Origin of the sequence: Allobosea sp. 2KB_26 (assembly GCF_052115715.1) — a bacterium.
GTDB lineage: Bacteria > Pseudomonadota > Alphaproteobacteria > Rhizobiales > Beijerinckiaceae > Allobosea.
In genome coordinates this window covers 282406-338102 of the sequence record NZ_JBFRHE010000005.1, presented here as the reverse complement: position 1 = coordinate 338102, position 55697 = coordinate 282406, and the positions used below count along the sequence as shown (strand labels likewise).

Sequence of the window (55697 nt, the reverse complement as noted above, 5' to 3'; positions counted from 1 at the left end):
AGGCCGAACGGCCGCAGGCCCAGGATCGGCTTGATCTCGAATTGGTGGATCGGATCGATTCCGCCGCCAGCCGCCATAAGTCACCCCTAAATTGCCCCGGTTCGGGGCACTGCAAACACATTCAACGTTCCGGTTCGCCGCCCTTCGGTGAGGAAGGGCGCGTTCCGAGCCGATAGGCGGAGCGCAGGCCGGCAATGGTTCCGATCACCAGGAAGGCGATCAGCAGGAACGGCGACGTTCCCAACCACCGGTCGCCGAAATACCCGATCAGGGCACCAGCGATAACGCCGCCAGCCATATCCGTGGCCGCGCGAAAACCTGATGACATTGCGCCCGCAAGCGCTTTGTCGGGACCCGCTTTCTCCGAATCCGCCTTTTCGGCGGCTTCGGCACGCCCGAGGGCAGCCTTGAGCGAGTCCAGCCTTTCCCGCAACTTCGGATCGGAGCCGTTCGGGTCGGATTCAGACATCAGCAACTCCCTCCCGACCGTGTCATGGCCACGACCGCGTCCGAAATTGCCGCGAACCTGTCCGGACCCGCAGGCCGAGCCGTTGTCAGCGCGTTTCCTTTATTGTCCGCTCCGACGACTGTCAAGGCATGGTGATTGGTGTTAACTTATTGAAATTATTTGATATTAGCGCTTTGTGCGGCATTCTTGCCGCATTGCGAACCCGAATGTGGCTTTTTTTCAGACGGCTTCTCGGATTTGTTCCGCGGTTGCGAGGTCGACCGAGACCAGCTGGCTGACCCCTCGCTCGGCCATGGTCACGCCGAACAGCCGCTCCATGCGCGCCATGGTGATGGGGTTGTGGGTGATCAAAATGAAGCGTGTCTCGGTGTTTCGGGCCATATCGTCGAGCAGATCGCAGTAGCGCTCGACATTGGCGTCATCCAGCGGCGCGTCGACCTCGTCGAGCACACAGATCGGCGAGGGGTTGGTCAGGAACACGGCGAAGATCAGGGCGGTCGCGGTCAGGGCCTGTTCGCCTCCGGAGAGCAAGGTCATCACCTGCGGCTTTTTGCCCGGGGGGCGCGCGAAGATTTCCAGCCCCGCCTCGAGAGGATCCTCCGAGTCGACCAGCCGGAGTTCGGCGGTGCCGCCGCCGAACAGGATGCCGAACAGGCGCTGGAAATGTTCGTGCACCACCTCGAACGCGGCCAGCAGCCGTTCGCGGCCTTCGCGGTTCAGCGCGCCGATGGCCTGGCGCAGGCGCCGGATCGCCTCGCTCAGGTCGTCGCGCTCCCCTGTCAGGCCAGCGCGCTTGGTCTGGATGTCGACGAGTTCATCCTCGGCGCGCAGGTTCACGGCGCCGAGGCGCTCGCGTTCAGCTTTCAGGCCCGCGAGACGGCCTTCGATTTCCGCGGGATTCGGCAGCGCATCGCCCGGCTTGATCAGAGTCAGTTCCTGGAGGCCGGCGAGCCCGGTCTCGAGCCCGTCCTCGATCTGCCGCTCCACGTCGGCCAGGCGCTGTCGGGCAGCCTCAAGCCGTGCCTCAGCGGAGGCGCGGACCTCGCGTACACCGGAGAGGGTCTCCAATGCCGCTCTCGCCTGCCGGTCGGCCTCAGCCTGAGCGGTCTCCGCAGCGGCCAAGCTGTCTGCCGCTTCGCGGCGCGCCGTTTCGGCAGCCTCGATCTCGCCGACCAGACGCCGGCGCTCGACGAGAAAGGTATCCGGCGCTTCGAGCAGCGCCTTGCGCTCGATCTCCGCAGTCGCGATGCGCCGTTTCGTCTCGTCTGCGGTCTGGGCACTTGTTCTGGCTCGCTCCTGCCAGGCCCTGATATCGCCGGAGATTGTGGCGCGGCGACGCTCGCGAAGTTCCGCCTCTCGCGCCAGGGTCTGGACGCGGGCACGCGCATCCGAAGCGGCTGCGCGCTGTTCCCCGAGGATGGCGCGCGCCTTCAGGAGGGCGCTCTCGAGCTCGGTCGCCGGGGCCAGCGCGGCCAGAGCCTCTTCGGCTGCCGAAGCCTGGGTCGCTGCCTCCGTGATGGCGTGCCCCAGGCGGGCGACGGCTTCATTGAGAGCAGAGCGGCGAGCGGCTGTTTCGCTGGCCTTGCGCTCCGCACTTGCGAGCCGCTCCCGAGTCTGATCCAGCTCGCGCCGCACCAGCCGCACGGCCTCGATGGCGGCCGCTTCAGCCTGTGCAGAGGCGCGAACCGCCTGGCTGGCCGCGTCGAAGTCCTGTCGCGCAAGCTCCGCAGCCCTGCGCGCCGTCTCCGCCTCGCGTTCGAGGTCGCCAAGGCGGTTCTTTTCGGCAAGGCGGCGGGCTGCGGCCGAGGGGGCTTCCGCGGCGCTGGTGAAGCCGTCCCAGCGCCAGATGTCTCCTTCGCGCGAGACCAGGCGCTGGCCGGGCCGCAACGAGGCGCGAAGCCGGGGGCCCTCTTCGCGCGGGACGATGCCGACCTGAGCCAGGCGCCGCGCCAGCGCCTGCGGCCCGCGCACATGCCGGGCCAGTGCCTCGGCGCCATCGGGAAGGGCAGGGTCGCCCGCGGTCTTGCCCATATCGCGCCAATGAGCTGGTGCAGATGTGTCGGAGGCGGCATCGAGATCATCGCCAAGCGCTGCACCAAGCGCGGTTTCGAACCCCTTCGTGACACTTATCGCTTCGAGGATCGCCGGCCAGCGATCGCCGGCTGCCGGTGCCAGCAGTTTCTGCAGCGTACGGATTTCCGTGTCGAGCCGCTGAGCCACGCGATCGGCCTCGGCCAGCGGCGTGCGCAGTCGGGTTTCCTCCTCACGGGCAGCGCCAAGAGCCGCTCTTGCGCTGGCTGCAGCGGCATCCGCCTCCCGCATGGCTTCCTCGGCCCGCGCGCGCGTGTCCTTCAATCTGTCGAGTTGGGCAGCGGCATCTCCTGCGTCGAGCGCGGCGAGGTCGCGATGCAACCTGTCCCGCTCCGCGACATTCCTGGCCTCGCGGCTCCGGGCGTCACGGAGCGTCCGCTCCAAGGCATCGCGGCGGGCTGCGAATTCGGACAATCTTGCCTGTGCCGTGGAATGCTCGCCCTCTGCCTGAAGCAGGATCGCTTCAGCCTCGGCCAGGGAAGCTGAAGCAGTCTCTCCGACGGTCGTGGCCACGCTGGCTTCGCTGGCAAGCGTCTCATCTTCCCCAGTCAGCCGCGCGAGGCTTTCAGCGGCATCGTCGGCGACGCGGTCCTGGCGCGTGAGATCGCTCTGCAGTTCGGTCAGGCGCTTGCCAAGTTCCTCTGCGCGTTGCTTGGCGCGTCTGTTCGCGGCCTCGAGTTCATCGAGGCCGCGCTTCAGCCTGACCAATGCCGCGGCCGCGGCGGCCTCGGCTTCGCGTAGCGCAGGCAGCGCATGCGCCGCCACAGCCTGATGACGCGCCGCTTCTGCCTGGATGCCTGTCTGTTCGGCAACGCCACGGACAGCGGCTTCCAGGGACTGCTCCGCAGCGGCCGCGTGTTCGCGCGCGTCGCGATGGGCAATCAGGGCCAGCGTGGCCTCGGCGCGGCGGATGTCGGCGGCAAGGCTGCGATAGCGCCCGGCCTGCCGCGCCTGGCGCTGCAAGGCATCGACCTGCGTGCCGATCTCGCCAAGCACGTCCTCCAGCCGCGTCAGATTCTCCTCCGCGCCCCTGAGCCGGAGCTCGGCCTCGTGCCGGCGGCTGTACAGGCCCGCGATGCCGGCCGCGTCTTCAAGGATGCGGCGACGGGATTGCGGCTTGGCGGCGATCAGCTCGCTGATCTGCCCCTGCCGCACCAGGGCCGGCGAGCGGGCACCGGTCGCCGCATCGGCAAAGAGCAGTTGCACGTCGCGAGCGCGCACCTCCTTGCCATTGACACGATAGGTCGAGCCTTCCTCGCGCTCGATCCGGCGGGTCACTTCGAGGACATCGGTATCGTTGAAGGCCGCGGGAGCCTTGCGGTCGCTATTGTCGAGGGTGAGCGCGACTTCGGCCATGTTGCGGCCGGGGCGTTCGGAGGAGCCCGCGAAGATGACGTCGTCCATGCCGGACGCGCGCATGTTCTTGAACGAACTCTCGCCCATCACCCAGCGCAGGGCTTCGACGAGATTGGACTTGCCGCAGCCATTGGGGCCAACGATTCCCGTCAGGCCTGGCTCGATCAGGAACTCGGACGGCTCGACGAAGGTCTTGAAACCGGTCAGCTTGAGGCGCGTCAGATGCATCGACGCGCCTCATCGTCCAGGGTGGCAGGATGGCGCGTGGGCTTAGCCGGCCAGCAGCGGCTCGAGGATCTTGTCGAATTCCGCGATCGAAAGCGCACCTGCACGCTTTTGCCCGTTGATGAAGAAGGTCGGCGTCGAGTCGACGCCAGCCTTGGCCCCGCGATCCTTCACTTGCGTGACGGCGTCATAGATATCCTGCCGTTTCAAGCAGGCCTCGAAAGATTCCTGTGTGAAACCGGCCTGCTTCACCATCGCGGCCAGCGCATCGACCGGCTTCTCGGTGAAAGCCCAGTTGCGCTGCTGATCGAACAGCAGATCCGACATCGGGTAGTACTTGTCGTTGCCGTTGCAGCGCGCCAGCATGAAGCCCGCTGTCGCCAGCGGGTCGAGCGGGAATTCGCGCAGCGTGAAGCGCGCCTTGCCGGTGTCGATGTATTTCGCCTTCAGCGCCGGCCAGGTATCGCGGTGGAAGCTCGCGCAATGGCTGCAGGTCAGCGAGGCGTATTCGATGATGGTCACCTTGGCGTCGGGCTTGCCGAGCCAGACATCGCCCAGCGGGCCGGCGACAGCGAGGTCGGCAGTCGAGGATTGCGCCCGGGCCGGAGCGGAACCCAGCATCGCGGCGGCTGCGATCCCGGCCGCGCCGGTCAGAAGCTGTCGCCTGTTCGTCATCGTGCAATATCCTAAGGGGCCAAATCGGTGTCGGGACCATAGTGGCCAACACGAATGTGGCAAGATCGGTTCGCGGGGAATGACGGCTTCCTCACGAAGCCGTGTCATCTCGTGGTGGCGGATTTCTGAGCGATGCCCAGGCCGAGCCGTTCCAGCGCCGCCCGGAGACCCGGGTCTTCGATATGGGCGACCTGCTGGGCGATCCGCCCGACGAGGGCGGGGTCGGGCGGCGGAGGCACCGGCTTCTGCTGGGGGGCTTCGACCGGACCCTGTTTCAGCACGAGCTTGCCGACGGCACGCCAGCCGAGATGGGTGTTGACCCGCTCCAGGACCACGGGCCCGAGTTGTTGCATGTCGAGCGCGAAGGCACCCTCGACGCGCACGACGAGTGTTGCTGGTTCCGATGTCTCGCCCGGCGCCGGGCGCCGGCGCGGCCAGTCGATCTTGAGCGGCCGCGATCGTGCCGCCAGCCGCTCGCCGACGATCTCCGGCCAGAGCGAGACGATGGCGCGCCCGGCAAAACCCTGGGCGGCGAGCGCAGGGGCAAGGCAATCATCGATCAGGTCGGCGAGGGGTTTGGCAGCCATGCTCTATTCTGGGGCCGGCGCAACCGCGCGACAAGGGCCGAAGCTCTATCAGCTGTTTCGGTGACGTCGCCACCTTTCGGCACTGATCTCCCAGATTTCCGAAAGATGCCGGCCGCTGACATAGTCGCGCATCTCGGACCGGATGACGTGCATGCCCGCGCTCTCGGAGATGCGGCGGGACGCAATATTGTCGGCGGCCTTCGGCACACGGAGCACCGAACGCCCGAGGACATCGAACCAGAAATCGGTGACGGCGGCGGCCGCTTCGCTCATCAGCCCTTGTCCCTGCCAGGGCAGGCCGAGCCAGAAGCCGCGGTTCTCGTCCTCGCCCTCCCTCAGCGAGATCAGGCCGACGAGTTGGCCGGGCTCGGTCTTCAGCCGCAGGCTCCAGTGCCATTCAGTGCCCTCAGCCATTCCTGGCAGGGCAAGTTCGTGCAGATAGGTGAGCGCGCCGTCGGGCGGGTAGGGCCAGGGCACCCGCTTGGTCAGATAGCGCACGATCTCCCAATGCGGAAACAGCGCCTGGATCGCTGCTGCGTCATCGAGCGCCAGTGGCTTGAGGAAGAGGCAGCGCGTTTCGAGGGCGGGGACGGCGTTTGCTTGGGCCACGTTTCCTAACTTTCGCGCGTTGCGGAGCTTGCGGTTGGGAGGCGCCACGCTAAACCGGGCTCATGAACCTCGCAACGCGACCGCCTGTGCCAAGGGCCACTGATCTCCTGGTCTGGTACGATCGCCACCGCCGTGTCCTGCCTTGGCGCGCCTTGGCCGGCGAGCCTGCAGACCCCTATCGCGTCTGGGTCTCGGAGATCATGCTGCAGCAGACGACGATTGCGGCAGTGAAGCCCTATTTCGAACGGTTCATGGCCCGGTTCCCGACAGTTGGGTCCCTTGCCGACGCGCCGAGCGAGGAGGTCATGCAGGCCTGGGCTGGCCTCGGCTACTACTCGCGGGCGCGCAATCTGCACGCTTGCGCCAAGGCGGTCTCGACGCTTCACGGCGGTCGCTTTCCCGATACGGAAGCGGACCTGCGCGAACTGCCGGGCATCGGCACTTATACGGCAGGCGCCGTCGCAGCGATTGCCTTCAACCGGCCTGCGGTTGCGGTCGACGGCAATGTCGAGCGCGTCATGACCCGTCTCTTTGCAATCGAGGAGGCTTTGCTGGGCGCCAAGCCCTTGATCAGGGAGCGCACCCTGGCCCTGCTGCCTCCGGAGCGTCCCGGCGACTATGCGCAGGCACTGATGGATCTCGGCGCCACGATCTGTACGCCGCGCTCGCCAGCCTGCGGGATTTGTCCGTGGCAAGCGCCGTGCGTCTCACGGGCGGCGGGGACACAGGAGACCTTTCCGCGGAAGGTGGCGAAGAAGACTGGGGCAACCCGCTATGGGGCTGCTTTCGTGCTGCTACGCGAGGACGGCGCGGTTCTGCTGCGGACTCGTCCGGCCAAGGGACTGCTTGGAGGCATGGCCGAGGTGCCGACCAGCCAGTGGAGCGCGGATTACCGCCTCGCTGAGGCCTTGCAGGATGCTCCGCTTCCGGCGCAGTGGCGCAGGCTGGCGATGCCCGTTCGCCATGTCTTCACGCATTTTCCGCTGGAGCTCACGGTCCTTGTCGCGCATGCCCCGAGGGCGACGCCAGCGCCGCAAGGCTCCCGCTTCACTCCGCTGGTGCGGCTCCGTGACGAGCCGTTCCCGGCGGTCTTCCTGAAGGCGCTCGAGACCGGGCTCGAGGCGCTCAGGCCGCTGCCATCTGCGCCCTGATCTCGCCGCGCAGTGAATCGAGCAGTGTCAGCCCCTCGGGGCGCTCGACATGCCAGAAGGTCCAGCCATTGCACGCTGGTAACCCCTGCGCGAGCGCTCCGACCTTGTGGATCGAGCCGACAGCGGGGCCAAGCAACAGCGTGCCGTCGGCTCGGATCGTCGCCTTGTGGCGGCGTTTCTCGTCGACAACACTCTCACCGGCCTTGACCAGTCCGGCCTCGACCAGGCTGAGGAAGGGCACGCGCGGCTCGCTGCGCTTTGAAGGCGCGGTCGAGAACGATTCGGGCGGCAAGGGCTGGACAGCGGCGATGCGCTTGCGCGCCGCCTCTGCATAGACCGGATCGCGCTCGAGACCGATGAAGCGCCGACCGAGAGCCTTTGCGACCGCTCCCGTGGTGCCGGTGCCGAAGAACGGGTCGAGGATCACGTCGCCGGGGTTGCTGGCGGAGAGCATGACGCGGGCCAGCAGGGCCTCAGGCTTTTGAGTCGGATGCACCTTGGCACCCGACGCGTCCTTCAGGCGTTCCTCGCCGGTGCAGAGCGGCAGATACCAGTCCGAGCGCATCTGCAGGTCGTCATTGCCGCCCTTCAATGCCTCGTAATGGAACGTGTATTTCGAGCTCTCGCCGCGCGCCGCCCAGATTAGTGTTTCATGCGCGTTGGTGAAGCGCCGGCCACGGAAGTTCGGCATCGGGTTGGCCTTGCGCCAGACGATGTCGTTCAGCATCCAGAAGCCGAGATCCTGCAGGATCGCGCCAACGCGGAAAATGTTGTGATAGGAGCCGATCACCCACATTGCGCCGTCTGGCTTCAGCACCCGCCGGCAGGCCGTCAGCCAGGCTCGCGTGAAGGCATCATACTCGGCAAAGGAGGCGAACTTGTCCCAGTCGTCGTCGACGGCGTCGACGAGGCTGTCGTCAGGCCGGCGGAGATCACCGCCCAGCTGAAGATTGTAGGGTGGATCCGCGAAGACGAGGTCGACGCTTGCCGGAGGCAGGCGGTCGAGCGCGGCGATGCAGTCGCCGACGACGACCTGATCGAGCGGAAGATCAAATGAAAGGCTCGAAGCCTTCATCCGAGACTGCAGCGCAGGCCGTCCGGTACGCGAAACCTGAATCCGGACGGCGGCGCTGGCAGTCCCGGTACGCGAGGTACCCATGACGCCGAAACCATTACGCAACTTCAACAGTCGCGATCTTGGGGGAGTCAGGGTAAAAGCCGGGTTTCCGGGTTGAAAAAAATGCGTCTCGTTTTGGGGCTGCAGTTTTTGCCTAGTGCATTGGCAAACCAACTGAATCCGGATCGGGAGTTAAGAAACGGCTAACGTCTCGCGAGCGGCATGCAACCGCTCAGCGCCGCCAGACGCCCTTGATCGGCGCGAAGGAAAAACGGTGCTCCGGGCAGGGGCCGTGGGTCTGTATCGCGGCGCGATGTGCGGCCGTGCCATAGCCGGCATGCCCGGCAAAACCATAGGCCGGATAATGCGTCGCCAGGCGCGCCATCATCCGGTCGCGCGTCACCTTTGCGATGATCGACGCGGCCGCAATTGAGGCCACGCTGCCGTCGCCCTTGATGATCGCATCACAGGAGCAGCCGAGAGTCGGAGGGTCGTTGCCATCGACCAGCACATGCCGCGGCTGGACTGGCAGGCCGGCAACCGCGCGCTTCATGGCGAGCAGCGTCGCCTGCCTGATGTTGAGCGCGTCGATCTCCTGCGCTGTGACGCTGCCGATGCCGATCCCGAGCGCGGCTTTGGCGATCTCCCCGAACAGCGCTTCGCGCCTTGCGGCGCTGAGTTCCTTCGAATCAGCGAGGCCAGCCGGAATCAGGCGGGGGTCGAGAATGACGGCAGCCGCCACCACCGGCCCGGCCAGCGGCCCGCGCCCGACCTCGTCGACGCCGGCCAGCGGCCAGTATCCTTGCTCAATTGCGTGCGCCTCGCGGCTGAAATCGGCGGCCATGCCCGGTCCAGGAAAGAAATCGTTGCCGGGGCTTATGCCGGAAGGCCGTCGTCTAGAACAGGCTGAGCTGCGCCTTTTCCTTCTCGGGCTTCAGGAAGAGGTCGGTGCGCAGCCGCAGCCGCGTCGCGTTGAAGCCGAGGCGTTCGGCCGCCATTTCGAAGCGCCGCCCGATCATCCAGGCATAGGGACCGGAACCGACCTGACGCTGGCCCCAGGCCGAGTCATAATCCTTGCCGCCGCGTGTCGAGCGGATCAGCGAAACGACATGGCGCAGCTTGTCAGGATGGTGGGTCAGGAGCCAGTCCTGGACGAGATCCTTCACCTCCAGCGGCAGGCGCAGCAGTACGTAACCGGCCTCGCGCGCCCCGGCAGCCTTGGCGGCGTCGAGGATGCGCTCGATTTCCTGCTCGTTGATCGCGGGGATGATCGGCGCGACCAGCACGGTCACCGGAATGCCGGCATCCGACAACCGCTTGATCGTCTCCAGCCGCTTCGCCGGCGCGGCGGCGCGCGGCTCCATGCCGCGCGCAATCTTGGGATCGAGCGTCGTCACGGAGATCGCGACTTTGACGAGACCCTGCGCTGCCATCGGCGCCAGGATGTCGATGTCGCGCTGGACCAGTGCCGATTTCGTGACGATTCCGACCGGGTGGCGGAAGCGCGCCAGCACCTCCAGGATCGAGCGCATGATCCGAAGCTTCTTCTCTATCGGCTGATAGGCGTCGGTATTGGTGCCGATCGCGATGGTGCGCGGCTGGTAGGATGGTGCCGACAATTCCTTCTCGAGCAGCAGCGCGGCGTCGGGCTTCGCGGTCAGCTTGCTTTCGAAATCGAGCCCGGGTGAAAGCCCGAGATAGGCATGGCTCGGCCGCGCGAAACAGTAGACGCAGCCATGCTCGCAGCCGCGATAGGGGTTGATCGAGCGATCGAACGAGATATCCGGCGAATCGTTCCTCGTGATGATCGTGCGCGCCTTCTCGATCGCGACTTCGGTCTTGAAGGCGGGCAGTTCGCCGAGAGAGCCCCAGCCATCATCTTCGGCGACACGCTGTTCGGTCTCGAAGCGTCCGCCTGGATTGATCGTTGCACCGCGTCCGCGCCGCCGTTCCGGATCGATGCGGTGGCCGGCATAGGCGAGCGGTTCCACGGGGGCGACGCGCGCGGATGCCGACAGCGTTTCGCCGTCATGCCGCCTGAGCGGTTGGGCTGCGAGCGGTCGCGAGCTGGGTCTGGCTTGCTGCATGGCGCTGAGCCGTTCCTGAGAGGGCCGTAAGAATCGGCGGTTCCGTGACTATCAATGTGAACATATAGAGAACAAAACGCAAGTGGCGGGATTGCGGCATGTTGCGCTGCGTCATAATCAATTGGCCATGCTTACAGCCGTCATCAGGGCCGACGGACCGGCCAGTGCTCTCGCCGCGACCTTTTCCGTGCTGATCCCGGCCGTTGCCGAAGGCTTCCTCGGCCATGCGGTGGTGGTCGATGCGGAGGGTGAGGGGGACGTGGAGCGCCTCGCCGACGTGACGGGCGCGACCTATGTCAGGGCGGCGGCACCTGAAAGCTGGCATGCCGGCGCCGCACAGGCGCGAGGCGATTGGCTGCTTCTGTTGAGCGCCGGGGACATTCTGCAGTCGAACTGGATTCAGGTGACGGAGCGCCATCTGCTGCTTGCGCCCGACAGGCCGGCATTGCTGCCGTTGAGCGGGATTGCTGCGTCGCTCAAGGAGCGCGCCGCGCTGTCATTCGGCCCGCGTCGGCTGCGGGCCGGCCTTGTGGTGCCGAAGCGACTGGTTCTGGCTGGGCGGCTGAATGCCGCGCCGCGACGTCTCTCGGTGCGCCGGGAGCGCGCCGTATCCTGAGGCTTTAGGGATCGGCCCTAAAAGGCGGATTGCGGTTTTCGGGCCGATGCAACCCTGGAAGGTCAGATCGGACCGGATTCGATATCGGGCCCGATGATCTAAAGCTGGTTCGTCCGGAAGGTATCGCAGCTTTGCAGCGAGCCGGACTTGAAGCCCGTCGTGAACCAGCGGGTGCGCTGCGCCGACGAACCGTGGGTGAAGGAATCGGGGACGGCCACGCCTTGCGAGGCTTGCTGCAGCCGGTCGTCACCGATTGCGGCTGCCGTCCGCATCGCCTCGTCGACATCGCCCTGGTCGATTCGGCCCATCGCCTGGACATTATGTGCCCAGACGCCGGCGAAGCAGTCGGCCTGCAGTTCGACCCGCACAGACAGCGCATTCGATTCGCGCTCCGAGATGCGCTGTCGCAGCTGATTCACCTTGGGCAGGATGCCGAGCAGGTTCTGGATGTGATGGCCGACCTCATGCCCGATCACATAGGCATAGGCGAAGTCACCACCACCGCCGAGCTTGCGCTGCATCTCCTGGAAGAAGGAGAGGTCGAGATAGACCTTCTTGTCTTCGGGGCAATAGAACGGCCCCATCGCTGCCTGCGCCGTGCCGCAACCTGAGCGATCGATGCGCGAGAACAGCACGAGCTTCGGCGGTTCGTAGCGGCGGTTCGCCTGCTGCGGCAGGATCTTGGTCCAGATATCCTCGTTCTGCGCCAGCACGGCCGAAACGAAGCGGCCCATCTCGTCCTGTGGCGGGCCCGAGGCTGGGCGGCTCTCCTGGGTCGGGGCGCTGCGTCCGACCCCGAGCATTTCGGCTCCGCCGATCAGAATGCGCGGATCGATCCCGAGCGCCCAGCCGACAAGACCGAGTACGACCATGGTTCCGATGCCGACACCGCCGCGCCCGCCAGGGAGCCCCGCGAAGCCGCCGCCGCCATTGCGCCTGTCCTCGAGATTCTCGGACTGGCGATAATCTTCCCAACGCATGGCGGAGTCCCCGTCTAGTCCCGAGCAATCTCGTGGAGAGAGGCCCGGAACTCAAGCTGTTCGTCAACCGGCTCGTGCGCAGGTGGTTCCCATTACCTCAATGATAGCCGCTGTCGGCCCTCACCTTGCCGCGGAAGGTCCAGTAGACGAACGCCGTGTAGAACAGGATCATCGGCAGCAGGAAGCAGACGCCGATCAGGACGAAGATGTGGGACGATGGCGCTGCGGCCACATCCCAGATCGTCAGGCTCGGGGGCACCAGGTAGGGATAGTTCGAGATCGCGAGCCCCAGGAAGCAGAGCAGGAAGATCGCGATGGTGAAGGCAAAGGGCGTGAATTCGTGCTGCCCGTGCAGCCGCTTCCAGACCATGTAGCCGCTGAACGCCGTCAGGACCGGGAATGGCCAGAGCAGCAGCAGGTTGGAGGGCGTGAACCAGCGTTCGGCGATGCGCGGGTGTGCGTAGGGCGTCCATAGCGAGACGATCACCGCGAAGGCCATCAGCCCGAGCAGCAGCCATTTCGCCTGATGCCGAGCCCTGTCCGCGACGGCACCTTCCGTCTTGAAGACGAGCCAGGTCGCGCCGAGCAGCGCATAGCCGACGACGACCCCGACCCCGCACATCACCGAGAACGGCGTCAGCCAGTCGAACGGGCCGCCGGCAAACTCGCGGTTGTTCACGGTGATGCCCTGGATCAGCCCGCCGAGCACGAGGCCCTGGGCGAAGGCCGCCAGGGTCGAGCCGAGCCAGAAGGCGATGTCCCATTTTTTGTGATGCGGCTTGGCGACCCAGCGAAATTCGAAGGCGACCCCGCGGAAGATCAGCGCCAGCAGCATCAGGATGATCGGTGTGTAGAAGGCCGGCATGATGATGGCGTAGGCGGTCGGAAAGGCGACCCAGAGGCCGCCGCCGCCGAGCACGAGCCAGGTTTCGTTACCATCCCAGAAGGGTGCGACCGAGTTCATCATCTGGTCGCGTTCGCCCTCGTCCCTGGTGGTCGGGAAGAGGATCGCGATGCCGAGGTCGAAACCGTCAAGCACGACATAGAGCATCACGGCCGTGCCGATCAGGACGGCCCAGATGACGGGGAGATACCATTCCATCTCAGCTCTCCCCTCAATTCGCCGGCTGGATCTTGTCGTCGCCGGGATGCCCGTCGCCGAACAGCACGGAGGCGTCGTCCTGCGTCGCCTTGAGTGTCCGCTTCGAAGGTTGCTCCGGCGGGTCCGTGGCGAGGAGAGCGTCGGGCCCCTTGTCGATCAACCGGTTCATCAGCAGGATTCCGGCGGCAAAGACCACGGAATAGACGCAAACGAAGAGCGCGAGCGAGATTGCGACCTGCATCGCCGTCACAGGCGAGACGGAGTCTGCCGAACGCAGCACGCCCGTTGCGAGCCAGGGCTGGCGCCCGACCTCCGTCACGAACCAGCCGGCCAGAATGGCGACGAATCCGAGGGGCCAGGTGTATTGCGCCAGCCAGAGCCAGCGTCGTGCCTCGAACACCTTGCCGCGTGACCAGAAATAGGCGCCGAGCCAGCCGAAACCGATCATCAGGAAGCCGATGCCGACCATCAGGCGGAAGGCGAAGAAGGGAATCTTGACGGGCGGCCGGTCCTGCGGTGCGAAATCGTTGAGGCCGGGAAAGAGGGCGCTCATGCTGCCATGGGTCACGAGACTGGCGAGGCCGGGAATCGCGATTTCGTAACGGTTGATGCCGGCTTGCTCGTCGGGCCAGGCGAAGAGAACCAGGGCGCCGGGCTTGGACGAATCCCAATGCGCTTCGATCGCGGCGAGCTTCGCCGGCTGGTATTTCGCCGTGTTCTCGCCGTGCTGATGGCCGATGACGGCCTGGATCGGCGCCGTCAGGGCGATCATCAGGATCGCCATCCGCACCATCGTCCTGGCAGGCTCGATGCTCGTCCCGGCCAGGAGATGGCGCGCTCCCGTCGCCAGCACCACGAAGGCGGTGGTCAGATAGGCCGCCGTCATCATGTGCATGAAGCGCAACGGGAAGGTCGGATTGAAGATGATCTGCAGCCAGTCGACCGGGTAGGCGATGCCGTCGCGCATCTCGTGGCCGGTCGGATATTGCATCCAGCTATTGGCCGAAAGGATCCAGAACCCCGACAACGCCGTTCCGCCGGCGACGATCACCGCGGACAGGAAATGCAGCCAGGGCGGAACACGCTTCCAGCCGAACAGCATGACCCCGAGGAAGGAGGCTTCGAGGAAGAAGGCGCTCAGCACCTCATAGCCGATCAGCGGACCGATGACGTTGCCGACCACCGTCGAGAACCGGCTCCAGTTCGTGCCGAACTGGTAGGACAGCACGATGCCCGAGACCACGCCCATCGCAAAGGAGACCGCGAAGATCTTGGTCCAGAACCGGGCAAGCAGATGGAATTTGTCGTCGCCGGTCTTCAGCCAGAGGCCGAGCAATGTCGCGATATAGGCTGAGAGCCCGATCGTGAAGGCGGGGAAGACGATGTGAAAGGAAACCGTGAAAGCAAACTGAATGCGCGAAAGCAGAAATGCGTCGATTTCCATCGCGAGGCTCCGGCCGGCACGCCGCATGAGCGGCTTGAAACGACTCTGCCCGCACAACATCGTCGCTGCGGGGCAACTTAGTCAAATCCGAAACTGTGCGAGGGGCCGGAATGTCGCAGAGGCAGGGGCGCGTTGTCGCAGGCGAATACTCTAGATGGCTGCGTCGAGCGCTGTCCTGAGCGCCCGCATGTCACGCCAGGCGAGGCGCTTCTGCAAGGGCTGGCGCAGCAGATAGGCGGGGTGAAGCGTGGCAAGGGCGCGGATGCGCCGGGTGCCCATATCATACTCGGTCCATTTGCCGCGCGAGGCGAGGATACCGGTGAAACCGAGCAGGCCCTGGGCAGAGGGGCCGCCGATGCAGACGAGGATGTCGGGATTGGCGAGTTCGATCTGCCGCTGAATGAAAGGCAGGCAGATCGCGACCTCCTGCGGGGTCGGCGTGCGGTTGCCGGGCGGACGCCAGGGCAGAAGATTGGCGATGTAGACATGGTCCTGCCGGTTGAGGCCGATGGCCGCCAGCATCCGGTCGAGCAACTGGCCGGAGCGGCCGACGAAGGGCAGGCCGAGCCTGTCCTCATCCGCGCCGGGTGCCTCGCCGACGAACATCACGCGCCCCTCGGGATTGCCGTCGGCAAAGACCAGATTCTTCGCCGTGGCCTTGAGTGCGCAACCCTCGAAGCTGGCCAGCGCCGCCTTCAATTCGTCGAGCGTCTTGGCCTGCCCGGCCAGCAGGCGCGCACTCTGCATGGCTTCGTCAGGCGCCGTTGCGTCGGCCGCGATGACACGCGCAGCAGGAACCGCACGCAGAGGATTGCGGCGGGCTGCAGCCTGTGTGGCGGCGGCTTCGGCGAGCTTTGCGGATTCGGCGAAGTGGTCATGCGGCGTCTCGTCGAGCATCTCGGTGACGCCCATCTCGGCGTACCAGGCAATGAGTTCGACGGGATCGTGGCCAGCAGGGATCATCCCGGCGTCCTAGCACGGACCGGCGCGGCTTCGCGACACCTGTCGGGCGGCTGTTCGGCTCAACGTGCTCGTTGGAGCCGTCGATCGCGGTTGCAAATTGGAACGTGGGCTCGGATAGAGGGGTTCCAATCTGGTTTCGGTTTGGCTTGAGCCAGAGGGCATGATCGTTCATATATAAACTATCGCTGTCGAGGCGAAAGTTGCTGGCGGAGGGCAGAATGGAACTCGAGGAAGCGCAAAGCACCCCGCGCGAAAGCATGGACTATGACGTCGTCATCGTCGGCGCAGGTCCTGCTGGTCTTGCAGCCGCCATCCGCCTCAAGCAGCTCGACGAGGCCATCTCGGTGGTCGTGGTCGAGAAGGGGGCCGAGGTCGGCGCCCATATCCTCTCGGGCGCGGTGATCGATCCGATCGGTCTCGACGCGCTTTTGCCTGACTGGCGCCAGGACGAGGCACGCCCGCTGACGACGGAAGTCAGCGAGGACATCTTCTATTTCCTGACCGAGCCGAACGGAATCCGGCTGCCGAATTTCGGCATGCCGAAGCTGATGAACAATCATGGCAATTTCGTCGGCTCGCTCGGGCTGGTGACGCGCTATCTGGCGACCCGCGCCGAGGCGCTGGGCGTCGAGATCTATCCGGGCTTCGCCGCCGCCGAGCTTCTCTTCGACGATAAGGGCGCCGTCACCGGCGTCGCCACGGGCGACATGGGGATCGCCAAGGATGGCACGGTCTCCGAACGCTTCACCCGAGGTATGGAATTGCGCGGTCGCTACACGCTGCTCGGCGAGGGGGCGCGCGGCTCGCTGTCCAAGATCGCGATCCAGCGCTTTGGCCTCGACAAGGACCGTGAGCCCCAGAAATACGGTATCGGCCTCAAGGAGATCTGGCAGGTCAAGCCGGAGAAGTTCCACAAGGGCCGGGTGCAGCATTCCTTCGGCTGGCCGCTCGACGGCAAGACCGGTGGTGGCTCGTTCCTCTATCATTTCGACGACAATCTCGTCACCGTCGGCTTCGTCGTGCATCTCAACTACGAGAACCCGACGCTCTCGCCCTTCGACGAGTTCCAGCGCTTCAAGACGCACCCGATGATTCGGGATGTCTTCGAGGGCGGCAAGCGACTGTCCTATGGCGCGCGCGCCATTACCGAAGGCGGCTGGCAGTCGGTTCCGAAGCTGAGCTTCCCGGGCGGGGCGTTGGTCGGTTGCGCGGCTGGCTTCGTCAATGTGCCCCGCATCAAGGGCAGCCACAACGCGATCCTGTCCGGCATGCTGGCCGCCGAGCATCTCGTGCCGGCTCTGGCGGCGGGACGCGCGCATGATGAAGTCAGTGAGATCGAAACCAGTTGGCGCTCATCTCCGATCGGTCGCGACCTCAAGCCGGTCCGCAACGTCAAGCCGCTCTGGTCGAAATTCGGGACGATCGGCGGTGTTCTGCTCGGCGGCATCGACATGTGGCTGAACCAGCTCTTCGGCTGGTCGCCTTTCGGCACGCTCAAGCATGGCAAGGCGGATTACGCGACTCTGAAGCCGCTGAGCGAAGTGACGCCGATCACTTATCCCAAGCCGGACGGCAAGCTCTCCTTCGACAAGCTGTCGTCGGTGTTCCTGTCCTCGACCAATCACGAGGAAGACCAGCCGGCGCATCTGAAGCTGACCGACCCGTCTATCCCGGTCGCGAAGAACCTGCCGCTCTATGGCGAACCCGCCCGGCTTTACTGCCCGGCTGGCGTCTACGAGATCGTCTACACGGATAACGAGACGAAGAGCGATCCGCGTTTCGTCATCAACGCGCAGAACTGCGTGCACTGCAAGACATGCGACATCAAGGATCCCTCCCAGAACATCACCTGGGTGGTGCCTGAGGGCGGCGGCGGCCCGGGTTACTCGAACATGTGATGAGGAGGCGACAGCGACCGGTGCGATAAGGAGGCCGCGCCCCTGCCAAGGCGGCGGCCATTCCTGCCGAGATGGTCGCTTGGCCCCTGCGAGGCGCGCTCGATGACGGCGGCGACTGAGCGAACGATCGCCTCTCTGGGATGATCCCCCGCGAATCGCCGCCACAGATCCGATCAATGCAGCAGCAATGGTGACGGCGTGCCGATTCGCAGCGTGGAGCTCCTGCATTTGTGCGCTGCATGACGTGATGGGAGTGGCTGTTGCATCCTTGCTACGGAGGCGATCTGCCGCCGGCTTTGCGGCTTGCCGGGGCGCCCGGAAACGGCCATCTTGCGCGCCTATGCGAAGCGGTCACGGTCGCGCTGAATGGACCCAGCCCCTGTGCCACACGAGGCAGCGGACCGAGGGAGAATAGCAGTCGTGACGTTTCGAATGAACGGCCGAGGGGCCGGCGCGACATTGGCCTTGGCCTTGTTTGTCGCGCTTCATGCCGGGGCCGCTGCGCAGGCCACCACACAAGCCAATGCGCCGACCCGCACCACCGAGCCGCTTGAGCCTGCCGAAAGCCTTGAAGGCAATTATCTGGCCGCGATCGTGGCCGGTGCCGGCCGAGACCTTGGCGCGGCCTCGGTCTTCCTGCGGGAGGCGATCAAGGGCGATCCGAAGAACAACGATCTGCTGGAGCGCGGCTTCGTCGCCTTCCTGGCCGATGGCTCCATGGATGACGCGTTCCGCGCTGCCGAGAAGCTGGTGCAACGCGACCCGAGCAATGGGCTGGCGCAACTCGCGATCGGTATTCGCGCCATCAAGCAGAAGCAGTATCAGACGGCGCGCAATCACTTGCAGCGCGGCGGGCGTGGGCGTTCCGCCGACATCACGGCGACCCTGCTGTCCGCATGGTCCTACGCCGGTTCCAACCAGACAAACCGCGCGATCGAGACGCTCGAGCGGCTCAAGGGCGAGCCCTCCTATAATCTCTTCCGCGACTATCATGCCGGCCTGATCCTCGACATCGCCGGCCGCAAGGCGGATTCCGAGCGCAGGCTCAAGGCGGCCTATGAGGCCGAGAAGACGACGCTGCGTCTCGTCGACCTCTGGGCTCGCTTCCAGGCCCGCTCCGGCGATTTCGACGGAGCCGCGGCAACCTATGGCGCCTTCGACAGGCTGCTGCCGAATCACCCCATCGTGCGTGACGGATTGACCCGGGTCGCAGCCAAGGAGCCGCTTGCCCGCACGGTCGCCACGGCGCAGCAGGGTGCGGCGGAAGTGCTCTACGGCCTCGCCAGTGCCGGCAATCGCCAGGGGGATGAGGCGGCTGCGCTGCTCTATCTCAGGCTTGCCCTCTATCTCGACCCCAATCACGATCTGGCTGTCCTGACGCTCGGCGACATCCTCGAGCGGGCCAAGCAGCTCGACGATGCGGTGACGGTCTACAACAGCATGCCGTCCAGTTCGCCGCTGGCCTCCAATGCCGAGATCCAGTCCGGCCTGGCGCTGGAAGCGCTTGGCAAGTCGGACGAGGCGGTGAAGCATCTCGAAGCGCTGATCGCAGCGCGTCCTGACGATGTCGATGCGCTCTCGGCGCTCGGCAATGTCTACCGTTCACGCAAGCGCTTCGCCGAGGCTGCCGACACTTATGACAAGGCGATCGCTAAGCTCGCTTCGCCGGGCCGCTCGAACTGGGACCTCTATTACTTCCGTGGCATTGCCCGTGAGCGCATCAAGCGGTGGGCGGAGGCCGAGGAGGATCTGCGCAAGGCCCTCGAGCTGATGCCGGAGGCGCTGGGGCGCGAGCGGGCGCTTGTGCTCAACTATCTCGGCTACTCCTTGGTCGATCAGCATCTCAAGCTCGATGAAGCCCTGGGCATGCTGCGCCGGGCCGTCGAGCTGCGCCCGCGCGACGGCTACATCACCGATTCGCTCGGCTGGGCTTACTACCGGCTCGGTCGCTATACCGAGGCGACCCGCGAACTCGAGCGCGCGATGGAGCTGCGGCCCTCCGATCCGGTGATCAACGATCATCTCGGCGATGTCTATTGGCGCGTCGACCGCAAGCTGGAGGCGGTGTTCCAGTGGAACGCCGCCCGCGATCTCAGCCCGGAGCCCGAGGATCTGGTCAAGATCAAGCACAAGATCGAGAAGGGGCTCGAGGAGCCCCCGTCGGCCAATGCCGCCGAGCCGAAGGCGGATGGCGGCTGACCGATGCGTTGTAATGCGGTGACGGACCTCGCGTGCCTACGGCGCTGACGACCCGCGCTCGCGCCAAGGTCAATCTCGATCTGAAAATCCTCGGCCGCCGCGCCGATGGCTATCACGAGCTGAAGAGCCTCGTCGCCTTCGCCAGCGTCGGTGATTCGCTGGCGCTGGAACCGGCTGCAGGCCTCGGCCTGACGATCAGCGGTCCGCAAGGCCCCGGTCTCTCCGCGGATGACAGCAATCTGGTTCTCCGTGCCGCGCAGGCCCTGGCAGACGAGCTCCCCGGACTGCGAGCTGGTCATTTCCACCTCGTCAAACGTCTGCCGGTCGCCTCCGGCATTGGCGGAGGCTCGGCTGATGCGGCAGCAGCCTTGCGCCTGCTGGCGAGGCTGAACGGTCTGTCGCCTGCCTCGCCCGAGCTGCAGCGCGCCGCCATCAGGGTTGGCGCCGATGTCCTGGTCTGTCTCGAGGCGCGCGCACGCATCATGGCCGGGATTGGCGAGCGCCTCGGCCCCGCGCTGTGCCTGCCGCCGCTCTTCGCCATTCTGGTCAACCCGAATGTCGCCGTCGGCACCGCAGACGTTTTTCGTACGCTCGGACTTGTGCCGGGGCAATCTTGCCCGGCCGCGGCGGAATCGGGCATCGGTGCGGCAGAGGGTTTCGCTGGTGCCACGGACCTGATTGCCGCGCTGCATCGGACCGGCAACGATCTCGAGGCTCCGGCGGCCCAGGTCGCGCCGGTCATCACGGAGGTCCTGCAGCGGCTGTCCCGGCTGCCAGGCTACCGGCTCGGCAGAATGTCAGGCTCGGGCGCGACCTGCTTTGCCCTGTTCGACGATTGCCGGCGGAGCGCTGCCGCGGCCAAGCTGCTGGTGGATGAGCGGCCGGATTGGTGGATCAAGCCGACCCTGCTGAGGTGAGCTCCGCGGGCTGCTCAGTGCGCCCGCGCCACGCTCAGTGCGCTCGCGCCACGCAGAAATCGACCGTCTCGTTCAGTGCCTGCTTCATCGGCGATGAGGGGAAGAGGCCGAGCGCATCCTTCGCCATCTTGGCGTAGTGCTGGGCCCGCTCGATCGTATCGTCGAGGGCACGGTGACGGCGCATGATCGCCTGCGCCTCCTCGAGATCGCCGTCCTTGATCTCGCCATCCTGCAGCGTGCGACGCCAGAAGGCTCGTTCGGTCTCGTCGCCGCGCCGGAAGGAGAGCACGACCGGCAGGGTGATCTTGCCCTCGCGGAAATCGTCGCCCGTGTTCTTGCCGAGCTTGTTGGCGACGCCGCCATAATCGAGCGCGTCGTCGATGAGCTGGAAGGCGATGCCGAGATTGAGGCCGTAGCTGCGGCAGGCGGCAGCATCGGCCTTGGGCGATTCCGCGATCACCGGTCCGACTTCGCAGGCCGCGGCGAACAGCTCCGCGGTCTTGCCGCGGATGACGGCGAGATACTCGTCCTCGGTCGTCGCGGTGTTCTTGGCCGCGGCGAGCTGCATCACCTCGCCTTCGGCGATGACGGCGGCTGCGGTGGAGAGAATATCCAGGGCGCGAAGCGAGCCGACCTCGACCATCATCTTGAAGGCCTGGCCGAGCAGGAAGTCGCCGACCAGCACGCTCGCTTCATTGCCCCAGACCATGCGGGCCGCGAGCTTGCCGCGGCGCATGTCGCTCTCGTCGACGACATCGTCATGGAGCAGCGTTGCGGTGTGCATGAACTCGACGCTGGCCGCGAGCTTGACATGACCCTCGCCGCGATAGCCGCAGAGCGCCGCCGTGGCCAGCGTCAGCATCGGCCGCAGGCGCTTGCCGCCTGAGGAGATCAGGTGGTTGGCGACCTCGGGGATCATGGTGACGTCCGAGCCGGTACGCGACAGGATCATCGCATTGACACGCTCCATGTCGGTGCGTGTCAGGCCGACGAGACCCTCGATGCTGGCCTGTCCCTGTTCCTTGTCCTCGAAGGGTACGACGACGCCCACGCTGCTCACTCCGGCCGATTTCAGCTTTGTTGCATTGCCACAACCGTTGCATGGGTGGCCAGCCCCCGCAATCGCACTTTGACGCCGCACCCGTCAGTCCACGGCCGAAAATGGCTTGCGCGCGGAGCCCGCCTTCGTCTCCATGACACAATGCACGAACTTGTCCGTACCAATGACCTTGTCCTGCTTGGCGCCATCGAGGCGCTGCTCGCATCCGCCAATCTCGATTGTCTGATCGCCGACCAGCATATGAGCGCGCTCGAAGGCATGACTGGAGCCTTCCAGAGGCGCCTGCTCGTGCGCGAGGTGGATCGCCGAAGGGCCCGCGCGCTTTTGATCGAGGCAGGGTTCGGTGCCGAGCTGCGCGATGAGTGATTCGCAGACGGATCTCGGCGAGATCGTCGAGGATCGATTGCTCGATGGCCGCCTGATTCTTCGCCAGCCGAAGAAGGGGCATCGTGCCGGCACCGATGCGATTCTGCTCGCTGCGGCGTTGTCGGAAGATGAGACAGGCCCGCTGGCCGATTTTGGCGCTGGCGTCGGGACTGTCGGTCTGGCCGCGGCGATACTTCGGCCGGAGCTGACGGTCACACTGATCGAGCGGCATCGCGGCCTTGCGGCGCTGGCCGAGCAGAACATCGTCCTGAACGGCTTCGGCGATCGGGTCAGGCTCGTTGCGGCCGATGTGGGCGGGGCTGGCGAGGCCGGCCTTGTGCCAGCGGGTTTCACCTGCGTCGCGATGAACCCGCCTTTCTTTGCAGACGACACGGTGAAGCCCTCGCCAGTGAGCAACCGGCGAACGGCGCATGTCGCCGATCAGCCGTTCGACGCCTGGTTGAAGGCAGCGCGCCGGCTGCTCAAGCCGCGTGGGCGCGTCGCGATCATTCATCGGGCCGAGGCGCTGGGAGCTATTCTGCACGGGTTTGAAACCGGCTTCGGTGGCATTGCCATCCGCCCCGTGCATGCTTCGGCCGATCGGCCGGCGATTCGCATCATCGTCACGGCGACGTTGAACAGCAGAAAGCCGGCAGTGCTGCTGCCGGCCTTTGTCTTGAACGGGCCTGATGGCCGCTTCACCGAACTCAGCGAAGCGGTTCACCGTGGCCGGGCACTGCTCCGCTAAAGCATCGGCCCGAAAAGTGGATTGCGGTTTTCGGGAAAGCCGATGCGACCACAAAAAAGTTAGAGCATCGGCCCGAAAAGTGGATTGCGGTTTTCGGGAAAGCCGATGCGAACACAGAAGGAGAGATCAGCGGCAGATCCGCTGCTGCTGCACGACCCAGCGCCAGCCATCCCAATAGCGGAACGGGCGGAAGAAGCAGCGCGGGCGGTAATACGGAGGGCCATCGCCATAATAAGGCTGCGGACCGCCATAATAGGGCCGGCCGTAATAGGGGCGCGGCGGACCCCAGCCCGGGCCGTAGCCATACTGGATCTGCTGATAGCCATGATCCGCCTGCGCGGCTGCGCTCAGGCCGAGGGTAACGACCTGGGCCGAAGCCGGGGCGCTGGCGATGACGCCGCTGCTGAGGCTGACGACGGCCGCGACACCGAGAAAAGCTTTGCGAAGCATGGCGTGGATTCTCTCCCCTGCCTGGTGCCCGCGGCCCTTGCCGCGCGGTCGAACACCAATTCGCGGAAGATGCTAATGCGCAAAAACTGAACGGCGCGACACCGCGCCGTTCAGCTACCCTTCATCGGGCCGCCACATGGCAGCCACAATTCACGCCGCGATTAGCGGCAGACACGCACCGAACGCACCACCCAGCGATAGCCGTTCCAGACGCGGCGATTGCTGTAGAAGCAGCGCGGACGATAGACCGGGCGACCGTAATAGGGGCGGCGCGGACCATAATAGGGACGCGGGCCATAGTACTGCGCCTGCTGGACCAGATCAGTCGGAGCCTGCGTCGTCTGCATCGTGCCGGTGCTGACCGGTGCGGCCGTTGCGGGGGCGACGGTGAAGGCCGCGAACATGAGGGTGAGCGCTCCGAAGAGAGCGGCAATGAAACGTGATGACAGCATTAAGCTACTCCTGCTGGCTGGCGCCGCCGGCCCGTCTCAAGCGCTCGCCCCGAACGCCGCGGACTGTACGGTTGCTGCGGAGATTATCCCGCCGATCATGAACGAATGCTGTCCGCGTCGGTTCCATGGTCATGCGCGGAATGCTTGACCGCGCGCCGTGGCTACCCCTAAGCACGCCGCTATTCTTAGATTGTCTGGAAGGCTCAAGCTCTTGGCCGGTGCTCCCGTCTCCGATCCGATGAACCCGACCCGCTCGTTCCAGGGCCTGCTGCTGACCTTGCAGCGCTTCTGGGCGGAGCGCGGTTGCGTCGTCCTGCAGCCCTACGACATGGAAGTCGGCGCCGGTACCTTCCACCCGGCGACGACGCTGCGCGCGCTCGGTCCCAAGCCCTGGAAGGCTGCCTATGTCCAGCCTTCGCGTCGGCCGAAGGACGGCCGCTATGGCGAGAACCCCAACCGCCTGCAGCATTATTACCAATTCCAGGTCATCCTGAAGCCATCGCCGCCGGACCTGCAGCAGCTCTATCTCGACTCGCTCCAGGCCATCGGCGTCGACATGGCGCTCCACGATATCCGCTTCGTCGAGGACGATTGGGAGAGCCCGACGCTGGGCGCCTGGGGGCTCGGCTGGGAGTGCTGGTGCGACGGCATGGAGGTGAGCCAGTTCACCTATTTCCAGCAAGTCGCCGGCGTCGAATGCGCGCCTGTCGCCGGAGAGCTGACCTATGGGCTCGAACGCCTCGCCTGCTATCTGCAGGGCGTCGACCGCATCATGGATCTGAACTTCAACGGGCTCGAGGGCGAGGATCGCGTCAGCTACGGCGATGTCTTCCTCCAGGCCGAGCAGGAATTCTCGCGCTATAATTTCGAGCACGCCGACACGGCGATGCTGTTCCGCCACTTCAACGACGCCGAGGCCGAGTGCAGGGCGCTGCTTGCGGCGGGCGAAGCCGGGGAGGGCGCTAATGATCCACGCCACTCGCTGGCGCTGCCGGCCTATGACCAGTGCATCAAGGCCAGCCACATGTTCAACCTGCTCGATGCGCGCGGCGTGATCTCGGTCACCGAGCGCCAGAGCTACATCCTGCGCGTGCGTGAATTGTCCAAGGCCTGCGGTGCGGCCTGGCTCAAGACCGCCGGCGGGGGAGCGAACTGATGCCCGATCTCCTGCTCGAACTCTTCTCTGAAGAGATCCCCGCCCGCATGCAGCGCAAGGCGGCGGAAGACCTCAAGAAGCTCGTCACCGATGCGCTGGTCGAACGCGGCCTCGTTTATGAGGGCGCCCAGGCCTTTGCGACGCCGCGACGCCTCGCCCTCCACATCGCTGAATTGCCGGTGCGCGGCCGCGATATCCGCGAGGAACGCAAGGGCCCGCGCGTCGGGGCACCCGAGGCTGCTGTCCAAGGCTTCCTGAAGGCGGCAGGGCTTGTCTCGCTCGACCAGGCGACTGTCGTCAGTGACCCCAAGAAGGGCGATTCCTACATCGCCATCATCGAGAAGCCGGGGCAGGAGACGGTTGCGGCCATCGCCGAGATCGTGCCGCAGGTGATTCGCAGTTTTCCGTGGCCGAAATCGATGCGCTGGGGCAAAGCCTCCGCCGCCGGCGCCAGCCTGCGCTGGGTGCGCCCGCTCCACTCGATCCTCTGCACCTTCGGGCCGGAGACCGAGGAGCCTGAGGTGGTCCGCTTCGATGTCGACGGCATCGCGTCTGGCAATACGACCTATGGTCACCGCTTCCATGCGCCCCAAGCCATCACGGTCAGGCGTTTCGACGATTATGTCGCGCATCTCGAGAAGGCCAAGGTCGTGCTCGATGCCGACCGGCGCAAGGAAATCATCCTCACCGACGCCCGCAACCTCGCCTTCGCGCAAGGGCTGGACCTTGTCGAGGACGAAGGCCTGCTCGAGGAGGTCGCCGGCCTCGTCGAATGGCCGGTCGTGCTGATGGGGGCGTTCGAGGAGCGCTTCCTGGAGATCCCGGGCGAGGCGATCCGAGCCACGATCCGCGCCAACCAGAAATGCTTCGTGCTGCGCGACCCGGCGACGGGGGCGCTTGCCAACAAGTTCATCCTGGTCTCGAACCTGAATGCCAGCGATGGCGGCAGCGCAATCATCGCCGGCAATGGCCGCGTCGTGCGGGCGCGCCTCTCGGATGCGGCCTATTTCTTCGCGACGGACAAGGGCTCCTTGCCCGATCTCGATACGTTCAGGGACAGCGCCGGGACCCTGGGCCTCGACCTCGCCAAGCCGCTCGACCAGCGCATGGCCAAGCTCGACAAGCTCGGCGTCGTCTTCCACGCCAAGATTGGGACGCAGGGCGCGCGCGTGCAGCGCATCGCGGCGCTGGCTCGCGAGCTTGCGCCGATCGTCGGTGCCGATCCCGACCTCGCCGAACGCGCGGCGAAACTCGCCAAGGCCGATCTGCCGACCGAGATGGTCGGCGAGTTCCCGGAATTGCAGGGGCTGATGGGCCGGAAATATGCCGAGCTGCAGGGCGAGAACCCTTCTGTCGCTGCGGCGATCGAGGAGCACTACAAGCCACTCGGCCCCTCCGATCGCGTGCCGACGGACCCGGTCTCCGTTGCCGTCGCGCTGGCCGACAAGCTCGATACGCTGGTCGGATTCTGGGCCATCGACGAGAAGCCGACCGGGAGCAAGGATCCTTATGCGCTGCGTCGTGCGGCGTTGGGTGTGATCAGGCTGGTTGTCGAGAACGGGGTAAGGCTCTCGCTCGCCGGTGTCGCCCGGGATCCAGACCTCGTCTCGTTCTTCCACGACCGCCTGAAGGTCGTGCTCCGCGACGCCGGAGCACGGCATGATCTGGTCGATGCCGTGCTCGGCGAAGGGGCATCGAACAACGACGACCTCCTGCTGATCACCCGCCGGGTCGATGCGCTCAGCCGCTTCCTCGACACCGAAGACGGCGTGAACCTGCTCAGTGGCTATCGTCGTGCAGCCAATATCCTCAAGGCCGAGGAGAAGAAGGACGGCGAGGGCGCCTTTGCGGCGGCCGCCGATCTCCAGCTCATCGCCGATGCCGGCCTGATCGAGGAGAAGGGGCTTGCCGTTGCGCTGGCCCAGGCGACACCGAAGGCCGAGGCCGCTGTCGCCAAGGAGGATTTCGAGGGTGCGATGGCCGCGCTCGCGGAACTCAGGCCCGCGGTCGATGCCTTCTTCGACAAGGTCACGGTCAACGACCCTGACCCGGCCCTGCGCGCCAACCGTCTCAAGCTGCTCAACCAGCTGCGCGAGGCAACGCGCGCCGTCGCGGATTTCTCGCGGATCGCAGGCTAGCCCGCGCCCTGATGGCTCGCCCTCGTGGCGAGCATCTGCGCCCCGCGGCATGGACGGCCCGGCCGAGCCCGACCATGCCGGAAATGGCGGTGAAAGCTCAGGAGAAACCGGCGTTAGGCCCCTGAAACGGAACCAATTCCCACCCTGCGACGTTCTGTCCTGCAGAGAAACCGTGCCGCGAACACCTCGCGCACGGACTCCGGGGGGCCGGCAAGCGGCCGCGATAAAGGATGTGGGCTATGGGTATGGGAATTCTGATTTCGCTTCTGATCACGATTCTGGTGATCGGTCTGGTGCTCTATCTCGTGCGCATGCTGCCGCTCGATGCCCAGATCAAGAACATCGTCCAGATCATCGTCATCATCATCGGCATCATCTCGCTGCTGCGCTATCTCGCGGTCTTCTGAGCGCCAGTGCGGATCGATTGACGTGCGCTGAGCGCTGATCCACTCTCCCATCGGTCAAAAGGGCCCGGACGACTCCGTCATGGGCCCTTTTCCGATTCGAGAGCGTCGCGATGACTTCGCAAAACCGCAACACCCATATCCGCCTGACGTCGCATCCCGAGCCTGGCAGTGCGGCGACGCGCTTCCCGATCCGCTGGGGGGCGGAAACCGCCGCCGAGCGCGGCCCCGTCATTGCCTCGACGACAAACCCGGCCGACCGCAACGTCATCGGCGCCCATGGCGGCTCCTACTCGGTCTATCGCGCGCTTGCGATCTCGGCGCGCGCCATGAACCCGTCGCAGCGGCCGGACCTGACGAACACGCAGCCGACCACCGACGTCCTGCCGCAACCGCAATGGGCTGAGCCCGGCAAGATCGTCTCGCTGGACCCTTACGGCCATCGCGTCGCGCAGGATTTCGGGCGGCTGATTGCCGAGGGCGTCGATATCCGGCCGACCATCGCCATCACCAAGGCCCGGCTCAACCTCCCGGAGATACTCGCGGCGATGGCTGGCCACAGGCTCGCCGCCGATGAGGGTATCCTGCACAAGTCCGGCGATATCAGCGTCACCAAGATCGCGATCGACCCGGTCTGGCACCTGCCGGGCATTGCCGAGCGCTTCGGTACGTCGGAGCAGGAATTGCGCCGCACGCTGTTCGAGCAGACCGGAGGCATGTATCCCGAACTCGTCACCCGGCCGGATCTGCACGTCTTCCTGCCGCCGATCGGCTCGATCACCTGCTATGTCATTGGCGATCTCGCAGCGATCACCGATCCGAAGCGCAGGGTTGCCTGCCGCGTCCATGACGAATGCAACGGCTCGGATGTCTTCGGCTCGGATATCTGTACCTGCCGCCCCTATCTCGTGCATGGCATCGAGGAGGCTGTGAAGGAAGCGCAGAGCGGCGGCGTCGGCCTCATCGTCTACAACCGCAAGGAGGGCAGGGCGCTCGGCGAGGTCACCAAGTTCCTCGTCTACAATGCCCGCAAGCGCCAGGAGGGGGGCGATTCCGCTGCGACCTATTTCGAGCGCACCGAATGCGTCGCCGGCGTGCAGGATGCCCGCTTCCAGCAATTGATGCCGGATGTGTTGCATTGGCTGGGTGTCACCCGCATCGACCGGTTGATGTCGATGTCGAACATGAAATACGACGCCATGGTGCAGTCGGGTATCGAGATCGGCGAGCGTGTTGCCATTCCCCCGGAGCTGATCCCGCCCGATGCCTCGGTCGAGATCGAGGCCAAGAAGGCGGCCGGCTACTATTCGCCGGAGGGCACGCCGGGAGACAACGCGTTGAAGGCGACAGTCGGTCGCGACCTCGACAAGTTCTGAGAGCACCAGCCACCCATGCCCGACCGTGACCCCGAGGCCGTCCGCCGGCTCCTGAAGCCCGTCGCAATACGTGAGCGGGCCCAGGAAATGCTCCAGCTGGGCCGTGAGGGCCGCCTGCTGCATTTCTCCGTGCATCCCGAGCGGCTGGCGGCCTGCGCGGACTATGTCCTCGACACGATCCGGGCGAATTATCCGACGCTGGACATCCCCTTTCACGCGCGCTGGCGCCATTTCGTGGTCGGCGGCATGGATCGCTGGAGCATGCTTGAGCGCGGGGCGCATTTCGCGGATGCCGGAGCGCGCGGCCGCGCGGCCTACGATCTCGCCGTCGTCAGCGTTCTGCTCGATGCCGGTGCGGGGCCTGCCTGGAGTTATCACGACAGGGTAACGGGCAAGCCGATCGGCCGATCGGAAGGCCTGGCGCTCGCCTCGCTCGACATGTTCGCTGCGGGGGTGTTCTCGAGCGACGCGGCGGACCCGTTGCGGGCCGATGCCGAGGCGCTGAAGCGGCTCGATACCGAGGCGCTGGCCGCCGGTTTCCAGGCCGGCCCGGCCAATCCCCTGCTTGCGCTCGAGGGACGGGCCGCACTGCTGAACCGCCTCGGCGAGGAACTTGAACGACAGGGCCTGACACGGCCGGGCGACCTCTTCGATCGCTTCATCGAGACGGCGTCGGGCGGCTCGATTCGTGCCGCCCACATCCTGGCCGAGGTTCTCGGCACTTTTGGCGGCATCTGGCCGTCCCGACTGACGATCGCAGGGATTGCCCTGGGGGATACCTGGCGTCATCCGCTGATCGCCCCGGACGCCTCCACGGCCGGGCTTGTCCCGTTCCACAAGCTCTCGCAATGGCTCTCTTATTCGCTGATCGAACCGCTGCAATGGGCCGGTATCACCGTCGTCGATATCGATGATCTCACCGGCCTGCCCGAGTATCGCAATGGCGGGCTGTTCTTCGATCTGGGGGTGATCACGCTGAAGAATGCGGATGATGCGGCGCGCAGTCACGAGGTCGCGTCGCCACTCGTGGTCGAATGGCGGGCACTCACGGTGGCCCTGCTCGATGAGTTGGGGGCGCTCATTCGGGTGCGGCTTGATCGCTCGCGGGACGAATTGCCCCTGGCCAAGGTCCTCGAAGGCGGGACCTGGGCAGCCGGACGGCGCATTGCGCGAGAAAAACGCGGGGATGGCGGGCCGCCCTTGACCATCGTCAGCGATGGCACGGTATTCTGAGACCGTGCTGCCGTGAGCAGCAGCCTTCGCCTGGGGCGAGGGCTCATGAGAACGATGAGGGGTAGAGCGTATGACCATGCATTCCGACGGCGTCACCGTGGTCGACCATCCGCTGGTCCAGCACAAGCTGACGCTGATGCGGGAGAAGGATCGCTCGACCAAGAGCTTCCGGCAGCTCCTGAACGAGATCGGCATGCTGCTCTGCTACGAGGTCACGCGCGACCTGCCGACCGAACTGATTGAAATCGAGACGCCGCTGACCAAGAGCATGCAGCCGATCATCGCCGGCAAGAAGCTGGTCTTCGCGCCCATTCTGCGCGCCGGCGTCGGCTTCCTCGATGGCATGCTGGAACTCGTCCCCGCGGCCCGCGTCGCTCATATCGGGCTCTATCGCGATCCCGATACGCTTCAGGCGGTCGAGTATTATTTCAAGGCCCCGTCCGACATTGCCGACCGCATGATCGTGGTCATGGACCCGATGCTGGCCACGGCGAACTCGGCCGTGGCGGCGATGGATCGGCTGAAGGAGCGCGGTGCCAAGGACCTTCGCTTCGTTTGCCTGCTGGCATCGCCGGAAGGGGTTGCACGCCTGCGTGGTGCGCACCCGGATGTGCGCATCTGGACGGCAGCGATCGACGAGCGTCTGAACGAGCACGGCTATATCGTGCCGGGCCTTGGCGATGCTGGCGATCGCATGTTCGGCACGCGCTGACGCACGGATTGAGGCCCGCCCCATTGCTGGAGCGGGCCCGATCTGAAGAGCGGCCGGGTCTCGATTCGAGGCAGCCCTTCGGATCGTTTCAGATCTGCCATATCTTGGCGATTATTCGATCACCTGAACGATGCGGCGCGTTTGCGGCTCGACCAGCACGGCGCGGTTGTTGACGACCGTATAGCGATAGTTCGGAGCGCCGTACTCTGTCGGCACCTGGCGATAGACCACGCCCTGCTCCGGCAGCACGGTGCCGACGACAACCGGTTCGGCATAGGTGTAGGACGGGACCTGCTGCTCGACGACATATTGGCGGAAGCGCGGTGTCGTTGCGTCGCCGATGATCGCACCGACCACTGCGCCGCCGACGCCGCCGACAACAGCGCCGACCGGGCCGCCGACGACCGCACCACCAACGGCGCCGCTCACCGCCCCACTGGTTGCACCACCGACCGCGCCCCCTTTCGGCGCTGTATCCGTCTGGGCAAGGGCCACGGCAGGAGCCGCAGCGATGGCAGCGGCAATAAGGAGCTTCTTGATCATCTTCATCCTCCTTCGAACTCGGGAAACTGGGAGGAGAACGATGTATTGCAGATTAGGTTCCGGACTTTCGAGGTAACGAGATGTGACTGATCGCGAAAGAACTGGCGATCAGTTCGCGATATCAACGACTAACGTCGATCACGACGTGAATGTCCCGCTTGCCGAGGTCGACGACTTCGGTCCTTCGAGGAGGGCTGTCCGGGGTGTCGAAGAGCTCGCTTACAGTCGCTTCCTCCGAGAGGAAAAGGAAATCGGCATGCGCGCCTGACTCGGGGTAGGCGTCGATCGAATGCCAGGTGCCGCGATGCAGCAGGATGCCGGTTCCCGCGAGGCGGAAGGCACGCAGGTTGGCGCCCGTCGGGAAATCTGCGTCGCGCGGCGCGACCACGAGGACGGCGGATGGTCCTTCCAGCGGCATCCGCGTTTCAGTGACATGAAGATGCCGTTCCATGACTTGCACGACGAAGGGGCGGGCGTGATAGCGCACGATCTGGAGCCGGGCCCGGCTCTCGGCGCCGAACGGCTTGATCCAGATGTCATAACCCTCGCGCCCGGCATCGCGGGGCCCTTCGGGCGCAAGCAGCCGGCCATAGGGCGCGAAACTCTCGGCGGTAAGAGGCTCGATGGCGAGGGTGATATTTTCGATCATGCCGCGATGCTACCGGTTCGGGGCCAAAAGAAAACGGCGGGCCGCTGGGCCCGCCGTAATGGAAGCTGATTTGGAGGACGCTTACTTCGGCGCCGCCGCCAGCGTCGGGCTGAGCTTGTCGGCGTCGCGTTTGATCAAGGCGCCGAAGCCGGCGGGAGTACGCTCCTCGGCGCTCGGCATCACGGTGCCGAGATCGAGCAGGCGCTTCTTGACGCCTTCGTCCTTCAGGGCCTTGTCGAGGGCATCAACGAGGCGATCGACGACCTCCTTCGGCGTGCCCTTCGGGGCAGCGATACCGTTCCAGGCCTCGATCTGATACTCGGGCAGCCCGGCTTCCTTGGTGGTCGGCACGTTCGGCAGGGCGGGCGAGCGCTCGGTCGAGGCGATCGCATAGGCCTTGATCGTATCGGCCTTGACCTGCTCGGCGACGCTGACGATCTGGTCGCACATGAAGTCGATCTGGCCGGAGACGAGATCGTTGAGGGCGGGGCCGGTGCCGCGATAGGCGACGGCGTTCAGCTTCGGCACGCCAAGCTGCCCCTTCAGCAAGGTGCAGGTCGTCCATGAGACCGATCCGACGCCGGCATGGGCCTCGTTCACCTTGTCGGTGTTCGTCTTCACATAGGCGACGAACTCTTTCAGGTCCTTCGGCTCGAAATTCTTGCGGGCGACGATCAGGATCGGTGTGCCGCCGGCCAGGCCGATCGGCTGCATGCCGTTGATCGGGTCGTATTTCAGGCCGGGATAGGTCGCCGGCGCAGCCGAGAAGGTGCCGAGATGGCCCATCGCAATGGTGTAGCCGTCGGGCGTCGCGGTCAGCGCGCGGGTGATGCCGGTCGTACCGCCGGCGCCCGCCACGTTCTCGATCACGACCTGCTGGCCGAGCGTCTTCGACATGTTCTCGCCGACGATGCGGGCGATGATGTCGGTTGGGCCGCCGGCAGCGAAGGGCACGATCATGGTGATCGGCTTCTCCGGATATTTCGACTGTGCCTGTGCGCTGCCGGTGAGGGCGAGCGCAACTGTCGCAGCCAAACCAAGTACGAGTTTCTTCATTTGGATCCTCCCAGAGATCGGTGACGTAGCGTGATGGTGAAATGGATGGCGAGGCAACCCCGTCATTCGGTGAACACCTCGTCGCGCTTCTGGGAGATCGACGGCAGCAGAGCGACGACCAGAATGATCACGGCGACGGCCAGCAGGCCGCCGGAGATCGGCCGTTCGATGAAGGTCATGAACGAGCCACGCGAGATGATCAGCGCCTGCCGCAGCTTCTCCTCCATCAGCTTGCCGAGCACGAAGCCGAGCAGCATCGGAGCAGGCTCGAAGCCGAGCTTGATCAGGATGTAGCCGAACAGGCCGAACAGCGCGGTGAAGGCGACGTCGACCGGCTGGTTGTTCACCGAGTAGATGCCGATGCAGCAGAAGATCAGGATCGCCGGGAACATCAGGCGGTAAGGCACCTGAAGCAGCTTCACCCAGACACCGACCAGCGGCAGGTTGATGATCAGCAGCATCAGGTTGCCGATCCACATCGACGCGATCATGCCCCAGAACAGTTCTGGGTTCTTGGTCATGACCTGCGGGCCGGGGATAATGCCGTGAATGGTCATCGCGCCGACCATCAGCGCCATCACCGCATTCGGCGGGATGCCGAGCGTGAGCAGCGGGATGAAGGCCGTCTGTGCGCCGGCATTATTGGCCGATTCCGGACCGGCCACGCCTTCGATGGCGCCGCGACCGAAGCGCGAAGGGTCCTTGGCGATCTTCTTCTCGATCGTGTAGCTGGCGAACGGACCCAGCACCGCGCCGTTGCCCGGCAGGATGCCGAGAATGCCGCCGATGGCGGTGCCGCGCACGACGGGCAAAAACGACTGCTTGATGTCGTTCCAGTCCGGCAGCAGGCGGCCGATCTTGGCGCGCACGACATCGCGCGTCTCGGGATTCTCGAGATTCCTCAGCACCTCGGCAAAACCAAACACGCCCATTGCAAGCACGGCGAAGTCGATGCCGTCGGACAAGGGCGGGAAGCCGAAGGTCATGCGCTCCTGGCCGGTCTCGAGATCGGTGCCGATCGTCGAGAGCAGAAGGCCGAGCATGATCATGCAGAAGGCCTTGAGGATCGAGCCGCGCGCAAGCACGACCGCGAAGCAAAGACCCATGACCATCAGCGAGAAATACTCGGCCGGGCCAAACAGCAGCGCGAGCTTGGTCAGGGGCGCGCCGAGTGCGGCGATGATCAGGGTGGCGACGCAGCCGGCGAAGAAGGAGCCGAGCGCTGCGGTTCCGAGTGCGACACCTGCGCGGCCCTGCTTGGCCATCTGGTGGCCGTCGAGCGTGGTGACGACCGCGGTCGCCTCGCCGGGGATATTGACCAGAATCGCCGTGGTCGAGCCACCATATTGGGCGCCGTAATAGATGCCGGCCAGCATGATCAGCGCGCCGACCGGATCAAGGCCGAAGGTGATCGGCAGCAGCATGGCGATGGTGGCGATCGGCCCGACGCCGGGCAGCACGCCGATCAGCGTGCCGACGAGGCAGCCGGCGAAGGCCAGCGCGATATTCTGCAGCGAGAGCGCGACTCCGAAGCCGAGCTGCAGGTGTGCAATCATTTCACTCATTGAATCAGATCCCCAACAGCCAGGGCGCCAGGGGGATCGGCAGGCCCAATGCATATTTGAACAGCAACGCGCAGAAGGTCGTCATGACGATCGCGAAGATCACCAGTTCCTTGATCTTGCGATCATCCGCGGCCAGGCCGGAGATCAGCACGACGAGGGGGCCGGAAACGACAAGACCGAGCTGCGGGACTTTGATCGGCCCCAAATCGAAGCCACGAATGGTGAGGCCGAAGACGACCGCGCCGCCGAGCACGAAGATCACCCCGCGCCAGGACCATCCCGAGAGCTTCTCGCCGTTATAGCGCAGCGAACTCAGAGCCAGCAGCACTCCGAGCCCGGCACAGATGACGGCGAAGGCTTTCGGCAGCATGCCCGGCCCGATCTGCCGGAGCGACCCCATCGGCAGGTCGCTGGCGAGGAACAGAGCCACGACGGAAAGAAGGATCATGAACAGCCCGGCGGCCAGATCCTGTTGCGAACGGACACGCAGCCCCTGCGCGCGTTCAATCGTATTCAAGCTCATCAGGCTCCTCCAGTCTGGGGTCTGGCGGTCTGGGCCGCACGCTTCAGTTTTTTGACAGGCATCGTGAATGGCAGGACGTTCTTCTCGTCGATCAGCGTCACGCTTTCGCGAAGGATGTTCAGAAAATCGTCGCGCGCCGCGAGTTTCTGATGCGGACGCCAGGCGACGCCGACAAGGGCGCCGGCCGGCGGCGGATCGAGCAAGGCGCCACGCAGGCGGCGCATGGTCACGCCCGGAAAGGTCAGTCGCGAGACCCAGTCGGGGGCGAGCGCCATGCCGAGCCCCGCGGCGACGGCGGACATCATCGCAGGCTTTTCTGTGGCCTCGATCGTCACGTTCGGCACCGAGCCGACGCTTTCGAAATAGGCCATCACGAGATCATAGGCGAAGGGCCGGATCCGCTTCGACGGAACGACGAACGGCTCGCCGATCAGATCGTTCATCGTCAGGCTCTCGCGGGCGGCGAGGGGATGGGTCTCGTTCAGCACCACGATCGGCCGTTCGACCCGCAATATCTCGAAGGCGCAGTCTGTCGGCTTGCGCGGCGGACGCACGAGCGCGATGTCGAGCTTACCGGCTTCCAGCATCTGGATCAGAGCCGCGGTCATGGCTTCGACAAATTTGATCTCGATACCGGGGTGACGTTCGCGGAAGGCGACGAGCGCTTGCGGAACGAAGCTGGAGGAGGCGGCATCGATCGCGCCGACCCGCAGCACCTTGCTCGAGGCGAGCGAGGCTTCGCGTACGGCGCGCGAGGCGTGTTCCATCTTGACGAGGATGCCTTTGGCTTCCTCCAGCATGAGTAGCCCGGCGCGCGTCAGCGCGACCTGACGTGTCGTGCGCGTGAGCAGGCTGACGCCCAGCTCGTCTTCCAACGTGCTGATCTGGCGCGAGAGTGCGGGTGGTGCGAGGCCAAGCCTTTCAGCCGCGCGGCCGAAATGCAGTTCCTCCGCCACCGCGATGAAGCATCGCAGTTGCCGAACATCCATGACGATCGTCTGCTCCCCTCTGGCGTATCGCTTTTTGCGATATCTTCCAGCCGTCGCGGTTATGGCCTTTAGCGGCTGGTGCCGTGAAAGCGACCGTAGAGCAATTCATAATTTTTTGGCAACAAAGCCGTGGAGCTAGGTGCGGCTTTCCTTGGGATGAGCGCCCTTGCGGCGCTGGAAGAGCCGTCCGTCGATCAGGGCGAGGCCCAGAAAGATCGCCGCCATGCCGAGGAAATGCCGTGGCAGCAGCGCTTCCCCGAGCAGCCCGACGCCGAGCAGGATGGCGCTGACCGGCACGAGGAACGTGACCAGCATGGCGTTGCTGCCACCGGCGCGCCTCATGATCTGGAAGAAGATGACATAGGCGAGCGCAGTCGAGAGCAGGGCGAGCCCGACCAACGCGCCGATCGCGGCCCTGGATGGGAACGGGAGGAGCCATGGCGGGGCGAGGAGCAGGACCAGTGGCAGGGTCATGATCGTCGTGGCGCTGAGCTGGCCAGTTGCCGTCACCAATGGTGGGAGCTCGCGGAACCGGCGGCCATAGAGGCCGGCAAAGCCATAGGAGAGTGCCGCCGCCAGGCAGGCGAGCTGCGGAAGCAGTGCATTGCCGAGTCCACTGATCACATCTGGGCCCATCAGGATGGCGACGCCGACGACACCGGCCAGCACGCCGGCGATCTTCAGTGGTGTGGCCTTCTCGTTGCTTCCGAAAAGATGGGCGACAACCACGCCGAAGACCGGGGTGGTCGCATTCAGGATCGCGGCGAGGCCAGCGCCGATCTGAGTCTGCCCCCAGAAGATCAGGCCGAAGGGGATGAGGTTGTTGAGCAGGCCCATGCCGAAGAAGGCGAGCCACATCCGGCCGCCCACCGCCATCGTCAGTCCAAGCGCGCGCACGGCGACATGGAGCACGGCTGCCGCAAGAGCGACCCGCGCCAGCACCACGGCGAGCGGCGGCCACTCCGTCACCGCGATCTTGGCGAAGAAGAACGAGCCGCCCCAGAGCAGCGAAAGCACGAGCAGCAGGAGCCATTCGCGCGTGCCCATCGCGGGCGGCGGGGCGGCGGGGGTGGGGGCCATGGGCTCGATCCTTGACGCGATCCTGAAACGCGGTTGCAGGATCGCTAGGGTGAAGTCAGGCGGGCCGCCACCCGCTTTCTGATCAGGCCGCCTCGGCGTCCCGTGCCTGCCACATCGCCTTGAAAGCAGGGCGGCCCTGGCAGGCTTCGAGCCAGGCCTTCACATGCGGGACGGCGGCGAACAGCTCGGGTGCGCCGGTCTGGGCATAGCGAATGACTTCGGAGACATTGATGTCGACGACGGTGAAGCGACCGCCGACGAGATAGCCGTCCCTGGCGAGGGCATCATCGAGCACGGCCAGAGGCGCGCGCAGGGCCTCTGCCGCGGCGTCGGCCAGCTTGGCGTCGCGCTCCGCCGGCGGCTTGGCGATGCGGTGATAGAGCGTATTGAGCGCATTGGTCTCGCATTCGGTCGCGGCCCAGAGCGACCACATCGCCGCAAGTCCCTCTTCCCCGACGTCCTTCGGCGCCAGCGGCCCGCCATGCTTGCGAGCGAGATAGAGGTTGATCGCGAGCGATTCGTGCAGCACGAAGCCGTCGTCGTCGATCGACGGAATATGCCCGTTGGGGTTCACCTTCAGGAATTCGGCGCTGCGGGTATGGACCGGCGCGTCAGCCGCCTTGGGATCAGGCACCCGGCCGGCCTGGATCACAGGCACGTGCTTGAAGGCGAGGCCGAGCTCGTTGGCGAGCCAGATATTGCGCGTCGCGCGCGAACGATAGCACCCGTAGATCGTCAGGGTCATAAGGCAGGCTTTCAGGTTGGGGGGTGGTCAGACGGTCTGGCGCAAGGTCTCGCGGGCGATGATCAGGCGCTGGATTTCGGAGGTGCCCTCATAGATGCGGGTGATGCGGGCATCGCGGGCATAGCGTTCGACGGGGAAGTCGCGGCAATAGCCGGCGCCGCCATGGATCTGGATTGCCGTGTCAGTGCAGCGATGCGCCGCTTCCGAGGCGAAGAGCTTGGCCATCGAGGCTTCCCGCGCAAAAGGCTCACCGCGATCCTTCCGGGCGGCGGCGTCGAGGATCAGCAGCCGCGAAGCATGCAGATCGAGCTCACGGTCGGCGATCATCCATTGCAGACCCTGGAAGTCGCTGAGCGCCTGGCCGAATTGCTGTCGCTCCTTGGCGTAGGATTTCGCGGCCTCCATGGCCGCACGCGCGATGCCGAGCGAAACGGCGGCGACGCCGATGCGCCCGCCGGCCAGCTCGCCGACCGCGACCCGGAAGCCGTCATTCTCCCGACCCATCAGGCTAGAGGCCGGGATGCGTGCACCCTCGAAATGGATGGTGTTCGTGGCCGAGCCGGTCTGTCCCATCTTCTTCTCGGCCTTGCCGACGCTGACGCCAGGCGTGTCGGCCGGAACCAGGAAGACCGAGATGCCCTTGCCCTTCGGCGCGTCGGGGTCGGTCACGGCCCAGACGACGAAGAGGCCGGCATATTCACCGCTGGTGATAAAGATCTTCTGGCCGTCGAGGACATAGCCGTCGCCATCGCGGCGCGCCCGCATCCGCATCCCCGCGGGGTCCGAGCCGGCTCCGGCTTCGGTCAGGCAGAAGGCGCCGGCCGCATACGTACCGTCAGCGAGCTTCGGCAGATAGGTTGTCTTGTGCTCGGCCGAGCCGACCGCCTGGATGACCTCTCCGACCATGTTGGTCACCGAGGTCGTGACGGCGGTCGAGGCGCAGGCGGCCGCGAGTTCCTCCAGCGTCAGCGCGAAGGCGACCGTGCCAGCCTCGCTGCCGCCGAACTCGCCGCGGACATTGAGCGCCATGAAGCCGTTTTCGGCGAGGGTCTTCAGATTGGCCAGGAATTCGTTGCGACCTTCGCCGCGATCAAGAGCTTCGGCCAGCGGCGCCAGCCGGTCGGACGCGATTTTCCCCGCGGCTTCGCGGATCAGTCCTTCCTCGTCGCTCAGCGCGAATTCCATGTTGCCCTCGTCGTTGCGTGCCCCGACCTTAGAGGGCCCGCACTGAACCGCCAACCGGCGTGATCGGCTCGTTCCCGCCAAGATGGACTCGCGTTCCCGCACACGCGTTCCGGTCACGGAGTTGGGGGTTGACGCGATGAGCCTTCGGGTGCATCTCCGCCTCGCTGCAAGCCTTCCAGCGGCAGTTTCACAGGAACCCCGACCCAATGCCAACCGACAGTCCCAGTCGACAGTCGATGCCGTCTGACGCCGCTTCGCGCGCCTGACCGGGGAAACCGGCTCGCCTGCGATCGGCCATGACGGCCGATCAAAGGATAAGAGCTATGAACGCCGTTGCCACCGCACCGGAGCGGGATCTTCTCGCAGCCACTCTCGCCCAGACGCTGGCGCGGGACCATATCGCCGACATTGTCGAAACCCTGAACGACCAGGACGTGGAAACGGCTGCGGCCGTGCTCCTTGCCTTGCCGTTCGAACGGGCTGTCGAGGTCCTGGACCAGCCTGAGCTGACGGTGGCCTCCGAAGCGCTTGGCCTGATGCCGGAAGTGCGCGCGGCGCAGTTCCTGTCTGCCATGTCGGCCGACCGCGTCGCAGACGTGGTCCCGGAGTTCGACGAGCCGCTGCGTCTGCGCCTGCTCGGTCGCGTCGACCACGACACGCGCGCGACGTTGAACCGCCTGCTCGCCTATCCCGAGCAAAGCGCGGGCTCGATCATGACGACGGAATTCGTCAGCGTGCCGGCCGACTGGACTGTCGCGCGCACGCTCGACTACATCCGGCATGTCGAGCGCACGCGCGAGACGATCTATGCCATCTATGTCCTCGATCCCGCGACCGGGAAGCTGGTCCGGGCCGTTTCGCTGCGCCGGCTGATCAGCGGCGATCCGCAGGCGCTCGTCGCCTCTGTCGTGCCCGAGATGAAGCCGATCAGCGTGACGCCGGAGGTGGACCGGGAAGATGTCGCGCGGCTGTTCACGAAATACGATCTCCTTGCCGTTCCAGTCATCGATGCGGGCGACCGCGTCATCGGCATCGTCACGGTCGACGACGTCATCGATGCGATGATCGCGGAGACGACGGAGGACGTGCAGAAGCTGGGCGGCATGGAGGCGCTCGACGAGCCCTACAACGAGATCAGCTTTGGCCGGATGATCCGCAAGCGCGCTGGTTGGCTCAGCATCCTGCTGGTTGGCGAGATGCTGACGGCCTCGGTGATGCAGCATTTCGAGGGCCAGCTCGAAAAGGCAATCGTGCTGACCCTGTTCATCCCGCTCATCATGAGCTCGGGTGGCAATTCCGGGTCGCAGGCCACGTCCCTGCTGATCCGGGCGCTGGCGTTGCGCGAGATCAAGCTGAGTGACTGGTGGCGGGTGGCGCTGCGTGAAATTCCGACCGGCCTGACGCTTGGCGCCATCCTCGGCGCTATCGGTGTCGTGCGCGTCATCGTCTGGCAGAAGCTCGGTTTGTACGACTATGGCGAGCACTGGGCCCTGATCGCGGCGACGGTCGGCGTGGCTCTGCTCGGTATCGTCACCTTCGGCTCGCTGACCGGTTCGATGCTGCCCTTCATCCTCAAGCGCCTGGGTTTCGACCCAGCGAGTGCTTCGGCACCCTTTGTCGCGACATTGGTCGATGTCACCGGCCTGATGATCTATTTCGGGGTGGCCGCGATGATCCTGAGCGGCACATTGCTCTGAACGCCCCACCGCAGAACAGGCGCGATTAGATGATCGGATCTCGTCTCCGATCCGATCATCTGGCTTTCTGTGTTCGCATCGGCTTGCTGCAAGCCGCAATCCACTGTGCGGGGCGATGCTTTAGCCAGCACGTCCGTTCTGCACTGCGACGGTGGCGGCCGGCCCGGGCTGCCGCAGCTTCTCTATCTGGCGCTGGTGGTCCTTGAACTCACTTAGCGCCGCGCCGCCCAGACTGTGGTTGCTCGGCAGCTTGACCTTCATCGGATCGACGAAGTGGTTGTTGATCGTTACCTCATAATGGACGTGAGGTCCGGTCGAGAGGCCCGTCGTCCCGACGGTGCCGATGATCTCGCCCATGCGGACGGCGGCTCCCGGTTTGATCTGCGAGCCGATATTGGCCATGTGGTTGTAAGCGGTGGCGTAACCATTCGCGTGCTCGATCTCGACGCGGTTGCCGTAGCCGGCATGCGGGCCGGCAGCCACAACCTTCCCGTCACCGGCAGCCATGATCGGCGTGCCACGGGGCGAGGCCCAGTCGACGCCGCTGTGAAGGCGTGAATAGCGCAGGATCGGGTGACGGCGCATGCCGAAGGGCGAGCTCATGCGTCCGATCTGGACCGGTCGGCGCATCAGGAGTTTTCGCAGTGAAAGCCCTTCTTCGTCGAGATAGTCGACATCCCCGGTCTCGGGCGAAGCATAGCGATAGACACGGTGGGTCTCTCCCTCCGCTGTCAGCGCGGCATAAAGCAGCTCACGGCGGCCGGTCGGGGCGCTCTCGTCGTCGCTGAAGATCATCTCGAGGCGATCGCCGACATTCGTTCGCTGCTTGAGATCAAGATTCGACGCGAAGATGCCGACGAACTCGTCGATGAGTTCACGCGGCACCTGGCTCTTGACCGCACTGGCATAGACGCTCTGGAAGAGGGTGGCGCGCTCGCCGCTGTCCTCGTCGTCGTCATCGTTGCTGTCGTCGGCCGGACCGCGGTGCGCGTCATTCTTGGCAACCGCGACGAACCGGCCGCTATCGTCGGCTGCGGCGATCTCTTCCGGGCCGGTTTCGTCGAAGAGAATGACGCGCTGGACGGTTTGGCCGCTGCCCTCCGGTGCGATAAGGATGCGCAGATGCTGACCTTCCGGGAGCTCCGCCTTCGCGCGCTTTCCGAGCGCGGCGATGATGGCCGCGACCCGCCGGTCGTCGGCGCCATTGTTCTGGAGGATGGAGGCCAGGGTGTCGCCATGGCCGAGCATGACGTCGCGCTCTTCGAATGGCCCCTGAGAGCCTGTGCGCACAGGAATATTGGTAACGTTCTCCGGGATGATTCTGACATCCAGGGAGCCAAATGCCGGTGAGCCGAGGGGGGAGGCCTCCTCCGATTCGGCTTCCACGGCCAACCGAAGGGTGCGCGAGAGGATGCGCTGATTCGAGTACTCCAGCGGCAGTTGCGGTTCCGATCCGGAGAGGCGGAGCAACTCGGCAACCTGCTCCGTGGCGGCGGCGTCCGAGAGGCCAGGCTCTGTGCCCGTTGCGGCCTGATCGACGAGATCGCGCCTCACGACCGAGACGTCGGCATCGGCGGGATCGGTTGCCGTCTGCGGCGCAGCCTCTCGACCTGCGCTGGGCGGAGAGCCTAGTGATTCGAGATCGGGCATGTTGGGAGCAGCTATGGCGAGTGGCGAGAGCTCAGCTGCGACGTGGACGAGTGCATGGACTTTGGTGATTTCGCGCGCGCCGACAGTTTCTGTGAGCGGCGCACGGAAATGACGTGCCGTGCCGATCGAGAACCCGCGCTGCACAAGCAGGTCTCCCTTGCGGGCCGAGCCGTTTGCACTGGTGCCGCGCGGCAAGGCCATGATGGCCTTTTCGGGGCTTCGCGTCGCGGGACTATCGGCCTCGGAAACCAGCAATGACGAGGTCAGCAATCCGGCTCCGACCAATCCGAGAAGCAGGCTGGCCGAAAGCCACCGGCCCGAGAAGGCGGCGTGATCGCGCAGCGGCATGGGCCTGCGGCGAGGCGCAAAGGGATCGGTCAGCGCATCGGCGTTTTCGTCGTAGAACGGGCGCAACACCACTCCGTCGGTCGGAACTCTTCGCGACTCTGCCTGCGAGAACGGGGGGCCTCCTATGGGCGGCGGGAAGGGGCGAAACTATGACGGGCGGAAACTTACACCTGCGGCCGGTCAGCGCACGCGCGTGTGAAGCGGATCGAGGATCGTCGTGATCAGGTGAGGTTCCGGTGGTCGCCGTCCTGAGCGGGATGGCGAGGAGCTTGAATCAGGACGTCTTCCGGTCTTCCTCGACACGGTTGCGCCCCGCGGCCTTGGCGACATAGAGCGCGCGATCGGCGGCGGCGACGAGCGCAGGCCAGCCTCCGTCCTGGTTTTGCGCTCGCGCCACGCCGAAACTCGCGGTCACCTCGACGCTTTCTCCCGTTTCCAGCGTGAAGGGGGAGGCCTGCAAAATCGTCCGGAGCCGCTCTGCGACGTCGATCGGCGATTCGACTTGTGGATCCATCAGGAGGATGGCGAACTCCTCACCGCCAAAGCGGGCAATGACATCGTCACGCCGCAGTGCCGAGCGCAGGCGCTGGGCGGCTTCCTTCAGGATCGCGTCTCCCGCGGCATGGCCGAATCGGTCGTTGACGTCCTTGAAGTAGTCGATGTCGAGAAGGATCAGGCCGATGCCCGTCGGGCCGGCTTCTCCGTCATGAAGGTGAGCGACCAGTCGCTCCAGGGCGCCCCGGTTCAGCACGCCGGTCAAACCATCGGTGTCGGCCCGTTTCCTCAGCTTTTCCGTCAGCGCCGCGCGTTCGTTGTCCTGCGTGTTGCGCTCGACGAGCCGCCGGCGAAGCGTATCGAGCGCCAGGAAAAGGCTGCGCATCTCGCCACGCATGCCCCGGCCGTCGATGGGCTCCTGCACGGCCCCGTCAGCGAGGGCCAGGATGTTGCTGCGCGCGCGCAGCAATGGCCGGAACAGCAGGTTCTGACTGGCGACGAGCAAAGCGAGTTCGATGAGGAGCGCCAGGCAGGTCGCACCCACGACAGCGATGAGGGACCGCAGGGCGACATTGCGCTCGATCTGCAGATGCTCGACCGTTACATCGAGATAGACGTCGCGAAGCTGCTCCAGCGGTGCGAATGTCGGTACGACGAGGTTGGTGAAACTGGTCGGGGTGAGGCCAAAATCACCTGATTGGCCTGCCTTGAGCGTTCGCTCGAGCAGCGCCATCCCAGTCCCGAAGAAGCGCTCGACGACCACTTTGTGCGCGGCGGCGACACGCGCATCCTCGCTCGCCCCGGTCTGTTGCCCGGCGAGTTCCCATAAAGCCAATACGCGCCCCCGGCTCAGCTCGAAGGCGCCCCTGCGATCGAGATCGATCTGCAGGCCACTGGCCATCGGGATGACCAGATGGGAGCCGAGCCGCCCGGCATATTCGCGCAGCTCGCTCAGCATGCGCGCGACCATGGCGTGACCGACGAGATCGGTTTCGCCCGCGAGGAGGCCGGTCATGACCATGGACAGCATCGGCTGGGCCGCATCGAAGACGCCGAACATGGTCTCGACCGCCTGCTCGATCTCGGGATTGCTGCGCGCTGACAGGGGGCGGCTGGCGAGCGCGTCGACCTGCTGCCGGGCCAAGGCGAGCGTCTGGCCCAGGGCATCCATCGAGGGTTTGAGTTGCGCGGTCGCGGAAATCCGCGCGAGCGCGGCGTCGGTCTCGACGCGAAACGCAATCAGCCGTAGGCGGGAAGGGCTGTCGAGCGATGGCTCCTCGCCCAATACGCTGTTCGTCGGCCCTCGTTCTGCTGTCAGTCGATTGGCCGCGTCCAGGGCGAGCCTGAAGGCCTGCAGCTTGGAGAGGTTGTCGCGACTGGCGTCGAGATCGCCGTAATAGCTAGCGATGAGTGTCAGGCCGAGGGCCAATGAACAGGCCATGACCAGGATGATCGCGGCCCAGAACCGGTAGCTCAGATTGGGATGCTCTGAGTCAGCGCGGTCTGCATTTCTTCCGGCGAGAACCATGGCAGACTGAATGTACTCGCATCACCCTTGGGAATTTGCCCAGGGGGCGGATATTCCGGCCAGAATATCGCCGCAAGGGGAAAGTCCAGGCGCACCGATTCGGGGCTGGTGCCTTCGGGGGCAGAGTTGCTCCGAATATCGGAGCTTAGGCGCGCAAGACGACAGTAAAGTAAAGGGCGTGCCGGGCAGCTTCCGCTGCGACAAGGCGGCGCGCCCCCCCCCAGGGGCAAGCCGAAAGCGCGCGGGCTTCAGCCCGCCAGTACGCGCTGCGGTGGGAAGGTGATCTCGACCAGCGTGCCTTCCTTCTTGACGCTGGTGATGGTCATCGCCGCGCGGTTGGCTTCGACCAGAGCCTTGGTCAGCGGCAGGCCAAGGCCCGTGCCTCCCGCGCGTCGCGTCGTTGGCACCTGGCGGAACGGTTCCAGCGCCATTGCGATTTCGCTGTCGTCCATGCCGATGCCGGTATCGCGGACCCGCAGGATCGCCTCGCCCTGATCGCCAAGGGCTGTCGAGACGATGACCTGCCCGCCGGCATCGGTGAACTTCACCGCATTGGAGAGCAGATTGATCACGATCTGGCGGATCGAACGTTGATCGGCCACGACCGGCGGCAGCTTGGGCGAGAGTCCGGAGCGCAGCACCACGCGCCCACGTTGCGCCTCCGGCTGCAGCAGATTGACGACGGACAGCGCGATCTCATTCAGATTGACGCTGACGAAGTCGAGATCGAGCTTGCCGGCCTCGATCTTGGCGAGGTCGAGCAAGTCGTTGACGAGGCTTATGACATAGCCGCCCGACTGGTGGATGTCGCGGAGGTATTCCTTGTAGCGTTCATTGGCGATGGGCCCGAAACGCTCCTCGGCCATGACTTCGGCGAAGCCGATGATCGCGTTCAGCGGTGTACGGATCTCATGGCTGATCTTGGCAAGCACGTCCGATTTCTGGGCGCTGGCCTTCTCTGCCGCCTTGCGGGCCTCGACCAATTCGCCTTCGGTCTTCTTCCAGGCGGTAATGTCGCGCAGCACGGCGCAGAAGCGCCGCTCAGCGCCATCGGCGATCTGGCCCATGGTCATGAACAGCGGAATGCGGCCGCCCTGACGCACGCGCGCCATGACTTCGCGCCCGTCATTCATCACCGAGGCCACGCCGCCGCCCTTGAGTCCTTCGAGGTAATCGAGGGCAGGAGCGTGGCTCTCCGGAGCGAAGAGCAGCGTGAACAATTCGCCTGAGACCTCACGCTGGTCGTAACCGAACAGGGCCTCCGCGGTCTTGTTGAGCGAGAGAATACGGCCGCGCTCATCCACGGTGACGACGCCGTCCGTTGCGGTATCGAGCACCGCGATCATCTCGCTGATCCGGGCTTCACGGGCGTCGATGTCGAGCCGCAGCGCGTCGACGCGCGCCGCAATCTCGGCCTCCTCGGCCTCGAACTCGGCTGCGAGCTCTGCGTCCTCAGCCTCTTCCTCGGTCAGTACCTTGATCTCGCCACCGCCGTCGGGATGACGGAAGGCCATCAGCGTCGCGGGCTCGCCTTGCCACGAGACGCTCGACAGGCGGGCATCGACACTGACGAGATGGCCCGTCCGGTCGACGAGGATCATGGTGCCGCCATCGGAGCGGGCGGCTCCCTTGATCATGCGGCTGATGCCGCCGCCGGAGCTCAAGTCGGCGAGATCCGCGTAGTCGAGCAGATCGAGCAGCGTGCGATTGGCATAGAGCGCTTCGTCACCGCGATTGACCAGGACTGCAACGGGCAGGCGGTCGAGCACATCGGCATGCGAATTAGGCAGGCGTGGCCGACCCGCAGCTGCGGAGGGCGCGTCGACCGCCGGCGCGGGTTCGGAAATCGGAGAAGCTGCAACCGCAGGCGGCTCGGATTCGGCTGCCGCGGTGCCGTTCGGCTTCGTCGGCTCGGCCGCCGGCAGGTCGAAGCGGCTGGCTTCGTCGTTCAGGCGCAGCGGGGCCGCCGGTGGCAGCCGGGGCTCGTTCTCGTCGTCTCCGGCAATGCGGGCGCCGAGCGCCTTGGCAATCTCGCGGAAAGCGTTGCGTTCAGCGGAGGTCAGCAGCGCCTTCGAGGGTTCGAGCAGCGGTCTGACCGTTGTGAGATGACCGTTCCTAAGCGGCACGACATTGGCGCCGGCCTCGTTCGGGGGCGGAGTTTCAGTGCGAGCCGCCGGCGTCGGCTGCGTGGCCGGAACGTCGGTGCCGATCTCGGGGGCTTCGCCCTCGTTTGCGCTGTCGGTCGGCTCTGCGACGAGCGGCGCGGACCCAATCTCGTCGGAGGCTGGGGCAGGGGGCACTGGTGCTGAAGCAGGCACAGAGCCGTCCGACGCATCGGTGGGCAGCGGGAATGGCTCGCGCTCGGTCATGCGGGCGAGACCAAAACCACGGAAACCTGCAAGATCACGCTTCGCATCGAGAACAGGCACGCCGGAAAGCTCGACCCGGACCCCTTCGGCGAGACCAGCAGTCCGCCATAGGACCGGGTGTCCGCTCCAGGTGGTGGCGGAGGCCAGTCGCTGGATCAGGCTGCCCTCGCGGTCGAGCAGATCGCGATCGATCAGCTCCAGCCAGCTGCGGCCGATCAGGCCGGCGGCAGCATCGCTCCCGATGATCTCTGCGATATCGGGCGAAAGGCTCGTGAAGCGGCCGTCAGCGTCGCTTTGCCAGACGAAACGCACGGTCGCGCGCTTCGGTGCAGCGGTTGCCGGCGCTGGAGAAGCGACGGTTGCGGCCGGGGCAGATGGCGCCACGACACTTGCTGTCGGCGGAACCGTAATGCCGAGTCGGCGCAACTCCGACGGAGCGACGGCGATCGCAAGGATCTGTTGCCCCTCTGGTCCCGTCACTAATTTGCAGCCGCATGTCACTAGCGTGGCAGTGAAGCCGGGCGTCAGCCGGAGGCGTTCAAGGCGCAGATGATCCCGCGGAGCGAGCCCGCCGGCGAGCAGCGCCAGCCTGTTGCGCGTTGGTGTGGGCAAGGAGGTGCCATCGGCATGCTGGCCGAGCAGTGCTTCGGCGCCCGCGTTGACAAAGCCGACCCGGGAAGTCTTCTGGTCCCAGAGCATCAAGGCGCCGTCCGCAATGAAGGGCGCCAGCGCTGCGTCTTTCGCTGCGTCTGTTCCCTGCATCGCCCAATCCTGCCCGGGTTCGCTCATTCCCATCCGCTCGTTCGGTCTGCGCCGATATGGCTAACAAAGCCTTAATAGCGGGCAAATGACTGCAAATCCATGGAACTGATCAAGGCTCTCCCGCGTCTGATCGAAACAGCGTTAACGTAGCGGGGTCACGCGATTGTCATTGCGTCGCAATAATGATATTGCAGTGCACAATCGAGTGGTAAACCAAGCCATCCACAGCCAGGAGGATAACCCATGACCGGCAAGACGCCTTATGAAGTGCCGACCGAGATGCGCGAGTTCGCCGAGCGCAGCGTCGAGCAGGCCCGCAAGGCCTTCGATGGCTTCATCGGCGCGGCCCACAAGGCAGTGGACGGTGCGCATGGTTCGGCCGAGTCCGCACGCGTCAACGCTCAGGACGTGACCCGCAAGGCCATGACTTATGCCGAGAGCAATGTCGCCGCCGCCTTCGACCTCGCCCAGAAGCTGGTCAAGTCGAAGGACCTGACAGAGGTCCTGCAGCATCAGTCCGAATTCCTGAAATCGCAGGTTGCGGCTCTCCAGGGCCAGCTCAAGGATCTGGGCGTTGCTGCCCAGGAGGTTGCGGCCAAGGCTGCCGAGACCGCTGCCAAGGCGACCAAGGTGAAGTGAACCGCCAGCGGCGCCGCACTGCGCTGCTCCGCGCGACTTGAGGCCACTGGCGCCGGGCCAGCGCTCGGCGCCACCCGTTAGCTCGCTGAAGGAGAATGACGATGGCTAAGCCTGTTCCGCCAAAGATCGGGTCCAAGGCTCCGATCAGTCTCGCTTCCGTCAAGGCTCTCCCCGGCGAGGCGCCGACCGAGCCGAAGGTCGCGCCGGCAATCCCGGCGGCGACCGGCCCCGTGGTCGGGGCGCCTTCTGCCAGTTCCGCTGCCGTGGCCTCTGCCCCGGTTTCCGCGCGTGTCAATTCCGCCTCGGCGCCGACGGAACCCGTTGCGGTTGCGCCCGTCAAGCCGGCGCCCGGGCCCATCGTTGCCCAACCGGCAGGTCCCGTTGCCGCCGTACCACCGGCGGCTGCTGTCGTGGCCAAGCCAGTTGAGCCGTTGAAGGACACCGTCAAGCCTACGGTCGCGCCCGTCCAGGCTGCGAGCGCTGTGCCACCTCCCAAGGTTGCCGCTGTCCCCGCCGCCGCCGTGCCATCGGCGGCCGCGACCAAGCCGGTTGAGCCGCTGAAGGGCACTGTCAAGCCTCCGGCCGCGCCGCTCCAGGCCGCGAGCGCTGTGCCACCCGCCAAGGTCGCCGCTGTCCCCGCCGCCGCCGTGCCGTCGGCGGCCGTGACCAAGCCGGTCGAGCCGCTGAAGGGCGCCGTCAAGCCGCCGGCCGCGCCGCTCCAGGCCGCCAGAGCCGTGCCTCCCGCCAAGCTCGCCGCTGCCCCGGTCGCGGCGCCAGTCGCGCCCGCTGCGAAGCCCGGGGTGGCGCGCCAGCCTGCGGCGCCCGCGGCCAAGGCCAAGCCGTCGACCAAGGTTCGTGTCGCAAAGCAGGTGACCAGAAAGCCGGCTGCCGCTGCCAAGGCGGTTTCGGCCGCGGCCGCCAGCCAGCCGGCCGCTATCCTCAAATCGGCAGCGGAAGTCAGCGCCGCCGTCGTGAAGACCGGGACGGAAGCCGCGAAGAAGGCGACAGCGACCGTCTCCGTAGATGTTCGCAAGCTTGCCAGCGCGGTCCAGCCCGTCGCGGCCGCTGTGCCGCCGCTCCCGCGCCCGCCGGAATTTGCGACGCTGACAGCGTCGACCTGGCTGGCCCAGATGCTTGCCGCCGCACGCGTGGTCGGCGCGCTGCAGGCGAAGGTTCTCGACCATGCCTGTACCGAACTGAAAGCGGCGCTGAGCGAGGCAGAGACCCTCGCCAGGACGGACAATCCCGCCGACGCCGTGGTGATTCACGCCAAGGCGCTCCGCCGCGGCTATGAGGCCTATTCCGCCCATGTGACGGATCTGGCACGTACTGCGCAGGCCGTTTTGCGGCGGGATTGAAGGGGCAAACGACGGTGCGCTGGATTTCGTGTGGTGCGGTGCATTTCGGCGGTTGCAATCGCGCCGCGACGGCACTAGGTTCCGCGCCGCCGGCCAGTTCGCATCCTTGCGCGGTCTGGCAGGGCGCCCGAAGGGCGCCGAGAGTGCCGTGCAGCCATAGCTCAGTTGGTTAGAGCGCTAGATTGTGGATCTAGAGGTCCCCCGTTCAAGCCGGGGTGGCTGTACCATTCCTCCCCGTTGAAAACCATCGATCGTGTCGGAGGCGTGTCCGGTTGGACTGCCTCGCCTGTCGGGGCTCGGTGCGGATTTGAGCGACCCGACGCGCGGGCTCCCGGGTCTCCCCTTCGAAGCCGCCGCAATTCGAGGCGGTGCCGTCCAGATGAAGCGGCGAAGCCGCTCCATCGTAGAAGCGGCCTGGCGCGGCACCATCCATTGCGGGATGGGACGTCAGCGCCCCAGTGGCCTGCTCAGCGGCCGGTGCGGGCCTTCAGGCGTTTGGTGCCATCAACGTCCGCGCGCTTGTGGTGGGGCTCGGCACGGTCGGCACGGGCGCGTAGCGGGGCAGGGTGTCGGTGTCTGCCAAAGGCGTCGACATGCTGCGGCACCGGGCGAGGCCGATCCGCCGTCAACGCCCTCGCGTGATCTGCGCCGCAGCCGCCGTCAGCATGGGCTATCCTCTGGTGCGGCGCGCGTCAAATAGACCGGCGACGCGCATTTCGATGGTGGCTCACAGGCGCCACATTCCGGACGCGGGAATCCCATTTTCGACTCGGGTGTCGGTGGTGTCGGTGATGTCATCGGTCCTTCCGTCGAAGTAGATGTGATGTTATCCTTCCCAGCGCTTGTTATCTTCAAAGTCCCGGGGACCTGAAATGACAAAAGTTAAACTTGCGATTTTCACAATGGCGACGGTCGGAATCGCCTTCACCGGTCTTGCCGCGACAACGGCTCCCGCAAATGCTGTCATTTATTGCAGCTATATCGGTTATCCCGCCGGGTGCGTCGCGCGGCCCGGCGTTCGTCTCGTTGCTCGGCCCGTTGGGGTCGGTGCCGTGACAGCGCCTCGTCCGGGGAATCGCAATGGTGGGGTCAACAGGGTCGGCGTCCGTCGCTAGCGCCTAATTCTGTTTTCACGAGCCATCAGAGCCTTCGCTGATCGTTCAGCAACCGCCGGGCGTTTTTGAACGTCCTCAGGTTCCTCAACGATCGGCAGAGGGCGTGTTCGTGCGCCGCCGCGGCAGACCTCCGAGCGGCGCGTCATTCGTGGCGGCGTCCGGTGTTCCGCTTAGAGTTTCTCCCTCGATTCCAGATTGAAATGGGATAGCCCAAGATTTGATGTCTGGCCCTCGGATGGCAGATTTAAAGTTCGCTTCGCTCCGAATACGGCTTGTGCGACCGAAGTAGATCAGTCCAATGTTGTGGCGTCGCTCGTACATGCCAAAGAGAGTGACGTCTTGGGCTCGCAAGCAGGCACGATAACAAGCCGATTTTATCGCCATTTGGGCCGCGAAAGAATAAGGATTGGCGAATACTGAAATCGAGAAAACCTGCTGATGAGCTTTTGACGGTTTAGTCTGGCATCGCCCCCATTTTCAATCCCTGGATAATGAAGGAACGAACCATGCGCAGCCTCGCCTTTGCCACCGCAGCTTTCATCGCCTTCGCCGCAACCGGCGCAAATGCACAGGTTGAGCTGAAAACCTACGCCGACGCGAACGGTTACATCGATGTCCAGAAACTGACCTGTGCCCAGCTGGCCGGTACGTTCCAGCAAGACGCCGATCTTCTGACGACCTGGTATAGCGGCTGGTACAATGGTCTTGGCAAAAAGCACTTCATCAACGTCGCGCGGGCCAGGGAGGCCGAGCACGAGACCATTGTCTACTGCAAGGCCAACCCAAAGGTGACAATCATCAAGGCGATGGGCCTGGTGTTCGACAAGATGCGCAAGGAGCGTGGCATCGTCCTCGCCAAATGATGCGGGGGGCGAACCGGCGCTCCTGATCGCCCTCGCGCGGCGTCGCGATTTGGCCGAGTGACGCCCTGTCGACGCCGCGCTTGTGGGCTGAGCTTTCGACGGTCTTGAACCCGTTGCTGGCGATTGCCATATCACCATCAAGCGGAAGGGCTTCGCCTTCCGCCTGCGGAGTGCTGCGCCAGCGGGCTTCGATCGAGAGACGAGGCGCCTTTCGAGGGCTTCTGCATGACGCGTACGCCTAGCCTGTCCCATCCCTTCCTGCTTGGGTTCGATGATATCGAACGTGCGCTGGACCGGGTCGCGAAAGGCGCAAGCGAAGGATATCCACCCTACAACATCGAGCGGATGCCGCGCACGGAGGATGAGCCGGATCGTCTCCGGATCACGCTTGCCGTGGCGGGGTTCTCGCGAGACCAGCTTGAGATCACGCTGGAAGAGAATCAGCTCACCATTCGTGGCCGGCAGAGCGACGACAAGAGCAGGCAGTTCCTGCATCGCGGCATCGCGGCGCGTCAGTTTCAACGCTCCTTTCTGCTGGCTGACGGAATGCAGGTTCTCGGGGCGGACTTGTCGAATGGCCTGCTCGCCATTGATTTGGTCAGGCCGGAACCGGAGCGGCTCATCAGGCGTATTGATATTATCAGTCGCGATTGAGCCCAAGGTCGGAACGAAGGCTTCGCGGTTGTGCTTTCGTTCATGATCTGGTGATCAACATAAGAACCGCCATTCGCACTGCTCAAAGGAGGGCGCGATGACTGAAGAAACCAATGTTATTCGTACAGCGCCGCTGACCCAGGCAGAATTCGCTGCACTTGGGACAGGCGAAGTCGCCTATCTCAAGCCGATGAGTTCCGAGGAGTTGCTGCGCATCTTTCCGCAGGCTCCGGAAATCCAGCCGGGCCTCAAGCTCTTCGCGCTGCTCTCCGCCGATGGCGCGCCGATCCTGGTCACCGATTCCCGGGAAGCCGCGACCGCCAATGCCTGGGAGCACGACCTGCGGATGGTCAGCTTGCATTGAACTGCGAGCGTCAGGCGGTGGCGATCTCCGCCACCGCAGCCTGCAGTTTCGCAATGTCCAGCGGCGTCGAGAGCCGGTGATCGCCGTCCTTGATCAAGGTCAGCGTCACGGGATCGCCGCTCAGATGTTCCACCAGCTTGATCGCGTGCTGCCAGGGCACGTCGGGGTCCTGCATCCCCTGAAGGATATGGACGGGGCAACCCGTCCTGATCTCGCCGCCGAAGAGGAGATGGCTACGGCCATCCTCGATCAGCGCCCGCGTGATCGGCGTCGGCTCCGGCGAATAGGCGGATGGGCGCTGCCAGACCCCGTCGCGCAGGATCGTCTCGCGAATCGCTGGCGGCATCTGAGCCCACATCAGTTCTTCGGAGAAATCCACGGCGGGCGCGATCAGCACCATGCCGGCAGGAGCAAGAGTGGTGCCGCGCAGTCTCCGGGCGGCGAGCAACGCAATCCAGCCTCCCATCGACGAGCCGACCAGGACCGGCGGGGCCTCGCAGCGCGCGGCAATGACGGCGAGGGTGTCCTCCAGCCAATGCGACAAGGTCCAGAGGCTGAAATCGCCACCGGTTTCGCCATGTCCGGAATAGTCGAAGCGCAGGAAGGCGCGTCCGCTACGGCTTGCCCATTGCGCGAGTGCGTCAGCCTTGGTCGCACGCATGTCGGAGCGAAAGCCGCCGAGCCAGACCACGGGATGTCCTGTTCCCGGCTGCTCCAGAAAGGCGATCCGGCGGCCGTCCGCGCCATTGCCGACATCAAGCCATTGCGGGGCAGGCTGCTCCACCTGAAATCTCCTGTGACGAATCTGTCCTGTGAGGGCATTATAGGCTGGGATCGGCCCTGCGGGTTGTCATACTGTGCGCCTCCGATCCGAGAGATTTTTTGAAACGGTGAACATGTCCTTGCGGTCAGGCGCGCATCCCTCGCTGCCTTCGACGGATAATCATCCCCTGAGCGGGCGGACCATCCTGCAGATCATCCCCGATCTCGAGGCAGGTGGAGCCGAGCGTACGACGGTGGATATTGCCCAGGGGCTGACCGAAGCCGGAGCGCGCGCGCTCGTGGCGACCGAAGGCGGTCGCCTTGTGGCCGAGCTGCAGGCAAAGGGCGGCGTCTGGCTGCCGTTCCCGGCTGCTTCGAAGAACCCGGTGACGATGGCGCTCAATGTGCGCAAGCTCGTGCTGCTCTGCCGACGGGAGCGCGTCGAGCTAATTCACGCCCGTTCGCGTGCGCCGGCCTGGGTTGCGCTTGCCGCAGCGCGTGCGCTCAAGCTGCCCTTCGTCACCACCTATCATGGCTCCTATGCCAGCCGCTCGGCGGTGAAGACGCAGTATAATTCGGTCATGGCGCGCGGCGACGTGGTGATCGCAAATTCCCGTTACACGGCCGATCTGATTCTGGCGAAGCACGGCTTTGCGCGTGACCGCATCCGCGTCGTCCATCGCGGTACCAATTTCTCGGCCTTCGCGCCGTCCGCGGTCGGGCCCGAGCGGATCCAGGCCTTGCGTCGCGCCTGGGGCGTCGAGCCCCATCAACGCATCGTGCTCTTGCCGGGTCGACTGACCGGCTGGAAGGGCCATCGTGTGCTGATCGAGGCGGCTCGCCTCCTGCGCGAGGGCGGCGACAACGATACCGCCTTCATCTTTGCCGGCGATCATCAGGGCCGCGATGGCTATGTCAGGGAACTCGACCAGGCCATCACCAAGGCCGGGCTCGAAGAACAGGTCAAGCGCGTCGGTCATTGCACCGATATGCCGGCGGCCCTGCTCGCAGCAGCGGTCGTTACTGTGCCCTCGACCGAACCGGAGGCCTTCGGCCGCGTCGCGGTCGAGGCGCAAGCCATGGGTATTCCGGTCGTGGTCTCCGATCTCGGTGCTGTTCCCGAAACCGTGCTCGCCCCGCCGCAGACGGCTCCCGGCGAGCGCACGGGCTGGCGCGTGCCGCCGGGCGATGCATCTGCTCTGGCTGCGGGCCTCAAGGAGGCGCTGGCGCTGCGTCCCTCGGCGCGCGACGCGCTGGCCCGCCGCGCCCGCCTCCATGTCGAGCAGCACTTTTCGCTCGAGAACATGGTCAGCGAAACCCTCGACGTCTATTGCGCCTTGCTTGGGCGCTAGGCGCTGTACTTGAGCGGGTGTTGCCGTGTTTGCATTGACAATGCCCGACTTTATGCAATGTGTCTGATCAACGGTGCCGACAGCACCATTCATAGGAGAATACAGCCATTCGCCGTCCGTTCCGCGCTGCCCCAACCCCGACCAAAGACGGCCCGCGTTCCAACCGCGACATCCGCGGTGTCCGTGAGGTTCAGCTCATTGACGATACCGGCGCCAACCGTGGCGTTGTGTCGTTCTTCGAGGCTCTGAAGATTGCCGAGGATGCCGGTCTCGACCTGGTCGAGATCGCCCCCAATTCAGTGCCTCCTGTCTGCAAGATTCTCGACTACGGCCGCTTCCGCTTTCTGGAGCAGAAGAAGGCCGCCGAGGCGCGCAAGAAGCAGCGCACCATCGAGATCAAGGAGATCAAGCTTCGGCCGGGCATCGACAAGCACGACTACGACGTCAAGATGAAGGCCATGCACGGCTTCTTCGAGGAGGGCGACAAGGTCAAGGTGACCCTGCGCTTCCGCGGTCGCGAAATGGCGCACCAGGACCTCGGCGTGAAGGTACTCGAGCGGGTCAAGGCTGATCTTGTCGATGTTGCCAAGGTCGAGAGCGACTGGCAACTCGAAGGCCGCCAGATGGTGATGGTCCTGGCGCCGAAATAGTCGCCAGGAGCGCCGTGCCTCGGAATCAGGTTGAGACAAGGCCCGGTCGCTTCAGCCGGGCCTTGTCTCGTTGGCCCCCCTGATCCGCCGTCTCAGCTGATGGAACGAATGATCTCGCGATAGGCAGCTTCGGGAAATGCCTTCAGCGTTTGCGTTCTCACATTCCCGTGCATTG

The 55697-nt window shown here is 65.3% G+C and carries 51 protein-coding genes and 1 tRNA gene (2 of these 52 only partly in view); 22 read left to right on the top strand and 30 right to left on the bottom strand.

Annotated features, from left to right (window positions below; genetic code table 11):
* The 6 genes from AB4099_RS17415 to AB4099_RS17390 all read right to left on the bottom strand — a co-directional run.
* Window positions 1–77 carry the start of a F0F1 ATP synthase subunit A gene (locus tag AB4099_RS17415; RefSeq protein ID WP_113512846.1) on the bottom strand. 682 nt of this gene lie to the left of the window's left edge, so only the first 77 of its 759 coding nucleotides appear in the window; it begins with the start codon at window positions 75–77; its stop codon lies off the left edge, out of view.
* Between the two features lie 44 nt (window positions 78–121).
* A complete protein-coding gene (locus AB4099_RS17410) occupies window positions 122–469 on the bottom strand; it encodes an AtpZ/AtpI family protein (RefSeq protein WP_113512844.1) in 348 nt (115 codons plus the stop codon).
* A 219-nt stretch (window positions 470–688) separates the two neighbouring features.
* Window positions 689–4144, bottom strand: coding sequence for a chromosome segregation protein SMC (gene smc / locus AB4099_RS17405; protein ID WP_441478946.1), 3456 nt, complete (start codon window positions 4142–4144; stop codon window positions 689–691).
* 42 nt (window positions 4145–4186) lie between these two features.
* Window positions 4187–4816 carry a DsbA family protein gene (locus AB4099_RS17400; RefSeq protein WP_113512840.1) on the bottom strand — a complete coding sequence of 210 codons (630 nt, stop codon included), beginning with the start codon at window positions 4814–4816 and terminating at the stop codon, window positions 4187–4189.
* A 104-nt stretch (window positions 4817–4920) separates the two neighbouring features.
* Complete coding sequence (locus AB4099_RS17395) at window positions 4921–5403, bottom strand: DUF721 domain-containing protein (protein WP_113512838.1); 483 nt, start codon at window positions 5401–5403, stop codon at window positions 4921–4923.
* Window positions 5404–5451: 48 nt separating this feature from the next.
* On the bottom strand, window positions 5452–6012 hold the full coding sequence (locus AB4099_RS17390) for a GNAT family N-acetyltransferase (protein WP_441478945.1): 561 nt from the start codon (window positions 6010–6012) through the stop codon (window positions 5452–5454).
* 62 nt (window positions 6013–6074) lie between these two features.
* Between AB4099_RS17390 and mutY the strand changes: the two genes are divergently transcribed.
* Window positions 6075–7163: an A/G-specific adenine glycosylase gene (mutY, locus tag AB4099_RS17385; RefSeq protein WP_441478944.1), complete on the top strand. Its 1089-nt coding sequence runs from the start codon at window positions 6075–6077 to the stop codon at window positions 7161–7163.
* Here the strand turns inward: mutY and AB4099_RS17380 are convergent.
* The 3 genes from AB4099_RS17380 to AB4099_RS17370 form a co-directional block, all read right to left on the bottom strand.
* Window positions 7138–8322 carry a site-specific DNA-methyltransferase gene (locus tag AB4099_RS17380; RefSeq protein ID WP_113512834.1) on the bottom strand — a complete coding sequence of 395 codons (1185 nt, stop codon included), beginning with the start codon at window positions 8320–8322 and terminating at the stop codon, window positions 7138–7140. The genes mutY and AB4099_RS17380 overlap by 26 nt on opposite strands.
* A 190-nt stretch (window positions 8323–8512) precedes the next feature.
* Window positions 8513–9124: a ribonuclease HII gene (gene rnhB, locus AB4099_RS17375; protein ID WP_441478943.1), complete on the bottom strand. Its 612-nt coding sequence runs from the start codon at window positions 9122–9124 to the stop codon at window positions 8513–8515.
* A 52-nt stretch (window positions 9125–9176) separates the two neighbouring features.
* Window positions 9177–10367, bottom strand: a complete 1191-nt coding sequence (locus AB4099_RS17370) for a PA0069 family radical SAM protein (protein WP_441478942.1) — start codon at window positions 10365–10367, stop codon at window positions 9177–9179.
* A gap of 127 nt (window positions 10368–10494) precedes the next feature.
* Between AB4099_RS17370 and AB4099_RS17365 the strand changes: the two genes are divergently transcribed.
* On the top strand, window positions 10495–10983 hold the full coding sequence (locus AB4099_RS17365; protein WP_441478941.1) for a hypothetical protein: 489 nt from the start codon (window positions 10495–10497) through the stop codon (window positions 10981–10983).
* Between the two features lie 98 nt (window positions 10984–11081).
* Here the strand turns inward: AB4099_RS17365 and ypfJ are convergent, their stop codons facing one another.
* The 4 genes from ypfJ to AB4099_RS17345 all read right to left on the bottom strand — a co-directional run bounded on the left by ypfJ (window position 11082) and on the right by AB4099_RS17345 (window position 15472).
* Window positions 11082–11963, bottom strand: a complete 882-nt coding sequence (gene ypfJ, locus AB4099_RS17360) for a KPN_02809 family neutral zinc metallopeptidase (RefSeq protein WP_069877471.1) — start codon at window positions 11961–11963, stop codon at window positions 11082–11084.
* 97 nt (window positions 11964–12060) lie between these two features.
* Window positions 12061–13065: a cytochrome d ubiquinol oxidase subunit II gene (gene cydB, locus AB4099_RS17355; RefSeq protein WP_113512824.1), complete on the bottom strand. Its 1005-nt coding sequence runs from the start codon at window positions 13063–13065 to the stop codon at window positions 12061–12063.
* A gap of 13 nt (window positions 13066–13078) precedes the next feature.
* Window positions 13079–14509: a cytochrome ubiquinol oxidase subunit I gene (locus AB4099_RS17350; protein ID WP_441478940.1), complete on the bottom strand. Its 1431-nt coding sequence runs from the start codon at window positions 14507–14509 to the stop codon at window positions 13079–13081.
* Between the two features lie 150 nt (window positions 14510–14659).
* A complete protein-coding gene (locus AB4099_RS17345; RefSeq protein ID WP_441478939.1) occupies window positions 14660–15472 on the bottom strand; it encodes a uracil-DNA glycosylase in 813 nt (270 codons plus the stop codon).
* Between the two features lie 218 nt (window positions 15473–15690).
* Between AB4099_RS17345 and AB4099_RS17340 the strand changes: the two genes are divergently transcribed.
* The 3 genes from AB4099_RS17340 to AB4099_RS17330 all read left to right on the top strand — a co-directional run bounded on the left by AB4099_RS17340 (window position 15691) and on the right by AB4099_RS17330 (window position 20486).
* Window positions 15691–17370 (top strand): electron transfer flavoprotein-ubiquinone oxidoreductase, encoded by a 1680-nt coding sequence (locus AB4099_RS17340; protein WP_441478938.1) that lies wholly within the window; start codon window positions 15691–15693, stop codon window positions 17368–17370.
* Window positions 17371–17790: 420 nt separating this feature from the next.
* On the top strand, window positions 17791–19569 hold the full coding sequence (locus AB4099_RS17335) for a tetratricopeptide repeat protein (protein WP_441478937.1): 1779 nt from the start codon (window positions 17791–17793) through the stop codon (window positions 19567–19569).
* 32 nt (window positions 19570–19601) lie between these two features.
* Window positions 19602–20486, top strand: coding sequence for a 4-(cytidine 5'-diphospho)-2-C-methyl-D-erythritol kinase (locus AB4099_RS17330; RefSeq protein ID WP_441478936.1), 885 nt, complete (start codon window positions 19602–19604; stop codon window positions 20484–20486).
* Window positions 20487–20520: 34 nt separating this feature from the next.
* On the opposite strand, the gene AB4099_RS17325 is transcribed toward AB4099_RS17330, so the two are convergent.
* The gene (locus AB4099_RS17325) at window positions 20521–21537 is read right to left on the bottom strand and encodes a polyprenyl synthetase family protein (RefSeq protein ID WP_069877467.1); all 1017 of its coding nucleotides are present in this window, start codon (window positions 21535–21537) and stop codon (window positions 20521–20523) included.
* Between the two features lie 150 nt (window positions 21538–21687).
* Here AB4099_RS17325 and AB4099_RS17320 point away from each other — a divergent pair, with 150 nt between their 5' ends.
* Window positions 21688–21912, top strand: coding sequence for a putative signal transducing protein (locus AB4099_RS17320; protein WP_069877466.1), 225 nt, complete (start codon window positions 21688–21690; stop codon window positions 21910–21912).
* Window positions 21905–22660, top strand: coding sequence for a tRNA1(Val) (adenine(37)-N6)-methyltransferase (locus AB4099_RS17315; protein WP_441478935.1), 756 nt, complete (start codon window positions 21905–21907; stop codon window positions 22658–22660). Before AB4099_RS17320 ends, AB4099_RS17315 begins: the two co-directional genes overlap by 8 nt.
* Before the next feature lie 126 nt (window positions 22661–22786).
* On the opposite strand, the gene AB4099_RS17310 is transcribed toward AB4099_RS17315, so the two are convergent.
* Together AB4099_RS17310 and AB4099_RS17305 are read right to left on the bottom strand one after the other, a co-directional pair.
* Window positions 22787–23110 (bottom strand): hypothetical protein, encoded by a 324-nt coding sequence (locus AB4099_RS17310; protein WP_441478934.1) that lies wholly within the window; start codon window positions 23108–23110, stop codon window positions 22787–22789.
* A gap of 161 nt (window positions 23111–23271) precedes the next feature.
* A complete protein-coding gene (locus AB4099_RS17305) occupies window positions 23272–23562 on the bottom strand; it encodes a hypothetical protein (protein ID WP_113518963.1) in 291 nt (96 codons plus the stop codon).
* Between the two features lie 238 nt (window positions 23563–23800).
* Here AB4099_RS17305 and AB4099_RS17300 point away from each other — a divergent pair, with 238 nt between their 5' ends.
* The 6 genes from AB4099_RS17300 to upp all read left to right on the top strand — a co-directional run bounded on the left by AB4099_RS17300 (window position 23801) and on the right by upp (window position 30581).
* Window positions 23801–24718, top strand: coding sequence for a glycine--tRNA ligase subunit alpha (locus tag AB4099_RS17300; protein ID WP_113518968.1), 918 nt, complete (start codon window positions 23801–23803; stop codon window positions 24716–24718).
* Window positions 24718–26856 (top strand): glycine--tRNA ligase subunit beta, encoded by a 2139-nt coding sequence (gene glyS, locus AB4099_RS17295; protein WP_441478933.1) that lies wholly within the window; start codon window positions 24718–24720, stop codon window positions 26854–26856. Before AB4099_RS17300 ends, glyS begins: the two co-directional genes overlap by 1 nt.
* A 245-nt stretch (window positions 26857–27101) precedes the next feature.
* Window positions 27102–27263 carry a Thivi_2564 family membrane protein gene (locus AB4099_RS17290; RefSeq protein WP_441478960.1) on the top strand — a complete coding sequence of 54 codons (162 nt, stop codon included), beginning with the start codon at window positions 27102–27104 and terminating at the stop codon, window positions 27261–27263.
* A gap of 110 nt (window positions 27264–27373) precedes the next feature.
* Complete coding sequence (locus AB4099_RS17285) at window positions 27374–28636, top strand: GTP cyclohydrolase II (protein WP_113518961.1); 1263 nt, start codon at window positions 27374–27376, stop codon at window positions 28634–28636.
* A 15-nt stretch (window positions 28637–28651) separates the two neighbouring features.
* Window positions 28652–29869, top strand: coding sequence for a URC4/urg3 family protein (locus AB4099_RS17280; RefSeq protein WP_441478932.1), 1218 nt, complete (start codon window positions 28652–28654; stop codon window positions 29867–29869).
* Window positions 29870–29945: 76 nt separating this feature from the next.
* On the top strand, window positions 29946–30581 hold the full coding sequence (gene upp, locus AB4099_RS17275; protein WP_069882151.1) for a uracil phosphoribosyltransferase: 636 nt from the start codon (window positions 29946–29948) through the stop codon (window positions 30579–30581).
* Window positions 30582–30692: 111 nt separating this feature from the next.
* On the opposite strand, the gene AB4099_RS17270 is transcribed toward upp, so the two are convergent.
* The 9 genes from AB4099_RS17270 to AB4099_RS17230 all read right to left on the bottom strand — a co-directional run bounded on the left by AB4099_RS17270 (window position 30693) and on the right by AB4099_RS17230 (window position 38916).
* On the bottom strand, window positions 30693–31124 hold the full coding sequence (locus AB4099_RS17270; protein WP_113518967.1) for a DUF1236 domain-containing protein: 432 nt from the start codon (window positions 31122–31124) through the stop codon (window positions 30693–30695).
* A 121-nt stretch (window positions 31125–31245) separates the two neighbouring features.
* Complete coding sequence (locus tag AB4099_RS17265; RefSeq protein ID WP_441478931.1) at window positions 31246–31773, bottom strand: ureidoglycolate lyase; 528 nt, start codon at window positions 31771–31773, stop codon at window positions 31246–31248.
* Between the two features lie 81 nt (window positions 31774–31854).
* Window positions 31855–32829: a tripartite tricarboxylate transporter substrate-binding protein gene (locus AB4099_RS17260; RefSeq protein ID WP_441478930.1), complete on the bottom strand. Its 975-nt coding sequence runs from the start codon at window positions 32827–32829 to the stop codon at window positions 31855–31857.
* A 62-nt stretch (window positions 32830–32891) separates the two neighbouring features.
* Window positions 32892–34394, bottom strand: a complete 1503-nt coding sequence (locus AB4099_RS17255) for a tripartite tricarboxylate transporter permease (RefSeq protein ID WP_113518957.1) — start codon at window positions 34392–34394, stop codon at window positions 32892–32894.
* 4 nt (window positions 34395–34398) lie between these two features.
* On the bottom strand, window positions 34399–34917 hold the full coding sequence (locus AB4099_RS17250) for a tripartite tricarboxylate transporter TctB family protein (RefSeq protein ID WP_113518956.1): 519 nt from the start codon (window positions 34915–34917) through the stop codon (window positions 34399–34401).
* Window positions 34917–35906, bottom strand: a complete 990-nt coding sequence (locus AB4099_RS17245; RefSeq protein WP_113518955.1) for a LysR family transcriptional regulator — start codon at window positions 35904–35906, stop codon at window positions 34917–34919. The genes AB4099_RS17250 and AB4099_RS17245 overlap by 1 nt, the downstream gene beginning before the upstream one ends.
* Window positions 35907–36041: 135 nt before the next feature.
* Window positions 36042–36986 carry a DMT family transporter gene (locus tag AB4099_RS17240; protein ID WP_441478929.1) on the bottom strand — a complete coding sequence of 315 codons (945 nt, stop codon included), beginning with the start codon at window positions 36984–36986 and terminating at the stop codon, window positions 36042–36044.
* An 82-nt stretch (window positions 36987–37068) separates the two neighbouring features.
* Complete coding sequence (locus AB4099_RS17235; protein WP_441478928.1) at window positions 37069–37731, bottom strand: glutathione S-transferase family protein; 663 nt, start codon at window positions 37729–37731, stop codon at window positions 37069–37071.
* Window positions 37732–37758: 27 nt separating this feature from the next.
* Window positions 37759–38916 (bottom strand): acyl-CoA dehydrogenase family protein, encoded by a 1158-nt coding sequence (locus tag AB4099_RS17230; protein WP_441478927.1) that lies wholly within the window; start codon window positions 38914–38916, stop codon window positions 37759–37761.
* Window positions 38917–39239: 323 nt separating this feature from the next.
* Between AB4099_RS17230 and mgtE the strand changes: the two genes are divergently transcribed.
* Window positions 39240–40613 carry a magnesium transporter gene (mgtE, locus tag AB4099_RS17225; protein WP_441478926.1) on the top strand — a complete coding sequence of 458 codons (1374 nt, stop codon included), beginning with the start codon at window positions 39240–39242 and terminating at the stop codon, window positions 40611–40613.
* Window positions 40614–40733: 120 nt separating this feature from the next.
* On the opposite strand, the gene AB4099_RS17220 is transcribed toward mgtE, so the two are convergent.
* The 3 genes from AB4099_RS17220 to AB4099_RS17210 all read right to left on the bottom strand — a co-directional run bounded on the left by AB4099_RS17220 (window position 40734) and on the right by AB4099_RS17210 (window position 47792).
* The gene (locus AB4099_RS17220) at window positions 40734–42677 is read right to left on the bottom strand and encodes a M23 family metallopeptidase (protein WP_441478925.1); all 1944 of its coding nucleotides are present in this window, start codon (window positions 42675–42677) and stop codon (window positions 40734–40736) included.
* Window positions 42678–42885: 208 nt separating this feature from the next.
* Window positions 42886–44547, bottom strand: a complete 1662-nt coding sequence (locus AB4099_RS17215; RefSeq protein WP_441478924.1) for a GGDEF domain-containing protein — start codon at window positions 44545–44547, stop codon at window positions 42886–42888.
* A 335-nt stretch (window positions 44548–44882) separates the two neighbouring features.
* A complete protein-coding gene (locus tag AB4099_RS17210; protein WP_441478923.1) occupies window positions 44883–47792 on the bottom strand; it encodes a sensor histidine kinase in 2910 nt (969 codons plus the stop codon).
* A 216-nt stretch (window positions 47793–48008) separates the two neighbouring features.
* Between AB4099_RS17210 and AB4099_RS17205 the strand changes: the two genes are divergently transcribed.
* The 6 genes from AB4099_RS17205 (at window position 48009) to AB4099_RS17180 (ending at window position 52758) form a co-directional block, all read left to right on the top strand.
* Window positions 48009–48404 carry a phasin gene (locus AB4099_RS17205; RefSeq protein WP_441478922.1) on the top strand — a complete coding sequence of 132 codons (396 nt, stop codon included), beginning with the start codon at window positions 48009–48011 and terminating at the stop codon, window positions 48402–48404.
* A gap of 101 nt (window positions 48405–48505) precedes the next feature.
* Window positions 48506–49762: a hypothetical protein gene (locus AB4099_RS17200; protein ID WP_441478921.1), complete on the top strand. Its 1257-nt coding sequence runs from the start codon at window positions 48506–48508 to the stop codon at window positions 49760–49762.
* Between the two features lie 150 nt (window positions 49763–49912).
* A tRNA-His gene (locus tag AB4099_RS17195) sits at window positions 49913–49989 on the top strand.
* Between the two features lie 1394 nt (window positions 49990–51383).
* Entirely contained in the window at window positions 51384–51740 is a 357-nt protein-coding gene (locus AB4099_RS17190) for an HdeA/HdeB family chaperone (protein ID WP_113515453.1), read from the top strand.
* Window positions 51741–51965: 225 nt separating this feature from the next.
* The gene (locus tag AB4099_RS17185) at window positions 51966–52394 is read left to right on the top strand and encodes an Hsp20 family protein (protein WP_043233104.1); all 429 of its coding nucleotides are present in this window, start codon (window positions 51966–51968) and stop codon (window positions 52392–52394) included.
* A 97-nt stretch (window positions 52395–52491) separates the two neighbouring features.
* Entirely contained in the window at window positions 52492–52758 is a 267-nt protein-coding gene (locus AB4099_RS17180; protein ID WP_113515454.1) for a BQ00720 family protein, read from the top strand.
* 10 nt (window positions 52759–52768) lie between these two features.
* On the opposite strand, the gene AB4099_RS17175 is transcribed toward AB4099_RS17180, so the two are convergent.
* Window positions 52769–53542, bottom strand: coding sequence for an alpha/beta hydrolase (locus tag AB4099_RS17175; protein ID WP_441478920.1), 774 nt, complete (start codon window positions 53540–53542; stop codon window positions 52769–52771).
* Between the two features lie 112 nt (window positions 53543–53654).
* Between AB4099_RS17175 and AB4099_RS17170 the strand changes: the two genes are divergently transcribed.
* Both AB4099_RS17170 and infC read left to right on the top strand, forming a co-directional pair.
* Entirely contained in the window at window positions 53655–54872 is a 1218-nt protein-coding gene (locus tag AB4099_RS17170) for a glycosyltransferase family 4 protein (RefSeq protein ID WP_441478919.1), read from the top strand.
* A 107-nt stretch (window positions 54873–54979) separates the two neighbouring features.
* Window positions 54980–55522: a translation initiation factor IF-3 gene (gene infC / locus AB4099_RS17165; RefSeq protein WP_069877443.1), complete on the top strand. Its 543-nt coding sequence runs from the start codon at window positions 54980–54982 to the stop codon at window positions 55520–55522.
* A gap of 92 nt (window positions 55523–55614) precedes the next feature.
* Here the strand turns inward: infC and AB4099_RS17160 are convergent, their stop codons facing one another.
* A protein-coding gene (locus AB4099_RS17160; protein ID WP_441478918.1) for a GYD domain-containing protein crosses the window boundary here: on the bottom strand, window positions 55615–55697 show its 3' portion. It continues 211 nt past the right edge of the window; 83 of the gene's 294 nt are visible here — the last part of the coding sequence; its start codon lies off the right edge, out of view; the stop codon is at window positions 55615–55617.

What these genes read in the sequence shown, in the direction of transcription:
- AB4099_RS17410 (WP_113512844.1), bottom strand. Translation starts at nt 469, where the DNA reads ATGTCTGAATCCGACCCGAACGGCTCCGATCCGAAGTTGCGGGAAAGG.
- smc (WP_441478946.1), bottom strand. Translation starts at nt 4,144, where the DNA reads ATGCATCTGACGCGCCTCAAGCTGACCGGTTTCAAGACCTTCGTCGAG.
- AB4099_RS17400 (WP_113512840.1), bottom strand. Translation starts at nt 4,816, where the DNA reads ATGACGAACAGGCGACAGCTTCTGACCGGCGCGGCCGGGATCGCAGCC.
- AB4099_RS17395 (WP_113512838.1), bottom strand. Translation starts at nt 5,403, where the DNA reads ATGGCTGCCAAACCCCTCGCCGACCTGATCGATGATTGCCTTGCCCCT.
- mutY (WP_441478944.1), top strand. Translation starts at nt 6,075, where the DNA reads ATGAACCTCGCAACGCGACCGCCTGTGCCAAGGGCCACTGATCTCCTG.
- AB4099_RS17380 (WP_113512834.1), bottom strand. Translation starts at nt 8,322, where the DNA reads ATGGGTACCTCGCGTACCGGGACTGCCAGCGCCGCCGTCCGGATTCAG.
- rnhB (WP_441478943.1), bottom strand. Translation starts at nt 9,124, where the DNA reads ATGGCCGCCGATTTCAGCCGCGAGGCGCACGCAATTGAGCAAGGATAC.
- AB4099_RS17370 (WP_441478942.1), bottom strand. Translation starts at nt 10,367, where the DNA reads ATGCAGCAAGCCAGACCCAGCTCGCGACCGCTCGCAGCCCAACCGCTC.
- AB4099_RS17365 (WP_441478941.1), top strand. Translation starts at nt 10,495, where the DNA reads ATGCTTACAGCCGTCATCAGGGCCGACGGACCGGCCAGTGCTCTCGCC.
- ypfJ (WP_069877471.1), bottom strand. Translation starts at nt 11,963, where the DNA reads ATGCGTTGGGAAGATTATCGCCAGTCCGAGAATCTCGAGGACAGGCGC.
- cydB (WP_113512824.1), bottom strand. Translation starts at nt 13,065, where the DNA reads ATGGAATGGTATCTCCCCGTCATCTGGGCCGTCCTGATCGGCACGGCC.
- AB4099_RS17350 (WP_441478940.1), bottom strand. Translation starts at nt 14,509, where the DNA reads ATGGAAATCGACGCATTTCTGCTTTCGCGCATTCAGTTTGCTTTCACG.
- AB4099_RS17345 (WP_441478939.1), bottom strand. Translation starts at nt 15,472, where the DNA reads ATGATCCCTGCTGGCCACGATCCCGTCGAACTCATTGCCTGGTACGCC.
- AB4099_RS17340 (WP_441478938.1), top strand. Translation starts at nt 15,691, where the DNA reads ATGGAACTCGAGGAAGCGCAAAGCACCCCGCGCGAAAGCATGGACTAT.
- AB4099_RS17320 (WP_069877466.1), top strand. Translation starts at nt 21,688, where the DNA reads ATGCACGAACTTGTCCGTACCAATGACCTTGTCCTGCTTGGCGCCATC.
- AB4099_RS17315 (WP_441478935.1), top strand. Translation starts at nt 21,905, where the DNA reads ATGAGTGATTCGCAGACGGATCTCGGCGAGATCGTCGAGGATCGATTG.
- AB4099_RS17310 (WP_441478934.1), bottom strand. Translation starts at nt 23,110, where the DNA reads ATGCTTCGCAAAGCTTTTCTCGGTGTCGCGGCCGTCGTCAGCCTCAGC.
- AB4099_RS17305 (WP_113518963.1), bottom strand. Translation starts at nt 23,562, where the DNA reads ATGCTGTCATCACGTTTCATTGCCGCTCTCTTCGGAGCGCTCACCCTC.
- AB4099_RS17300 (WP_113518968.1), top strand. Translation starts at nt 23,801, where the DNA reads ATGAACCCGACCCGCTCGTTCCAGGGCCTGCTGCTGACCTTGCAGCGC.
- glyS (WP_441478933.1), top strand. Translation starts at nt 24,718, where the DNA reads ATGCCCGATCTCCTGCTCGAACTCTTCTCTGAAGAGATCCCCGCCCGC.
- AB4099_RS17290 (WP_441478960.1), top strand. Translation starts at nt 27,102, where the DNA reads ATGGGAATTCTGATTTCGCTTCTGATCACGATTCTGGTGATCGGTCTG.
- AB4099_RS17285 (WP_113518961.1), top strand. Translation starts at nt 27,374, where the DNA reads ATGACTTCGCAAAACCGCAACACCCATATCCGCCTGACGTCGCATCCC.
- AB4099_RS17280 (WP_441478932.1), top strand. Translation starts at nt 28,652, where the DNA reads ATGCCCGACCGTGACCCCGAGGCCGTCCGCCGGCTCCTGAAGCCCGTC.
- upp (WP_069882151.1), top strand. Translation starts at nt 29,946, where the DNA reads ATGCATTCCGACGGCGTCACCGTGGTCGACCATCCGCTGGTCCAGCAC.
- AB4099_RS17270 (WP_113518967.1), bottom strand. Translation starts at nt 31,124, where the DNA reads ATGATCAAGAAGCTCCTTATTGCCGCTGCCATCGCTGCGGCTCCTGCC.
- AB4099_RS17265 (WP_441478931.1), bottom strand. Translation starts at nt 31,773, where the DNA reads ATGATCGAAAATATCACCCTCGCCATCGAGCCTCTTACCGCCGAGAGT.
- AB4099_RS17260 (WP_441478930.1), bottom strand. Translation starts at nt 32,829, where the DNA reads ATGAAGAAACTCGTACTTGGTTTGGCTGCGACAGTTGCGCTCGCCCTC.
- AB4099_RS17255 (WP_113518957.1), bottom strand. Translation starts at nt 34,394, where the DNA reads ATGAGTGAAATGATTGCACACCTGCAGCTCGGCTTCGGAGTCGCGCTC.
- AB4099_RS17250 (WP_113518956.1), bottom strand. Translation starts at nt 34,917, where the DNA reads ATGAGCTTGAATACGATTGAACGCGCGCAGGGGCTGCGTGTCCGTTCG.
- AB4099_RS17245 (WP_113518955.1), bottom strand. Translation starts at nt 35,906, where the DNA reads ATGGATGTTCGGCAACTGCGATGCTTCATCGCGGTGGCGGAGGAACTG.
- AB4099_RS17240 (WP_441478929.1), bottom strand. Translation starts at nt 36,986, where the DNA reads ATGGCCCCCACCCCCGCCGCCCCGCCGCCCGCGATGGGCACGCGCGAA.
- AB4099_RS17235 (WP_441478928.1), bottom strand. Translation starts at nt 37,731, where the DNA reads ATGACCCTGACGATCTACGGGTGCTATCGTTCGCGCGCGACGCGCAAT.
- AB4099_RS17230 (WP_441478927.1), bottom strand. Translation starts at nt 38,916, where the DNA reads ATGGAATTCGCGCTGAGCGACGAGGAAGGACTGATCCGCGAAGCCGCG.
- mgtE (WP_441478926.1), top strand. Translation starts at nt 39,240, where the DNA reads ATGAACGCCGTTGCCACCGCACCGGAGCGGGATCTTCTCGCAGCCACT.
- AB4099_RS17215 (WP_441478924.1), bottom strand. Translation starts at nt 44,547, where the DNA reads ATGGCCTGTTCATTGGCCCTCGGCCTGACACTCATCGCTAGCTATTAC.
- AB4099_RS17210 (WP_441478923.1), bottom strand. Translation starts at nt 47,792, where the DNA reads ATGAGCGAACCCGGGCAGGATTGGGCGATGCAGGGAACAGACGCAGCG.
- AB4099_RS17205 (WP_441478922.1), top strand. Translation starts at nt 48,009, where the DNA reads ATGACCGGCAAGACGCCTTATGAAGTGCCGACCGAGATGCGCGAGTTC.
- AB4099_RS17200 (WP_441478921.1), top strand. Translation starts at nt 48,506, where the DNA reads ATGGCTAAGCCTGTTCCGCCAAAGATCGGGTCCAAGGCTCCGATCAGT.
- AB4099_RS17190 (WP_113515453.1), top strand. Translation starts at nt 51,384, where the DNA reads ATGCGCAGCCTCGCCTTTGCCACCGCAGCTTTCATCGCCTTCGCCGCA.
- AB4099_RS17185 (WP_043233104.1), top strand. Translation starts at nt 51,966, where the DNA reads ATGACGCGTACGCCTAGCCTGTCCCATCCCTTCCTGCTTGGGTTCGAT.
- AB4099_RS17180 (WP_113515454.1), top strand. Translation starts at nt 52,492, where the DNA reads ATGACTGAAGAAACCAATGTTATTCGTACAGCGCCGCTGACCCAGGCA.
- AB4099_RS17170 (WP_441478919.1), top strand. Translation starts at nt 53,655, where the DNA reads ATGTCCTTGCGGTCAGGCGCGCATCCCTCGCTGCCTTCGACGGATAAT.